Annotated in this window: 63 protein-coding genes and 1 pseudogene (1 of these 64 only partly in view); 36 read left to right on the top strand and 28 right to left on the bottom strand. The window is 66.8% G+C overall.

Annotation, left to right across the window (positions count from 1 at the left end; all coding sequences use genetic code 11):
* Positions 1-132: 132 nt before the first annotated feature.
* The 8 genes from OOK07_RS25435 to OOK07_RS25470 all read right to left on the bottom strand — a co-directional run bounded on the left by OOK07_RS25435 (position 133) and on the right by OOK07_RS25470 (position 6,146).
* Positions 133-288 (bottom strand): hypothetical protein, encoded by a 156-nt coding sequence (locus tag OOK07_RS25435; RefSeq protein ID WP_266683055.1) that lies wholly within the window; start codon positions 286-288, stop codon positions 133-135.
* A 46-nt stretch (positions 289-334) separates the two neighbouring features.
* Positions 335-964, bottom strand: coding sequence for a hypothetical protein (locus OOK07_RS25440; RefSeq protein WP_266798707.1), 630 nt, complete (start codon positions 962-964; stop codon positions 335-337).
* A 37-nt stretch (positions 965-1,001) separates the two neighbouring features.
* Positions 1,002-2,987, bottom strand: coding sequence for a DUF6571 family protein (locus OOK07_RS25445; RefSeq protein WP_266798709.1), 1,986 nt, complete (start codon positions 2,985-2,987; stop codon positions 1,002-1,004).
* A 54-nt stretch (positions 2,988-3,041) separates the two neighbouring features.
* The gene (locus OOK07_RS25450) at positions 3,042-3,431 is read right to left on the bottom strand and encodes a hypothetical protein (protein WP_266683088.1); all 390 of its coding nucleotides are present in this window, start codon (positions 3,429-3,431) and stop codon (positions 3,042-3,044) included.
* A 61-nt stretch (positions 3,432-3,492) separates the two neighbouring features.
* On the bottom strand, positions 3,493-4,524 hold the full coding sequence (locus OOK07_RS25455) for a hypothetical protein (protein WP_266798711.1): 1,032 nt from the start codon (positions 4,522-4,524) through the stop codon (positions 3,493-3,495).
* Positions 4,512-5,168: a hypothetical protein gene (locus tag OOK07_RS25460; protein WP_266683090.1), complete on the bottom strand. Its 657-nt coding sequence runs from the start codon at positions 5,166-5,168 to the stop codon at positions 4,512-4,514. The genes OOK07_RS25455 and OOK07_RS25460 overlap by 13 nt, the downstream gene beginning before the upstream one ends.
* Before the next feature lie 220 nt (positions 5,169-5,388).
* Positions 5,389-5,742 (bottom strand): hypothetical protein, encoded by a 354-nt coding sequence (locus OOK07_RS25465; RefSeq protein ID WP_266683091.1) that lies wholly within the window; start codon positions 5,740-5,742, stop codon positions 5,389-5,391.
* A 254-nt stretch (positions 5,743-5,996) separates the two neighbouring features.
* A complete protein-coding gene (locus OOK07_RS25470; protein ID WP_266798714.1) occupies positions 5,997-6,146 on the bottom strand; it encodes a hypothetical protein in 150 nt (49 codons plus the stop codon).
* 456 nt (positions 6,147-6,602) lie between these two features.
* Here OOK07_RS25470 and OOK07_RS25475 point away from each other — a divergent pair, with 456 nt between their 5' ends.
* Positions 6,603-7,829 (top strand): IS110 family RNA-guided transposase, encoded by a 1,227-nt coding sequence (locus OOK07_RS25475; RefSeq protein WP_266802021.1) that lies wholly within the window; start codon positions 6,603-6,605, stop codon positions 7,827-7,829.
* A gap of 39 nt (positions 7,830-7,868) precedes the next feature.
* Here the strand turns inward: OOK07_RS25475 and OOK07_RS25480 are convergent, their stop codons facing one another.
* The 4 genes from OOK07_RS25480 to OOK07_RS25495 all read right to left on the bottom strand — a co-directional run bounded on the left by OOK07_RS25480 (position 7,869) and on the right by OOK07_RS25495 (position 11,279).
* Positions 7,869-8,453 carry a hypothetical protein gene (locus OOK07_RS25480; protein WP_266683093.1) on the bottom strand — a complete coding sequence of 195 codons (585 nt, stop codon included), beginning with the start codon at positions 8,451-8,453 and terminating at the stop codon, positions 7,869-7,871.
* Positions 8,454-8,487: 34 nt separating this feature from the next.
* On the bottom strand, positions 8,488-9,804 hold the full coding sequence (locus OOK07_RS25485; protein ID WP_266798716.1) for a PE-PGRS family protein: 1,317 nt from the start codon (positions 9,802-9,804) through the stop codon (positions 8,488-8,490).
* A 279-nt stretch (positions 9,805-10,083) separates the two neighbouring features.
* A complete protein-coding gene (locus tag OOK07_RS25490) occupies positions 10,084-10,563 on the bottom strand; it encodes a hypothetical protein (RefSeq protein WP_406312342.1) in 480 nt (159 codons plus the stop codon).
* A gap of 62 nt (positions 10,564-10,625) precedes the next feature.
* Positions 10,626-11,279 carry a hypothetical protein gene (locus tag OOK07_RS25495; RefSeq protein ID WP_266683097.1) on the bottom strand — a complete coding sequence of 218 codons (654 nt, stop codon included), beginning with the start codon at positions 11,277-11,279 and terminating at the stop codon, positions 10,626-10,628.
* A gap of 230 nt (positions 11,280-11,509) precedes the next feature.
* On the opposite strand from OOK07_RS25495, the gene OOK07_RS25500 reads away from it, so the two are divergent.
* Positions 11,510-12,031, top strand: a complete 522-nt coding sequence (locus OOK07_RS25500; RefSeq protein ID WP_266798718.1) for a hypothetical protein — start codon at positions 11,510-11,512, stop codon at positions 12,029-12,031.
* A 313-nt stretch (positions 12,032-12,344) separates the two neighbouring features.
* Here OOK07_RS25500 and OOK07_RS25505 read toward each other — a convergent pair whose 3' ends face one another.
* Positions 12,345-13,061 (bottom strand): hypothetical protein, encoded by a 717-nt coding sequence (locus OOK07_RS25505; RefSeq protein WP_266798720.1) that lies wholly within the window; start codon positions 13,059-13,061, stop codon positions 12,345-12,347.
* A gap of 513 nt (positions 13,062-13,574) precedes the next feature.
* Between OOK07_RS25505 and OOK07_RS25510 the strand changes: the two genes are divergently transcribed.
* The 10 genes from OOK07_RS25510 (at position 13,575) to OOK07_RS25555 (ending at position 20,864) form a co-directional block, all read left to right on the top strand.
* Complete coding sequence (locus OOK07_RS25510; protein WP_266683103.1) at positions 13,575-14,303, top strand: hypothetical protein; 729 nt, start codon at positions 13,575-13,577, stop codon at positions 14,301-14,303.
* 16 nt (positions 14,304-14,319) lie between these two features.
* The gene (locus tag OOK07_RS25515; protein WP_266683105.1) at positions 14,320-15,177 is read left to right on the top strand and encodes a hypothetical protein; all 858 of its coding nucleotides are present in this window, start codon (positions 14,320-14,322) and stop codon (positions 15,175-15,177) included.
* Positions 15,174-16,481: a TadA family conjugal transfer-associated ATPase gene (locus OOK07_RS25520; RefSeq protein ID WP_266519387.1), complete on the top strand. Its 1,308-nt coding sequence runs from the start codon at positions 15,174-15,176 to the stop codon at positions 16,479-16,481. The genes OOK07_RS25515 and OOK07_RS25520 overlap by 4 nt, the downstream gene beginning before the upstream one ends.
* A gap of 2 nt (positions 16,482-16,483) precedes the next feature.
* Entirely contained in the window at positions 16,484-17,455 is a 972-nt protein-coding gene (locus OOK07_RS25525; protein WP_266683108.1) for a type II secretion system F family protein, read from the top strand.
* On the top strand, positions 17,452-18,375 hold the full coding sequence (locus tag OOK07_RS25530; protein ID WP_266683109.1) for a type II secretion system F family protein: 924 nt from the start codon (positions 17,452-17,454) through the stop codon (positions 18,373-18,375). The genes OOK07_RS25525 and OOK07_RS25530 overlap by 4 nt, the downstream gene beginning before the upstream one ends.
* A 67-nt stretch (positions 18,376-18,442) precedes the next feature.
* On the top strand, positions 18,443-18,694 hold the full coding sequence (locus OOK07_RS25535) for a hypothetical protein (protein WP_266683111.1): 252 nt from the start codon (positions 18,443-18,445) through the stop codon (positions 18,692-18,694).
* 55 nt (positions 18,695-18,749) lie between these two features.
* Positions 18,750-19,187 carry a TadE family protein gene (locus OOK07_RS25540; RefSeq protein ID WP_266802022.1) on the top strand — a complete coding sequence of 146 codons (438 nt, stop codon included), beginning with the start codon at positions 18,750-18,752 and terminating at the stop codon, positions 19,185-19,187.
* 2 nt (positions 19,188-19,189) lie between these two features.
* Positions 19,190-19,627 (top strand): TadE/TadG family type IV pilus assembly protein, encoded by a 438-nt coding sequence (locus OOK07_RS25545; protein ID WP_266798724.1) that lies wholly within the window; start codon positions 19,190-19,192, stop codon positions 19,625-19,627.
* A gap of 34 nt (positions 19,628-19,661) precedes the next feature.
* A complete protein-coding gene (locus tag OOK07_RS25550; protein WP_266683710.1) occupies positions 19,662-20,153 on the top strand; it encodes a TadE/TadG family type IV pilus assembly protein in 492 nt (163 codons plus the stop codon).
* 3 nt (positions 20,154-20,156) lie between these two features.
* Complete coding sequence (locus OOK07_RS25555) at positions 20,157-20,864, top strand: hypothetical protein (protein ID WP_266798726.1); 708 nt, start codon at positions 20,157-20,159, stop codon at positions 20,862-20,864.
* A gap of 99 nt (positions 20,865-20,963) precedes the next feature.
* Here OOK07_RS25555 and OOK07_RS25560 read toward each other — a convergent pair whose 3' ends face one another.
* Positions 20,964-22,664 carry a sigma-70 family RNA polymerase sigma factor gene (locus OOK07_RS25560; protein ID WP_266798728.1) on the bottom strand — a complete coding sequence of 567 codons (1,701 nt, stop codon included), beginning with the start codon at positions 22,662-22,664 and terminating at the stop codon, positions 20,964-20,966.
* A 283-nt stretch (positions 22,665-22,947) separates the two neighbouring features.
* On the opposite strand from OOK07_RS25560, the gene OOK07_RS25565 reads away from it, so the two are divergent.
* The 9 genes from OOK07_RS25565 to OOK07_RS25605 all read left to right on the top strand — a co-directional run bounded on the left by OOK07_RS25565 (position 22,948) and on the right by OOK07_RS25605 (position 30,376).
* Entirely contained in the window at positions 22,948-23,361 is a 414-nt protein-coding gene (locus OOK07_RS25565) for an SsgA family sporulation/cell division regulator (protein WP_266683117.1), read from the top strand.
* Between the two features lie 242 nt (positions 23,362-23,603).
* Positions 23,604-25,421, top strand: a complete 1,818-nt coding sequence (locus OOK07_RS25570) for a hypothetical protein (RefSeq protein ID WP_266798730.1) — start codon at positions 23,604-23,606, stop codon at positions 25,419-25,421.
* A gap of 236 nt (positions 25,422-25,657) precedes the next feature.
* Complete coding sequence (locus OOK07_RS25575; RefSeq protein ID WP_266798732.1) at positions 25,658-26,002, top strand: hypothetical protein; 345 nt, start codon at positions 25,658-25,660, stop codon at positions 26,000-26,002.
* Between the two features lie 61 nt (positions 26,003-26,063).
* Positions 26,064-26,390, top strand: a complete 327-nt coding sequence (locus tag OOK07_RS25580) for a hypothetical protein (RefSeq protein WP_266798734.1) — start codon at positions 26,064-26,066, stop codon at positions 26,388-26,390.
* 2 nt (positions 26,391-26,392) lie between these two features.
* Entirely contained in the window at positions 26,393-26,971 is a 579-nt protein-coding gene (locus OOK07_RS25585) for a hypothetical protein (protein WP_266798736.1), read from the top strand.
* 451 nt (positions 26,972-27,422) lie between these two features.
* Complete coding sequence (locus OOK07_RS25590) at positions 27,423-27,644, top strand: hypothetical protein (RefSeq protein WP_266798738.1); 222 nt, start codon at positions 27,423-27,425, stop codon at positions 27,642-27,644.
* Entirely contained in the window at positions 27,641-28,879 is a 1,239-nt protein-coding gene (locus OOK07_RS25595; protein ID WP_266798740.1) for a WXG100 family type VII secretion target, read from the top strand. Before OOK07_RS25590 ends, OOK07_RS25595 begins: the two co-directional genes overlap by 4 nt.
* 25 nt (positions 28,880-28,904) lie before the next feature.
* On the top strand, positions 28,905-29,693 hold the full coding sequence (locus OOK07_RS25600) for a hypothetical protein (RefSeq protein WP_266798742.1): 789 nt from the start codon (positions 28,905-28,907) through the stop codon (positions 29,691-29,693).
* The gene (locus OOK07_RS25605; RefSeq protein ID WP_266683131.1) at positions 29,690-30,376 is read left to right on the top strand and encodes a hypothetical protein; all 687 of its coding nucleotides are present in this window, start codon (positions 29,690-29,692) and stop codon (positions 30,374-30,376) included. The genes OOK07_RS25600 and OOK07_RS25605 overlap by 4 nt, the downstream gene beginning before the upstream one ends.
* An 81-nt stretch (positions 30,377-30,457) precedes the next feature.
* Here the strand turns inward: OOK07_RS25605 and OOK07_RS25610 are convergent, their stop codons facing one another.
* Together OOK07_RS25610 and OOK07_RS25615 are read right to left on the bottom strand one after the other, a co-directional pair.
* Complete coding sequence (locus OOK07_RS25610) at positions 30,458-30,673, bottom strand: DUF397 domain-containing protein (RefSeq protein ID WP_406312350.1); 216 nt, start codon at positions 30,671-30,673, stop codon at positions 30,458-30,460.
* The gene (locus OOK07_RS25615; protein WP_266798744.1) at positions 30,670-31,521 is read right to left on the bottom strand and encodes a helix-turn-helix domain-containing protein; all 852 of its coding nucleotides are present in this window, start codon (positions 31,519-31,521) and stop codon (positions 30,670-30,672) included. Before OOK07_RS25615 ends, OOK07_RS25610 begins: the two co-directional genes overlap by 4 nt.
* A 237-nt stretch (positions 31,522-31,758) precedes the next feature.
* Between OOK07_RS25615 and OOK07_RS25620 the strand changes: the two genes are divergently transcribed.
* The gene (locus OOK07_RS25620; protein WP_266683134.1) at positions 31,759-32,178 is read left to right on the top strand and encodes an ATP-binding protein; all 420 of its coding nucleotides are present in this window, start codon (positions 31,759-31,761) and stop codon (positions 32,176-32,178) included.
* 167 nt (positions 32,179-32,345) lie between these two features.
* Here OOK07_RS25620 and OOK07_RS25625 read toward each other — a convergent pair whose 3' ends face one another.
* The 8 genes from OOK07_RS25625 to OOK07_RS25660 form a co-directional block, all read right to left on the bottom strand.
* Positions 32,346-33,362 carry a DUF8094 domain-containing protein gene (locus OOK07_RS25625; protein WP_266798746.1) on the bottom strand — a complete coding sequence of 339 codons (1,017 nt, stop codon included), beginning with the start codon at positions 33,360-33,362 and terminating at the stop codon, positions 32,346-32,348.
* 77 nt (positions 33,363-33,439) lie between these two features.
* Positions 33,440-34,438 (bottom strand): hypothetical protein, encoded by a 999-nt coding sequence (locus OOK07_RS25630; protein ID WP_406313358.1) that lies wholly within the window; start codon positions 34,436-34,438, stop codon positions 33,440-33,442.
* Positions 34,439-34,506: 68 nt separating this feature from the next.
* Positions 34,507-35,169 carry a hypothetical protein gene (locus OOK07_RS25635; protein WP_266798750.1) on the bottom strand — a complete coding sequence of 221 codons (663 nt, stop codon included), beginning with the start codon at positions 35,167-35,169 and terminating at the stop codon, positions 34,507-34,509.
* A 118-nt stretch (positions 35,170-35,287) separates the two neighbouring features.
* The gene (locus OOK07_RS25640) at positions 35,288-35,941 is read right to left on the bottom strand and encodes a hypothetical protein (RefSeq protein WP_266798752.1); all 654 of its coding nucleotides are present in this window, start codon (positions 35,939-35,941) and stop codon (positions 35,288-35,290) included.
* 195 nt (positions 35,942-36,136) lie between these two features.
* Positions 36,137-36,271: a hypothetical protein gene (locus tag OOK07_RS25645; RefSeq protein ID WP_266798754.1), complete on the bottom strand. Its 135-nt coding sequence runs from the start codon at positions 36,269-36,271 to the stop codon at positions 36,137-36,139.
* Positions 36,268-36,936 carry a hypothetical protein gene (locus OOK07_RS25650; protein WP_266798756.1) on the bottom strand — a complete coding sequence of 223 codons (669 nt, stop codon included), beginning with the start codon at positions 36,934-36,936 and terminating at the stop codon, positions 36,268-36,270. The genes OOK07_RS25645 and OOK07_RS25650 overlap by 4 nt, the downstream gene beginning before the upstream one ends.
* A gap of 159 nt (positions 36,937-37,095) precedes the next feature.
* Complete coding sequence (locus tag OOK07_RS25655) at positions 37,096-38,154, bottom strand: hypothetical protein (protein ID WP_266798758.1); 1,059 nt, start codon at positions 38,152-38,154, stop codon at positions 37,096-37,098.
* 2 nt (positions 38,155-38,156) lie between these two features.
* A complete protein-coding gene (locus OOK07_RS25660) occupies positions 38,157-38,807 on the bottom strand; it encodes a hypothetical protein (RefSeq protein ID WP_266798760.1) in 651 nt (216 codons plus the stop codon).
* A 348-nt stretch (positions 38,808-39,155) separates the two neighbouring features.
* Here OOK07_RS25660 and OOK07_RS25665 point away from each other — a divergent pair, with 348 nt between their 5' ends.
* The 5 genes from OOK07_RS25665 (at position 39,156) to OOK07_RS25685 (ending at position 45,907) form a co-directional block, all read left to right on the top strand.
* On the top strand, positions 39,156-42,101 hold the full coding sequence (locus OOK07_RS25665; protein WP_266798762.1) for a BTAD domain-containing putative transcriptional regulator: 2,946 nt from the start codon (positions 39,156-39,158) through the stop codon (positions 42,099-42,101).
* 55 nt (positions 42,102-42,156) lie between these two features.
* A complete protein-coding gene (locus tag OOK07_RS25670) occupies positions 42,157-42,891 on the top strand; it encodes a prepilin peptidase (RefSeq protein ID WP_266798764.1) in 735 nt (244 codons plus the stop codon).
* Positions 42,892-43,039: 148 nt separating this feature from the next.
* A complete protein-coding gene (gene mqnC / locus OOK07_RS25675) occupies positions 43,040-44,239 on the top strand; it encodes a cyclic dehypoxanthinyl futalosine synthase (RefSeq protein ID WP_266798766.1) in 1,200 nt (399 codons plus the stop codon).
* Positions 44,240-44,255: 16 nt separating this feature from the next.
* Complete coding sequence (locus OOK07_RS25680; RefSeq protein WP_266683148.1) at positions 44,256-44,702, top strand: imidazolonepropionase-like domain-containing protein; 447 nt, start codon at positions 44,256-44,258, stop codon at positions 44,700-44,702.
* Positions 44,703-44,785: 83 nt separating this feature from the next.
* A complete protein-coding gene (locus OOK07_RS25685; protein ID WP_323182926.1) occupies positions 44,786-45,907 on the top strand; it encodes an IS630 family transposase in 1,122 nt (373 codons plus the stop codon).
* A 28-nt stretch (positions 45,908-45,935) separates the two neighbouring features.
* Here OOK07_RS25685 and OOK07_RS25690 read toward each other — a convergent pair whose 3' ends face one another.
* Positions 45,936-46,577 carry a hypothetical protein gene (locus OOK07_RS25690; protein ID WP_266795180.1) on the bottom strand — a complete coding sequence of 214 codons (642 nt, stop codon included), beginning with the start codon at positions 46,575-46,577 and terminating at the stop codon, positions 45,936-45,938.
* Between the two features lie 277 nt (positions 46,578-46,854).
* Here OOK07_RS25690 and OOK07_RS25695 point away from each other — a divergent pair.
* The 3 genes and pseudogenes from OOK07_RS25695 to OOK07_RS25710 all read left to right on the top strand — a co-directional run.
* Positions 46,855-47,145, top strand: a pseudogene (locus OOK07_RS25695) (helix-turn-helix domain-containing protein); the annotation flags it as partial.
* Positions 47,146-47,227: 82 nt separating this feature from the next.
* Positions 47,228-47,902, top strand: coding sequence for an IS630 family transposase (locus tag OOK07_RS25700; protein ID WP_266675648.1), 675 nt, complete (start codon positions 47,228-47,230; stop codon positions 47,900-47,902).
* Positions 47,903-48,098: 196 nt separating this feature from the next.
* Positions 48,099-48,794: a demethylmenaquinone methyltransferase gene (locus OOK07_RS25710; RefSeq protein WP_266683150.1), complete on the top strand. Its 696-nt coding sequence runs from the start codon at positions 48,099-48,101 to the stop codon at positions 48,792-48,794.
* Between the two features lie 172 nt (positions 48,795-48,966).
* Here the strand turns inward: OOK07_RS25710 and OOK07_RS25715 are convergent, their stop codons facing one another.
* Positions 48,967-49,290 (bottom strand): PASTA domain-containing protein, encoded by a 324-nt coding sequence (locus OOK07_RS25715; RefSeq protein ID WP_266520551.1) that lies wholly within the window; start codon positions 49,288-49,290, stop codon positions 48,967-48,969.
* A 133-nt stretch (positions 49,291-49,423) separates the two neighbouring features.
* Positions 49,424-49,930: a GNAT family N-acetyltransferase gene (locus OOK07_RS25720; RefSeq protein ID WP_266683152.1), complete on the bottom strand. Its 507-nt coding sequence runs from the start codon at positions 49,928-49,930 to the stop codon at positions 49,424-49,426.
* 99 nt (positions 49,931-50,029) lie between these two features.
* Between OOK07_RS25720 and OOK07_RS25725 the strand changes: the two genes are divergently transcribed.
* Positions 50,030-51,322, top strand: coding sequence for a geranylgeranyl reductase family protein (locus OOK07_RS25725; RefSeq protein ID WP_266683153.1), 1,293 nt, complete (start codon positions 50,030-50,032; stop codon positions 51,320-51,322).
* Between the two features lie 67 nt (positions 51,323-51,389).
* Positions 51,390-51,524 (top strand): hypothetical protein, encoded by a 135-nt coding sequence (locus OOK07_RS25730; protein WP_266683155.1) that lies wholly within the window; start codon positions 51,390-51,392, stop codon positions 51,522-51,524.
* Between the two features lie 272 nt (positions 51,525-51,796).
* Here OOK07_RS25730 and OOK07_RS25735 read toward each other — a convergent pair whose 3' ends face one another.
* Positions 51,797-52,603, bottom strand: coding sequence for a C40 family peptidase (locus OOK07_RS25735; protein ID WP_266798770.1), 807 nt, complete (start codon positions 52,601-52,603; stop codon positions 51,797-51,799).
* 768 nt (positions 52,604-53,371) lie between these two features.
* Here OOK07_RS25735 and OOK07_RS25740 point away from each other — a divergent pair.
* The 4 genes in view from OOK07_RS25740 to OOK07_RS25755 are tightly spaced (at most 14 nt apart) and all read left to right on the top strand, a layout consistent with a single transcriptional unit that may run on beyond the window.
* The gene (locus tag OOK07_RS25740) at positions 53,372-53,731 is read left to right on the top strand and encodes an NADH-quinone oxidoreductase subunit A (RefSeq protein ID WP_003992243.1); all 360 of its coding nucleotides are present in this window, start codon (positions 53,372-53,374) and stop codon (positions 53,729-53,731) included.
* Positions 53,732-53,745: 14 nt separating this feature from the next.
* Positions 53,746-54,300 (top strand): NuoB/complex I 20 kDa subunit family protein, encoded by a 555-nt coding sequence (locus OOK07_RS25745; protein WP_007383964.1) that lies wholly within the window; start codon positions 53,746-53,748, stop codon positions 54,298-54,300.
* Positions 54,297-55,076 carry an NADH-quinone oxidoreductase subunit C gene (locus tag OOK07_RS25750; RefSeq protein WP_266798772.1) on the top strand — a complete coding sequence of 260 codons (780 nt, stop codon included), beginning with the start codon at positions 54,297-54,299 and terminating at the stop codon, positions 55,074-55,076. The genes OOK07_RS25745 and OOK07_RS25750 overlap by 4 nt, the downstream gene beginning before the upstream one ends.
* On the top strand, positions 55,073-55,656 hold the 5' end (the start) of the coding sequence (locus OOK07_RS25755; protein WP_266683158.1) for an NADH-quinone oxidoreductase subunit D. It continues 757 nt past the right edge of the window; the window shows 584 of its 1,341 coding nt (coding positions 1-584); its start codon is at positions 55,073-55,075; its stop codon lies beyond the right edge, outside the window. The genes OOK07_RS25750 and OOK07_RS25755 overlap by 4 nt, the downstream gene beginning before the upstream one ends.

Raw genomic sequence — 55,656 nt, forward strand, 5'->3', positions numbered from 1 at the left:
TGGTGCTGGGTATTTGAGTTCGCTATCGCGGCATGCTGCACCTGGGGCAGGCGCACGGCGGATACGCCGACGTACGCGGCACCTGTTCGGCCCGTCCGCAGGTCAGGATCTCGCCCCGTCCGCTGTCGGCGGTCACGGTGCGACCATTGAGGCCTGGGACTCGTGGATCGAGGCCGGTTTGTCCGTGATGAGCTGATAGCGGGCGCACATCCGTAGGACGAGGTGTGTCATCGGGCGGATCCGCGCCGGTGCCCGCACGCCGTGGATGCGCTTCGGGCGGGCCTGCATCAAAAGACGTTACTCACGTCCCGGTTGGGAGGGGGCGATCCAGTCCTCAGCTCGGGAGCTTGGAGGGGAGGTCGCACTCTGCATCCTTGTGGGCCTGGCGGGCGAAGGACGTTGCCAGGTCGATGAGAGTCTGACGTGCTTCCTTGTCCGAGGCTTCGAGTGGTTTCAGGGCGAGGGCGAACACAGTCATGTTCCAAGGCTGCTTGCTTGTCTTCTCGTGGGCGTAGCAGGGGACCCAGATCGCGGCCACCTCCGCGTTGGAGACGCCCTTGAGGCCGGCGTTGAAGTAGGAGATCTTGCCTCCGTCGTTCCGAGGGGTCTCACTCTTGGCCCACTGCTGCCAGGGCCTGGCAGAGCTCATTTCGGCCGTCAGAGAGAAGAGAGCTTTGTCATCGTCTCCTATCGCGAAGCAGGTGCTTCTGAATTCCCAGTCTCGTTCCGGCCTCCAGGTACCCTCGAAGTCGTACTTGGAGGACCGATGCAGTGTGGAGTTGAATACCTTGGCGACCTTTTGTCGGTCGGGTACGTGCTGGCAAATTTCATCGGCCTCGATATGCTGACGCTTCTCGAAGGCTCCGAGGAGGTAGGCGATGAGTACAGCGATGGCGCCAGCTGCGACCGCAGCTCCAAAAACGAGGGATTTCCGGACGCGCCTTCTTTTGGTCGGTTCCGTCAAGGTCGATCACCTAATCGTTGTTGAATTGGCTTGAGGGCTACTCGGCAGCACTGCTGTTTCTTATAAGTTCACCAGCGTCGTTGAAACCCTTGCCGGCTTCGTCGCCGGCCCTGGACGCGGCAGCATCGTCACCAGTGGCAGCCTTGACGGAATTCTGGGTCGTAAGGATCGCTGACTGCTCGTTCTGATCCGCGTTCTTTACGTTTTGATAGACCTGCTGTTTCTCTTCCGATCCGTCGCCGTCGAAGCCGTCGAGAATGCCACTGAAGATCTCGCCCGCGGCCGTACCCGCCAAGCCGCCCGCGTAGACCCCTGCTGGGCCGGTGAACGGCGCCATCGCAATGGATGTGGCGCTGCCGACCAAGGAGCCGCCCCACAGGCTTGCGTGTTCCTTCCAGGCGCCGTCTCGGGCGTTCGCATCAGCGTCGTTCTTGTCGGCCTGGAAGTGTTGGCCGTCACCGATGACTCCCTGGAATAGGCCGGTCTCATAGGCGATTTTGTCGATGGTGACATCGGTCGGCTGCGGGTAGGCATCGGGATGCTTCGCCTGCGCCTCCATCAATGCCGCAGCGTATACGTGTTGCGAGACCATGAGCCGCTCATATCCTTCTTCGTTGCGGGACACGGCATGCAGGAATCGCAGGGCGTCTACCCTCTCAATCTTGGCTGTGGCCCCAGAAGTCGGATACAGTTTGTCCCTGTACTTGACGTCTGCATCCAGGCTTCGTTGCAGATCCGGCATGTATTCGGCCGAAATATTAGCGAAACTGTCCGACAGGAACTCGTGATCCCGCAGACGGTCCTGGTCCTCGGACACCGACTTCACGAGGGCGCTGAACAGGCCAGCTTGTTCCTTCGAGTGCTTGATGTCTTCCGCGGTGGCCTGCTCGCCGGGCCGGTGCCCGGTGGTGGCCGCCTCCAGGGCGTGGCCCATCGAGTTGAGGCCGGTGACGCTCTCCTTGCCCGGCATGCTGTCGTTCGGCCACTTGCGCTCTTCGAAGAGGTATTTGAAGTTCGTCTCCGCCTTGCCGTCGTCGCCCTTCTGCTTGGCGGTGAAGAAGTTGGTCGCCGCGTCGGGGCTGTTGGCGAGGGCCTTCATGTAGCCGGTGAGCGGGTCGTTGCCCTCGTCGTTGCCCAGGTGGTTGACCGTGCTCGTGGTTCCCCAGCCTGAACTGTAGGGCTGGCCGGCATTCTCCAGGATGCGCCGGTCTTCCTTGACGAGTGCCGTTCCGTAGTCCTCAAGGAACTTGTCGTCGTAGTCGCCGTAGCGCATGAGGTTGCTCATGACGATGAAGCCTTCGGGGCCGCCCGAGTCGCCGTAGGGGGGAGCACCCTTTTCACCGACCGGCTGATCACCGATCGCGACCATGTCCTTCTTCCACTTCTTCATGGTCGGCGAGTCGGAGTTGGTGGCAGCGGCCACGGTGAGGCTCAGGTTCTTCTGCATATCGTCGAGCTTGTCGGCACGAGCGAAGTCGGAGGTCTCGCCGTAACCGGCAGGCTTGTCGAGGTTGCTCATCTTCTCCCAGAGCTGCAGCGTCTTCTTCGCTCCGAGAGCCCCTACGACCTTCTCGGCGAAGGGGTATTCGTCGTAGTTCTGGGCAAAGAGTTCGTTCAGCTCGTCGAACTCTTCAGGGCTCAGGTCCTCTGGATCCTTCTTCGCAAGCTCGGTGGCACGCTTGGCGGCCTTGGCCGCGGCGGCGTTGGCGGCCCGGCTCACGGCGGCCTCGTTGATCTGGACCATGCCTTTGACGCCGGGGTACGGGTCGTTGTCCATTTTCATGGCCAGGTGGTAACGGCGCTTCAACATGGGCAGTTCGTCCTGCGCCCAGGACGCCACGTGCAGGACATCGGCGAACTCCTTGGTGCCGATGCCGTAGTAGGCGAGCTGCGTCTTGTAGTAGGAGGCCCGGTCCTGAAGCGTCGACTGGTCCCGCCGTACGGAGTCGATCGTGCCGTTGAGCTTGTCCGGGTCTATCCCCGAGAAGACTCCGCCGCTGCTTCCCCTGTCGTCCGGGCGCATCCCGTTCCCCGTTTCCCTCTGTCGCTGTCAGATCTGCTGTTGCGCTTGGAGCGATCAGTACATACGTCTGTTGCGGTTCATGGAGTTGGCTTCCTCCTGCGTGACCTTCTCCGGCATGCTGTCGATTTCGCGCTGAATGTCTGCGAGCACCGTGGTGATCCGGGTGTGCACCGTCTTGCGGTGGCCGACTGCGTCGTTGTGCCACTTGTCAGCATTCTTGCCGACCCAGGACTTCGACGAGTCCCGGCCCCCTTTGCCGATGTCTCCAGCTGCCCTCTTGAAGGCGTCGACGAAGTCGCCCCGCTCCTTCTCGAGTTGTTGCTTCAGTTTCTGCAGTCTTTCCCGCTCTGGGTTGTCCACCTTTGGCTTGTCGCCGTCGGTTGCTATGTCTCTCACTCCTGTAACCGGGTGGCGCCTCGTGTCTTCGAGGTGCAGGACACTCACCGCGGATTCCGGTCCTTCGGGCGGCCGGTGGACTCGGACTCCGCGGTTCGCGCGCGTTTGATCAGCGGTTGACGGCTTGGATTTCCTGGACGGTGACGTCCTGGGTGGCGCCGAAGGTGCCGTCGGGCAGGTCGCCGCCCGGGACGCCGGTACCAGTCCAGTGGATCTTCCAGGTGATGGTGGCCTTGAGGGGGTAGGTGCCGTTGCCCGAGGAGCGCAGGTATTCCACGCCGCACGGCGGGGTGTCATGTGCCTTGCCCTTGGCGTAGGGCTCGCCGATATGGCCGTTGTTGATCTGGCAGACGCCGGAGGCGGGGTAGGTCTGGGCATCGGTGGTGCCCGGCTCGATTTTCAGGGAGACCGGTTCAGCGGTGGTCGTTGCGGAGATGCCGAGGGCCGGGACGGAGGCGGTGACGGAGACCGGTTTGAACGCGGCGCCGTCCAGCCAGGCCCAGGTCGGCAGGTTGACCTTGGTCGTGCCCGCCGGGGCGAGGGTCACCTTGGTGCCGGGGACGCGGATCTCGTTGTACGCGAGTTCGGCGAGGATCTTCGGGGTCACGGCGTTGTCGATGTCGGCTGGTGGGGGATCGCCGTTGTCCACCCAGAAGATGGGCTTGGTGCACTTGTCCCAGCCGGGCGGGAAGCTCTCGTTGACGTACGAGTCCCACCAGTAGCCTTTGCCGGTCTTGTCCTTGTTGAAGTCTTTGTACGTGCCGGGGGCTTCGCCGCCCTTCTCGTACTTGTTGCGTTGCTCCAGGTCCCATTGAGACCCGGTCGACTCGGCGTTCCAGATCGGTTCGAGGGTTGCCTTGAGCTGTGCGGGCGTGTACTTCGGGGCGTACCAGCAGGCCGGTGGGGTCCAGGAGGTGGAGGTGACGGGGCCGGCGGAGGTGCCGGTGCCGTTCTTGGAGCGGTCGAAGACGATGACGCCGGCCGAGAGAGTCCCGTCGTCGCCTGCGTTGCCATACTGCTTGGTCTGACCGTTGCTGCCGTGCTTGCCGCGCTCGGCGAAGGCCACATGGGTTACGAAGACGGGAACGCTCGCAAGGGCTACGACCGTTGCGATCCTCGCCAACTTCCTTACGGCTGGCACGCTTTGTCTCCCCTGTTGGAAACGATGTTGCTGGTCTGCCAGACACCTTCGCCATTCCTGGTGAGTGAGGCGTGGTAGAGCACGTAGGCTTTTGCGGTCGTCGGTGTTTTGTCGACCTTCTGGGTTTTCTTGTTCTTGATGAAGGACTTGCTCTCGTCGGAGCAGTAGGTGACATACGCCTTGTCAGCCCCGGCAAGAGTCACCTTGCGGTCGAAATACCGGGTCTCACCGATCCACGTGTCAGCGTCATCGATGTACCCCTGCACGTACGTGATCGACGAGCTCAGGGCCTTGCCGGTGCTGTAGAAGCCGAGCGCCTTCGTGTCGGTGCTCCCGTTGAAGATCGCCTCATCCACAGAGTTGATGCTCAGGGCGCTGTCCGCAAGAACTGCGTCCTTCGTCGCGTCACCTGTCTTCTGATCTTCGAAGACGTTTTTGGCGAAGGATGGGAAGGTGATCTTTGGACGATCGGCCGCGTTGGAGGCCGAGACACTCGGTGAAGCCGACGTCGGGCTGCTGCCTGCGTCCGCTCCCGCGATCTTGTCGTTGTTGCTGGACTTGTCGTCCCCGCTCCCGCATGCCGTCAGCAGCAGGGCTGCGGTCGCGGCAAGCGCGGCGGCAGCGGGCAATGTGCGGCGCTTCACTGTGGACTCCCCGTGGGACTGAAGTTTGGCAAGAGCATGAACGGTATCGGCGGGGTTCCTGGTTTCGCCAGAGCGAACTTCCCTGCGAACCTGGGCAATTATGGACGTAATGGGCTGGTCCGGGGTGTGGGATGTGTGTCGATCGTGTTCAACGGGCGACGGCTCCGGGCGCGTTGGGTGTGACGCGCTCGGAGCCGTTGGTGCTGGGTATTTGAGTTCGCTATCGCGGCATGCTGCACCTGGGGCAGGCGCACGGCGGATACGCCGACGTACGCGGCACCGGTCCGGCCCGCCTGCTGGTCAGGATCTCGACCCTTCCGCTGTCGGCGGTCACGGTGCCGGCCGTGTCGATCCGGTAGACGCGGATGGTGAGGCGGGACCGGGAGAGGGAGCGGCGCTGGGCGGATTCCAGGAGTTCGAGTGTGTCCGGTTGGGGCGGGTAGTGGTCGGCGCACGGAGGGCAGGCGTAGACGTTGAAGCCGGGGCCCGTGGCGGCGTGGACCTCGTGGACCAGGATCGGTTCGTCCGTGATGCACTGGCAGCGGGTGCACATCCGCAGGGCGGGGCGGGTCATCGGGCGGCCTCCGCCGGTACCCGCACGCCGTGGATGCGTTTCGGGCCTACGTTGCTTCGGCCTGCCCGATGCTCTGCCTGTGCCGGGGCATGAGTCGGCCGTCAGGTGGTGGCCGTAACGTGCCTGAACCTCGTTCCGAAGACGGTAAATGACGCTGCCCGTGGCCAGGTCCGATCGATGTGCAGGATGTGGCGGCGGGAGAGGCGGGCGAGGTGGGCCGAAGAGTGATAGAGCCGCAGGCGCATCGGTCCCGGCTAGCCGTCTGGGAGGCAGTCTTGGGTGTGCACGCTGAACAGCCGCAGCCAGGTGTCGAGGAGCGCGCCCCCGCAGGCCCCGGCGAGTCGGGCGGCCGGTGTGTGGACGAACAAGGCGTACCCACCTGCCAGCACGGCTGCTGTGGTCACGGCAGCCAGGACTGATCGTGTCCGGGTCCGGCTCCAGCCCACGAGTTCTCACTTTCCTCAACTGATCAAGAACGTTGAGCCTCTCACGGCACGCCCAAGTCCCCGAATACGGGTACTGGTTGAGGCCCTGGACCGGGAGTTTAGACCGTGCCTTGAGGCCCGGTATATACCGTAGTTGTCGAGGGGGGAGCCGTCGTTCAATTCTCCCGGCGCCTAATGGGAGCTACGGAGCCGGGGAATGCTCGGGTCCGTAGCCGCCAGCAGGTGAGCACTACCGACGCCGGAAGCATTCGACTTCTGAGGTCAGACCGTGCCCCTGCTGGTCGGCCGGGAGGCCAGACCGTTGATGGGGTGGCGTGCCCGCCGGGCAGTGGGGCGTGAGCACTGGATCCATTAGGCCGCGTGCCGTGCCTTCCGCAGGCTGCATGGAGCAAAGCACCTGACCAGGAGGACGAGTTGCTGCTGATCGGCGATGACTGGGCCGAAGACCACCACGACGTCGAGGTCCAGGACGAGGCAGGCCGAAAACTCGCCGCGGCGAGGCTGCCCGAGGGCGTGGAGGGAATCGCGAAGCTGCACGAGCTCCTGGCCAAGCACGGCGGCGAGGGCCTGGATGCCGCCGACGTGGTGGTGGGGATCGAGACCGACCGCGGCTCCTGGGTGCAGGCCCTGATCGCCTCCGGCTACCAGGTCTATGCCATCAACCCGCGGCAGGTCGCCCGGTTCAAGGAACGCTATGCCTCCTCCGGCGCCAAGAGCGACAGGGGCGACGCGCACGCGCTGGCGGACATGGTCCGCATCGACCGGGCCCAGCTGCGGCCGGTGGCCGGGGACAGCGAGCAGGCGCAGGCCGTCAAGGTCGTCGCCCGCGCCCACCAGACCTCGATCTGGGAACGCGTTCGCACGTTCCAGCGGCTGCGCAGCACGCTGCGCGAGTACTTCCCCGCCGCCCTGGCCGCCTACGCGGACCTCACACTGACCAGCACGGACGCCCTGGAACTGCTGATCAAGGCCCCTACCCCGGCGGCCGGGGCGAAGTTGACCCGTGCCCAGATCACCGCCGTTCTGGCCCGTGCCCGCCGGCGCAACCGGGACGCGAAAGCGGCCACGATCCAGGCCGCGCTGCGCGAACGGCAGCTGGGCCTGCCCGAGCCGGTCACGACCGCCTACGCGGCCACCGTCACCGCTCACGCGAAGCTGCTGATCGCCCTGAACGAGCAGATAGCCGACCTGGAAGGGCAGGTGAGGGCCCATTTTCTCAAGCACCCAGACGCTGAGATCTACCTCTCGATGCCCGGCATCGCGGAGATCACCGGCGCCCGGGTGCTCGCCGAGTTCGGGGACGACCCCACCCGCTACGCGTCCGCCAAAGCCCGCAAGAACTACGCCGGCACCAGCCCCATCACCCGGGCCTCCGGCAAGAGCCATACCGTCCAGGCCCGCTACGTCCGCAACAACCGGCTCGCCGATGCGTTGCAGACCCAGGCGTTCTCCGCCCTGCGCGCCTCGCCCGGCGCCCGCCACTACTACGACAAACAACGCGCCCGCGAGGCCGGTTACAACCCGGCCCTGCGGCAGCTCGGCAACCGCCTCGTCGGCATCCTCCACGGATGCCTCAAGACCCGAACCCTCTACGACGAAGCGACCGCCTGGTCGCACCACGCCCACACCCCTGCCGCTTGACACCAAACGACATGGGGTGTCTGACCTGACCTGATCAATCTATTCCGCGGATGGTTCATTCGATCGCGGGTTGAGCAGTCTGTTCACTGCGCTGGATACCGCTCCCGACGTCGTCAGCTCCAATGTGTCGACTTCTTCGAAGAGAATCGCCAGCGCGAGATCCACTGCGTCCGCCTCCCCAGTCACAACACCAAAACTGCTCGTCCCTTTGCCCGCGGTGTTCTTGCCACGGGTGATAGAGACCACGACTCCAGAGCGGGCCAGAGTGCCGCCTCTTTCGAGTTTGGCTGCGACGTACTCGTACGATCGTTCCTGATATACGAGTCTCAGGGCTCGTGACGCGTTCCGGAACCCCTTGCTGTTGAAGGTCAGCCCTACGGAATTTCCGCCGACGGTGAGACGGGCGTTTCTCAGTGTTGGCCGCCCCGGGCCAACCGTCTGGTAGTGCACGTCTGGCATTTGCTCGCCGTACAGACGTACTTCGAGCTGTCTGCTACCTGCCTTGACTGAGGGTTTCTTGCGCTTGGCCTCGACCGTCACTTCGCCGAAGGCTCCAACGGGGCCTTGGCGGCCGTGGCGTTGCTTGCCAAAGAATGGCCGCAACTCGAACTGATAGCCTGCCATGATTTACTTTCTTGAGGTGGGTCTCGGCTGTCAATCAAAACCAGTTCATGGGGTTCGCCGCCTTGGCGACGGTCCTTGTTTCATGAGCAAGTCCCTTCCCGATCTTCGACGCCTTGTCGCCAACCCAGTCGACTGCCATTCCTGTACCTGCCTTGATGTCGTCCCAATGCTCGACGACCTTTGCTCCGCCGTAGACCAGTCCCGTGCCTACGGTGAGGCCAATGGTGACCGGGTTTGGAGCGACCATTGCTGCGGTCAGAGACGCGTTGAATCCAACTTCTGCCACGTCCGCGACGTACCCAGCTCCTTTTTTCTTAAAGGCTTCGCGTGGGTTTCCCTGGGCCCAGACATTGGCAGCGCTGACGCCCGTTGAAAGGAGACTCGCGCCGATGCCTGCGTAGCGGATGAACCCTCCGGTCTTGGCCGCTGCGCTGAGCCCTTTCAGGAACGGGGAAGCGGTCTTTCCTGCGGCGATAACGGCAGGCCGAGCATTGTTGAGCTTTTGAATATGCGAGGCCGAGCGGAAAACCTTCAAGAGACTCGCTTGGCCGGCACGAGTGACCAGTGCTCCGGAGTGAGTCGCACCGCCATACCGCATGGCCAGCGCATCAGATCCGACAAGGAAGTTGATGCCCTTGGCCACGGCCGGGGAACGCAGAACCGGCAATGCGCGTAATTCGTCCCAGGCGCGGCCGAGTAAGGCTGCCCGTCGCGTCGCGGTGAATGGGATCCTACTGGCGTTCTGGTAGAGAGTGCTCGTGGCAAACACGTTCCCGAGCTGCCCTGGGAGCCAACTGCCCGGCGCGCTGAGGGAGCGCAGTTCACCGACGGGGATCCTGCGCAAGCCCGCAGCAGCCCATGCGCGTGCTCCGCCGCCGCGCTCCAGCCAGTCGGAGTTCACGGCATTACGGAGTAGGCCGTTATACCAGGAGTTCTTGAACAGGACGTTTGCCATGCCGACGCCAGTTACCACCGTAGTGCCGCCGACCTTGATGACACCCGTGATGTCACTGACATCGTTGAGGAACTCTTCGATGTCCTTTTCGCCGATTTCCTTCAGACCAGGCGCCTTGGCTAGATAGTGGGCCTCAATACGTGCCATCCAGTCGCTGTACGTCTCCCGGTCGCCGCGCTCGAAAAGCTGATCCTCTCGGGCCAGGACCGCACGTTTACGAAGGTCGGGTGCTGTCTCCGCAGCCCATGTCTGCATTGGTTTGAGGCGGACCAGATTGTCGGACACGCCGAGGGTGGTCGCCCGCGTAAAAGCCTCATCGAGTCTGTCCAGCAGCCCGCCCTTGCCGTCCATGAGCTTGGCGAGTTGATCAAGGTCATCTGGGTTGACCATTCGCATGTTGTTCCCCGTTGTTACTTTGTGGCACACCGCTGCGTGCTGCCGAGGCACCCGCCCATAGCGGCCATGGTCGATGTGCGGGCATCGGTTCAGTGACCCAGCCTGCTCGTTTGGCCCTGCCGCATAAGCCGGTTCGATGGGGACAGGAACGCTGAGAGCCAGAGTCAGGCCCCGACGCCGAGCAGTATGCGTCGCGATCCGCTCACTGGCGCTTCGCCGCCTTCGTCCGGACGTACACCGTGGACGCCTGCCATAGGCCCTCGGCTGTAGGGAGCTTGGTCATGACGATCTTGAAGTAGTCGAAGTCCGCGAGGCTGGGCTTGAGAAGATGGGCTTGGTGCATTTGTCCCAGCCGGGCGGGAAGCTCTCGTTGACGTACGAGTCCCACCAGTAGCCTTTGCCGGTCTTGTCCTTGTTGAAGTCTTTGTACGTGCCGGGGGCTTCGCCGCCCTTCTCGTACTTGTTGCGTTGCTCCAGGTCCCATTGAGGCCCGGTCGACTCGGCGTTCCAGATCGGTTCGAGGGTTGCCTTGAGCTGTGCGGGCGTGTACTTCGGGGCGTACCAGCAGGCCGGTGGGGTCCAGGAGGTGGTGGAGGTGACCGGGCCGGCGGAGGTGCCGGTGCCGTTCTTGGAGCGGTCGAAGACGATGACGCCGGCTGAGAGAGTGCCGTCGGGGCTGCTGTTACCTTTCGCGCCTGGCTTGTTCGAGTTCTGAGTGTTGTCGTTCAGCGTGTCGTCGGCGTGTGCTAGGCCAGGCATGGACAGGACCGATAGGCACACCCCCGCGGCGAACGCCAGCGGAAGAGGCTTCAATCTGCGCATCAGGGCTGGCACTCGGCACTCCCGCTCTGAGAAATGATCTTCTGGATCACCCAAACGCCCTTGCTGTTCTTCTTGAGTGACGTGTGGTAAGCGACGTAGCTCTTGGCAGTGACTTCGGTCTTCTTGATCTTGTTGGTCGCGAGGTACTTGACGTACGCCTTGCCCTGGTCCTCGCAGTAACTGAGGGAAGCCGTTCCGTCCTTGGCCACGGCTACCTGAGGGTCGTAGAAGCGGTATGCGCCAGTGATACTGGCCTTGTGATCCACGTAGTTCTGAATGAACTTCTGTGTACCGGCCGCTGCTTCACCCTCGTAGTAGTAGAGGTACGGCTTGTCGAGGGCGTCCTGGTGGACGATCGCAAGGTCCACGGCCTTGATGGACTGCTCGCTGTCGGACAGGACGGCATCCTTGGCTACATCACTTGTTGCGGGCCAGTCGAAGGTGTACGAGAGATCCGACGGCATCTCAATCTTCGGCCGACCTGCCGCCTTGGAAGCCGAGACACTCGGCGAAGCCGACGTCGGGCTCCCCGTGCCTGCTCCCGCGATCTTGTCGTTGGTTTTGGAGCTGTCGTCCCCGCTCCCGCATGCCGTCAGCAGCAGGGCTGCGGTCGCGGCAAGCGCGGCGGCAGCGGGCAATGTGCGGCGCTTCACTGTGGACTCCCCGTGAGACTGAAGTTCGGCAAGAGCACAAACGGTATCGGCGGGGTTCCTGATTTCGCCAGCGCGAACTTCCCTGCGAACCGGGGCAATTATGGACGCAGCGGCCCGCTCCGGGGTGTGGGATGTGTGTCGATCGTGCTCAACGGGAGGCGGCTCCGGACGCGTTGGGTGTGACGCGCCCGGAGCCGTTGGTGCTGGGTATTTGAGTTCGCTATCGCGGCATGCTGCACCTGGGGCAGGCGCACGGCGGATACGCCGACGTACGCGGCACCTGTTCGGCCCGTCCGCAGGTCAGGATCTCGCCCCGTCCGCTGTCGGCGGTCACGGTGCCGGCCGTGTCGATCGCGGTATCCACCTTTGCGGGGTTGCCCGACGGCGGACGGCCCCGCCTTGCCCGCGGCAGCCTGAGCGTCGCCGGGCAGGATGCGGCCTTCACCCGGAAGACCTTGCGGTCGAGCAAACGGGCCCGGGCGCTGCGGATCTGGGCCGTGGGGCGGGAGTACCGGTACCGGGAGGAAGGGAACCGGCGGCATCACGTGCTGGAGCGCCCGGAGTCCCGGATCGTCATGGCCCGTTCCAGTTGGGCGGATCCGAAGAACATCTCCGGAACAGCGCACGGAGCTGTGGACTCCGTGGACATCAGTCTCGCGATCCTCTTCGAGGGCGTGTATACGCGAAATCTGTCGTTGCGCGGGGCGCTGATCTCGGCACCGGGGCGGCTGATGGATCGGCTCGGCGACTAGCAAATATTGCGCGTGCGTCCAGCGCCCAGCGTTCTGGGTCCCGCTCGTGAAGGCGTCTTCACGAACTTCAAGGAGTCCCAAAGCCCACGTCACGTACCGCCGTTCGTCCGGCAGCGGCCCGTACCCCTTCAAGGCATCGATCACCTGGAAGGTGACGTGGACCGACTCCGCCGACCCGGACGGGCCCGCGCGACAGCCGGCGCTGCCGGACGGGCTCTCCACGTTCGAGCAGAACGTGGCGGTCAAGGAGATCCAGGCCGTGAACCGCTAGCAAGCGACGGAGCGGACGGAGCGGACGGTGCGGTCCGTCGGCTCAGCCCAGCTTCGCGTTCTGCGCCTTCACGAGGTCGGCCGGGATCTTGGCGCTGCCCGGCCGGCCGTACACGAAAGCGCTGCCGTCAATGGTGAAGTAGTTGACGATCGTGTCACCGAAACGGAAGGTCTGGGTGCGGACGGTCTGCGCGCCCCTGTACTGGAAGGTGGCTGCGGCGGCGACCGACTGGTCACCGGCCGAGGGCGCGGGTTCCGCGGTCGCCGAGGTGTAAGTGGTGGCACCGGCACCGGACTTGGCGATGAAGCCACCGGCGCACGAGGCTGCTGCCTTGGAGAGTTCCTTCATCGCCGTCTCCGCTTTGCCATCGGCGTAAGTGGCGAGCGTGACGTAGGTGCCCATGGTGGTGGAGTTGTGCGCGACCCGTGTGAGCGAGGCTTCCGGTTCGCCGATGGGGAGTTCGTTCATCGCGTAAGCCAGCTGGGTGCAGGCGGCCTTGTCGACCCGCATCTCGTCCTGGCTGGCGGCGAGGGCGTCCCCCTTGGTGGGTGCCTTGAAGGTGTAGCCGCTGATATCCGCCTTGGTGACGACGAGCCGTGCGAGCCGCTCTTCGGGGCCCACCTGTTTTTTCGCAGTGGAGGTGGAAGCGGAGGGCGAGGCCGTGGACTTGGCGTCCGTGTCCGAGTCGTTGCCCGAGCAGGCGGTCAGTGCGGCGGCCAGGGACAGCGCGGACACAGCGGCCAGTGCGGCTCGCTTCATGTGGGGGGCTCCTCGGTGATGCGCGCATGGGCTCTTACGGGTGAAGCCGGGGAGAAGCGGGCCGCCCAGCGCGTGTGCCCGCCCGTGGCGATCCATGATCATGGCACGGCGGTTCCGCGCCTTCGTGAGCGAATCGTGCAGGCATCATGGCTGCCGCGTGAGGAACCCCGCGGTGCGGGCGTCGTGGCAGCACGGTGACTGATTCGCTACCGCACATACGGAGGCCCCGCGCAGCCTGGCCGCAACTGGGAAACCTGCACTTCAAGTTGCAGATGAATAACGGTGGACGCGCGGCGGTCCACGGGGCAGGACGCGCCTTGAGGGGCTTATGTGCGGCTGATACGGTGCCATGGCTTGACACTCACCCCAGCGATGGCTAATCGCCCAGGTCGGGTGGTACGTCCGACAGGTCCCGGACGTCTCCGCACGGGCGGCCTCGGGTGAAGTGTCCGGATTTGTAAAGAACTTGGCAGACGTAGCAGACAATTTCTTGGCTGTACGGGGAGCGGTTGCGTGAAGATCCAAGAGCGTACGGGGGCGGCTCACGGTCGTTCTGCGGCTCCGGCTCAGCCGTCGGTCGGTGACCGGCTTCCCACCCCGCCTCGCGAGCGCAAACCCGCGTTGGCCGCACTGGCGGTGCTGTTGATCCTGGTGGGCGCGCTCGGGGCGACGATGCTCGTGCTGCGCGCCGGGGACCGGGTCGAGGTCGTCAAGGTGACGAAGGAGATCCAGGCCGGTGAGTCCGTCAGCGACAGTGACGTGACCTCCGTCATGGTCGCGGCCGACGACGGCATCAACTACGTCAAGTGGTCACAGCTGAGCAGCCTCAAGGCCCTCAAGGCCAGGTCCACGATCTACAAGGACACGGTCGTGATGGGCCAGATGTTCGCCGGGGGCAGCAGCCTCCCGGCCGGCAAGGCCGCTGTCGGTGTGGCCCTCAAGGAGGGCCAGTACCCCGCCGACATCAAGCCGGGTGACGTCGTGGCCGTCTACAACGTCGACACCAACGGCTCCGGTTCGGACAAGACCAGCCCCAGCACCGGTTCCTCCTCCGGGTCGTCCGGCGGTCTCCTCGTCGGCAACGCGAAAGTCAACACCAAGGCCGATGACAGCGACGCCACCGTGAGCACCGGCAACCTCTCGCTCACGCTGCTCGTCGACCAGAGCGACGCGGCCGCGGTGGCCCGGGCAGCGTCCGCCGGCGCGGTCGCCATCGTGCACGTCTCCGGCAACGGCAACTAAAGGCGGCTCCACACCCATGGCCCTCATCGCCCTCGCCGCCGACAAGGGTTCCCCCGGCGTCACCACCGCGGCCGTCGCCCTCGCGGCGGTCTGGCCGCGTCGCGTCCTGCTCGCCGAGACCGACCCGGCGGGCGGCGACCTGGTGTACCGCAGTGCCGCCGCGCACGGCGGACCGCTCAACCCCAACACCGGCATGCTGTCCATCGCGGCCACGGCCCGCCGCGGTCTGGTCCCCGACCAACTCTGGGACCACGTCCAGCCGTTGAGTGGCGGACTCGAAGTCCTCGTCGGGCTCGGAAGCTCCGAGCACGCCGCCGGTCTCGCCGGGCTCTGGCCGACCCTCGGGCACGCCTTCGCCTCGCTTGCCGACTCCCCGAACGCGCCCGCCGACGTCATCGCCGACTGCGGACGTATCAGCGGGGACACCCCTGCCGTCGACCTGTTCTCGCACGCCGCCCTGGTGCTGCTGATCAGCCGCACCGAGCCGGAGGCCATCGCCCGCGTCCGCGACCGCGCCGCCGCCCTCTCCGCCAAGCTGCACGGCGGCCCGCGCGGCGCCGCGAGCCTCGCGACTCCGCTGATCGGCGTGATCCTCATCGCCGACACGAACAACGCCGCCAAGCTCGCCGGCCAGGTCAACGACATGCTCGTACACGCGCAGACCGGTGCCCGGGTCGTCGGCACGATCGCCGACGACCCCGCCGGCGCCGACCAGTTGGCCGGACGCAAGCGCGGCCGTCTCGACAAGTCCCTGCTCATCCGCTCGGCCCGCAAGGTCACCGCGGACATCTACCAGCAGTACGGCGCCGCCTGGTCCGTCTCTGCGCAGGCCCAGCACGGCCATGTCAACGGCCATGCGGGGGCGGGGACATGACCGCTGTCGACCACCAGTTGGTCAAGCGCTTCCGCCAGGACGCCGGTGACCGCATCGCGGAGCAGCGCCGTCTCGACCAGACGAACAACGTCACGCCGATGTCCACCGAGGACGAGCGGCAGTACGCCCGCGCTGTCATAGCCCAGATCCTGGAGGACTACGCCCGGACGGAGATCAACGCCGGGCGCACGCCGCTCGACGCGGAGACCGAGGAGCAGTACGCGGCCGCCGTGCACGCGGCGCTCTTCGGCGTCGGCCGGCTCCAGCCGCTGCTCGACAACCCCGAGGTCGAGAACATCGACATCAACGGGGCGGACCAGGTGTTCGTCGGGTACGCGGACGGCCGGGAGGTCACCGGCGATCCCGTCGCCGAGACCGACGAGGAGCTCATCGAGCTCATCCAGGTACTGGGTGCCTACTCGGGTCTCTCCTCCCGCCCCTTCGACTCCGCCAACCCGCAGCTCGACCTCCGGCTGCCGGACGGTTCGCGTCTGTCGGCCGTCATGGACGTGACGCGGCGCCCGGCGCTCTCCATCCGTCGCGCCCGCATGGGCAAGGTCTTCATCTCCGACCTGGTCGGCAACGGCACCGTCGTCCCCGAGGTCGCGCACTTCCTGGCCTGCGCGGTCCGCGCCCGCAAGAACATCATGATCGCGGGCGCCACCAACGCCGGCAAGACGACGCTGCTGCGCGCCCTGGCCAACGAAATCCCGCCGCACGAGCGCCTCATCACCGTCGAGCGGGCGCTGGAGCTCGGCCTGGACACGTTCCCCGACCTGCACCCGAACGTCGTCGCCTTCGAGGAGCGCCTGCCCAACTCCGAGGGCCAGGGCATGATTTCGATGGCCGAGCTGGTCCGCAGGTCCCTCCGTATGAACCCCTCCCGCGTCATCGTCGGTGAGGTCCTCGGCGACGAGATCGTGACCATGCTGAACGCGATGTCGCAGGGCAACGACGGCTCGCTGTCCACGATCCACGCCAACAGCTCAAGCGAGGTCTTCAACCGTATTTCCACTTACGCGTTGCAGGCCAGGGAGCGGCTGCCCATCGAGGCCAGCCAGATGCTGATCGCGGGCGCGGTGAACTTCGTCGTCTTCATCCAGCGGCGCAACAACTTCCAGACCGGCGGCCGCCTCCAGCGCATGGTCACCTCGGTCCGAGAGGTCAACGGCGTCGACGGCCGCGTGCTGTCCAGCGAGGTGTTCGCGGAGACGTCCGACGGACGGGTCGTACCGCACGCGCCCCTCGCCTGCCTGGAGGACCTGATCGCGCAGGGCTACCGGCCCACCGGAACGTGGGGATGAACATGATGCCTGTCGCACTCGGTTCGCTCGGTTCCATGGGCGGCCTGTTCTCTACGACCGTCCTGTACTCGCTGGGCAGCGGCGTCGCCGTCGGCGGCGGACTCGCGCTGCTCATGGTCGCCGTACGCGGACTGCCCGTGAAGCCCGACCACGAGAAGCAGAAGGCCGCCGAGCGGGCGAGCGAGCTGGTCCGGTTCGCCGGACAGCGCGGTTCGCTGGCGGCCATCGTCGCCCTCGTCGTACTGCTGCTGACCCGCTGGGCGGTGGCCGGCATCGCGGCCGGCATCCTCGTCTTCTTCTGGGACCGCCTCTTCGGCGGCGCCGCGGAGGAGAAGGCCGGCATGCGCCGCGTCGAGGCCCTCGCCTCCTGGACGGAGTCGCTGCGCGACACCATCGCCGGCGCGGTGGGCCTGGAGCAGGCCATCCCGGCGTCCGCACGTGCTTCGGCCCCGGTCCTGCGGCCGCACCTGGACGCGCTCGTCGACCGCCTGCGCTCCCGCACCCCGCTCCCCGACGCGCTCCAGCAGCTCGCCGACGAGATCAACGACGCCTCCGCCGACATCATCGTCGCCGCCCTCATCCTCAACGCCCGCCTGCGCGGCCCGGGTCTGCGCCAGGTTCTGGGCGCGCTCGCCAAGTCGGCGCGCGAGGAAGTGGACATGCGCCAGCGCGTGATGGCGCAGCGGGCGTCGACCCGCCGGTCGGTGCAGATCGTCATCGCGGTCTCGATCGCCTTCGTCCTCGGCCTGTCCATCTTCAACCGCGACTTCGTGGCGCCGTACGGGACGGCCGTCGGCCAGCTCGTACTCGCCGGTGTGTGCGGCCTCTTCGCGCTCGGGTTCTGGTGGCTGCGCAAGCTGTCGACCATCGAGACACCGGAGCGGTTCCTGGTGCGGGACGAGTCGTCGGTCCAGTTCGTGCGACCCCGCACTCCCGCCCAGCACGCGCAGCACGAAGAGGGGGTACGACGGTGAACCTGACGATGCCGATCGTCATCGGCGCGGTCCTGGGCCTGGGCATCTACGCCCTCGTACGCGCCCTCATGCCGTCGAAGCGCAGCGCGGTCTCCCAGGTCGCGCGGATCGACGCGATGCGCGCCAGGGGAGCGGCGTACGAGTCCGCGCGGACGACCGCGGACAAGGGCCGCCTCGGCGCGCTGCGGGCCGAAGTCGGAGAGCGTGTCGCCGAGTTCTATCTGCAGCAGGGCTGGGAGCAGCGCTCGCTGCGGGCCGACCTGTCGGTGCTGGAGCGCAGCTGGGAGAAGTTCCTGGCGACGAAGGTGCTGCTGGCCGTGGCGGGGCTGTTCTTCGGTCCGCTCATGTTCGCGGTGGTGTGGACGCTGGGCTTCGGCAGCGGCCCGGTCATCCCGGTCTGGCTGGCTCTGGCGTTCGCCCTCGTCTTCTTCTTCCTGCCCGACCTGGAGGTGCGGCGGGACGCGGCCGAGAAACGGCGCGACCTGCGGCGAGTGATCGGGGCCTATCTGGACCTGGTGTCGATGAGCCTCGCCGGCGGACGCGGTCTTCCCGAGGCGCTCATGGCCGCCGCGGAGGTCTCCGACGGCTGGGCGACCCAGCGCATCCGCAACGTGCTGGCCGACGCCCGCATCACCGGTATCAGCCAGTGGCAGGCGCTGGGACAGCTGGGCGAGGAGATCGGCGTGGAGGAGCTCAAGGACCTCTCCGCCTCCCTTGCCCTGGTCGCGGACGACGGCGCCAAGGTGCGCGAGTCCCTCGCCTCCCGCGCCGAGACCATGCGGCACCGCGAACTCGCCGAGATCGAGGGCAGCGCGGGCGAGAAGTCGCAGTCGATGCTCGTGGCCCAGCTGCTGCTGTGCGCGGGCTTCCTGGTGTTCCTCATCTATCCGGCGGCGATGCGGGTGTTCCAGGTGCAATGACACACGCACGGACGACCCAAGACTACGAACGACTACCGGCGAACTGCTTCTGAGAGGACAACTCACCATGATGGGACGGAACTTCAACACCGGAATCCCGGCCGTGGACTTCCTGGTCACCTTCCTGCAGGGCCGCGTGCAGCGCGCCCGCTCCGGCGAACTGGACCGCGGTGCCTCCGCCGTCGAGTGGGTCATCATCTCCGCGGTCGTCGTGGCGATCGTCGGCGTGGTGGCCGCGATCATCAACGCGGCGTTGAGCAAGGGCGCCACCAAGGTCAGCACCTGCATCGACGGCGCCAAGGCGAGCGGCACCTGCTGATCGCACGTACGTACCTAAGAAGTTGACGGGGGTGCCGGCAGACGTGGGCAGATGGATGCGCCGCAGGGTGGGGACCGCACGCAGGGCTGCGGCCGCCCGCGGTGATTCCGGAATGACCGCGATCGAGTTCGTGCTGCTCACGCCGGTCCTGTTCTTCATGATCTTCGCTACGGTGCAGTTCGCGCTGTACTTCTTCGCCGACCACGTGGCCCAGGCGGCCGCCCAGGCCGGCGCACGCAAAGCCCGCGCGACGGCGCACGATTCCCCGGGCGGGTGGCGGGGCGAGGCGCAGACCGTGGTGGACAGCTACATCAGCCAGCTGGGCCCGCAGTTGGTCCTCTCGCCCAACGTGAAGATGCTCCAGCCTGAGCAGAACACGGTCGGTGTGGAGATCACGGCAAAGGTGCCGACGGTGTTCCCGGGTCTGGACTTCACGGTGCATGCGCAGTCGGAAGGCCCGGTGGAGAGGTTCGTACGGGACGACGGGAACTAGGAATGACACTCTCTGCCCTCAGAGATCTCTTCCACGACCGGGGACCCCGGGACGACCGTGGCCTCTCCGCGATCGAGGTGGTGATCCTCGCTCCGGTGATGATCCTCTTCATCCTCGTCCTGGTGGCCTTCGGCCAGATGGTGGACGGCCGGGGAGCGATCGACGGGGCGGCCCGGGACGCGGCTCGTTCCGGATCCCTCCAGTGGGACCAGGGCAACGCCATGGCCGAGGCACGCAAGGCGGCCGAGGCCGACCTGTCCGATGTCTGCTCCGGCCCGGTCACGGTGACCAAGACCAGCGTCGGTTTCGCGCACACCGACCTCTTCACCGTCCAGGTGAGTTGCGAGATACGCGGGCTCGCCATGCTCGGCCTGGACATCCAGACCCGGATGTCGGGGTCGTTCACCGCCCCGCTGGACCCGTACAAGAGGAAGGCGTGAGGAAGGCGTGATGGGCGCGCAACAGGAAAACCGGATGGGCGAGTCGAGCAGGCCCGCCAAGGCCGCGACCGCCGCCCTGCGCACCTGGCTGTCCGCCCGCCGCGCCCACCTCGACGACCGCGGCTCGGGCGCCGGCGCGGTCATCATCTTCGCGCTCGTCTTCCTCTCCCTCTCGGCCTTCGTCATCGACGGCGGCCTGTCCATCTCGAAGCGGGAGCGTGCGGCCGACATAGCGGAACAGGCCGCCCGCTACGCCGCCCAGGACATCAACATCGATGATCTGTACGAGAACGGCGGCGGCGACGCCCCGATCAACTTCCAGAACTGCGATGCCCGCGTGAAGGCGTTCGCCCGGCAGATGGACATGTCCGGCGCGGACACCGCAGCGACCCACTGCGTGGCGGCGGACGCCCAACAGGTGCAGGTCCAGGTGCAGTTGACGTACTCGCCGATCTTCACGGGGATGTTCTACGGCGGTGACGTGATCGTGCACGGGCAGGGCGTGGCGGAGAACCAGGTCGGCTGAGGCGTGTTCGGACGGAAACAGGCGGAGCCGGTCATCGAGCCGGTGCCGTGGGAACGCGCGGGATGGTTCGCGGTCACCGGCATGGTGCGGCAGGCGACGCTGCGCCGTAAGAAGCTGACCGGACAGCGAGCCGTGCGTGTGGCCACGGCACAGGGGGGAGTCCGGTACTTCGCCCCGGTCGCGCTCATCTCCGCCACCGAGGACGAGATCCCGTCGTACACCCTGTACGAGGCCACGCGGCCGGAGTCCCTGCTGTGCTCACTGACCCCCGAGAAGCGCGGCGCACGCTACCGGGTGACCGACGGACAGGGCGCGGAACTGGGCCTGGCTCACCGGACCCCGGCCGCCAAGCGCACCATCCAGCACAGCTGGTGGCTCCAGCAGCCCGGCCACGCCGACATCGTGGCCCGCTACCACTGGGCGCGGGGCAGCGCGAAGGACGTCGCTGAGCGGGGCAAGGAGAACGTGGTCCGCGGGGCCGGAAAGCTCGCCGAAGGTGTCGTCGACTCCCTGCTCAGCTTCGGCGCCGACGAGGACGGCGGAGGGGCCGGTTCCTACACCGCCAAGCCGATCACCTGGCGCGCGGAGGGCGAGGAGGAACCCGTGGCCCTGACGGCCGGTCGTGTGGAGGGTGCCACGACCTACCTGCCGCAGGCGGGCTGGCTGGACCGCCGACTCGCCTTCGCGTTGGGCGTGTTGCGGGAGGTGTGACGGCGGTCGCTCCGACCAGCCCCGCCGACCTTGCTGACCTTGCCCGTCCTGCTGACCTTGTCGGCCTTGTCGGCCTTGTCGATCCAGGCGTTCGTGCGGTCAGTGGTGAGGCCCTGCGCCGCCCCCTTGTCCGTGCGCACCCGGGCAGCCGCCCCCGGGAGGTGCGGAGGGCGACGGGGCCGGGCTGTCCTCAACAGGCGTGGGGGTCACGGGGGTTGGGGTCCCGGACGGTGGTACGGGCGGGGGAGCCGGGGCGCTCGGCGCGCTCGGGATGCTCGGGACTGTGGGTTCGGGGGTGTTGTCGGTGGGGGGTGCGGGCGGCGCTGGAGGTGCCGGGTTGTCGCCGTAGGGGGGTGTTGGGGGTACCGGTGGTGTTGGTGGAACCGGTGGTGTAGGCGGTACCGGTGGTGTCGGCGGTACTGGGGGTACCGGGGGCGCCGGAGTGTTCTTCGGCGGAGATGCCGGGGCCGGCGGAGTTGCCGGGGCTGCCGGGGCCTGTGGCTGTCCGTGCTTACTTCCCGTCGCGGGGGGAGCCGGATCTGTGCCCTTGGGTGTGGTCTCGGCCGGCTTCTGGGGCACGGTGCCGGCCGGCGACGGGGTGTCGTCCGTCTGCTCTCCCGCGGTCTCCCCGTCCGGTGTCACCCGGGCCTGCTCACCGCCGTGCCCGCCATCCACCCGGGCTGATGTGCCCTCCCTCTCCGGCAGCCCGACCGGCAGGTCCGTCGCCGGCGGAGCCACCGCTGCAGCCACCGGCGCCTTCGTTACCGGAATCCGCGCCACCGGTGCCTTGACGGCAGGCGCCTCGGCCACCGTTGCCCGTTGCTCCGGAACCGTGGAGGAGTCGAGGGAGCCGAGCACCAGAAGGACCGCGGCGACACCTGCCGCAACCGCGCCGCCCGCAGCCGCCGCCTGCGTCTTCGAACCGCCGACCGCGGCCTGGCGCACCGCGTGCAGCAGCCCGCCACCGTGCCCGCCGCCCGCCGTGAACGCGGCACCGGCAGAACCGGCCGTGAAGGCGAGCAGGAACTTGCCGCCACCGCCCACCACGAACACGAGCAGCGCCGGACCGACGAGCGCGGGCAACCGGTCGTTGGCACTCATCAGGGCGGCGAGCCGCGCCCGGCAGTCGTCGCACGTGTCCACATGCCCGAGCAGCCGCTCGGACTGCTTCGCCGTCGCCGCACCGCGCACGTACGCGGGCATACGACTCCAGTGGACCTGGCAGACGGGATCGTCCGGAGCGCCGGTCTGGGTCTTCAGGAACGCCTGCCGCATGCCCTCGCGGGCGCGGTGCAGCAGCACGGCCGTCGCGCCCTCCCTGGTGCCGAGCTGCGGGCCGATCGCCGCAAGCGGCTGGCCCTCGGCCTCGGCCAGCCACAACGCCTTCACCCACCGCTCGGGCAACTGCCCCAGTACACGCACCACCAGGTCGACGGAGGACACCTGCTCGGCAGGGTCGTTCCCCTGCGCGTGCCCGCCGGTCTCGACCCGCTCGTCGCCGTGCGGATCCCGCGGCGTCTCACGTACGGCGCTCCCGGCGGCGATCGCGAGGTGCCGCACCGTCGTCATCAGATACGCCGGCACGTTCTCGATCTCGTGCCCCGCTGCCAGCCGCCGCCACACCTTGAAGTGCGCCTCGGCGACAAGGTCTTCGGCGGTCCAGGCGTTCCTGGTGAGCGAGCGGGCATACGCGACCAGACGCGGTTGCTGCTCCTCGTAGATACGGGCGTACGCCGCCGTGGCTGTGGCCGTAGCGGTGGTGGAGGCCGGTGCGGACACCGCAGGGGAACCGTCGGACATGGCGGAACGCTCCAGTTGCCTGCTGAGGGTAGGGAGTTTTGTAAGCGTAGATGGCGAAACTTTCAATCAAAGTTTCAGAGTCAGACCAATGTGATGCAGGTCACGAGAGTCGACTTCCGTTACGGCGTAATGCCCACCCCCTCTACGTGCTCGAAGGGGTGTACAGACCCAACTGGCCATCGCCCGGACCGATATAGCTGATCTGACCCGACCTGACCCGACATGGCTAGAAACGCTCGACTTGCTCGGCTTACTCGACATGTCTGAATGAGGGAGCACGCTCGTGTACATCGCCCTGGAGCAACCCACAGGCGCCCGTCTGCTCACCCCTGACCACGAAGAGCTGGCGGTGCCCGTCACCCTCCGCTACGCCTCCGACGACCCTTTGGCGGTGCACCTCGTCTTTCCGGCCTGGATCTCGTTCGACGGCGAGGAGGTGACGTGGACGTTTGCGCGGGGCCTGTTGGAGGAGGGGCTGGGCAACGCCGCGGGCGTCGGCAGCGTCCGCGTCCGGCCGTACGGGTCGTCTCGCACCGTCGTGGAGCTCCACGCTCCGGAGGGCACGGCGGCCGTCCTCTTCTACACAACCGCCCTCCAACGCTTCCTGCTTCGCTCGTACACCGTCACGGAGCCGGGCGGCGAGCCCCTGGAACCGGCGCTCGACCGGGGGCTGGCGTCGTTGTTCGGTGGCGTGTGAGACCGGGGTGTCTGCGGTACGGCGACTGGTGAGCCGCAGTGGTCCGCAGAGCCTCCACCTCACTCCACTCCACTCATCTTCACTTCACTCCACTCTGCTCGGGGGTGACGCAAAGCCGTTGGCACTAGCGAAGCTGTGCGCGCCCCGGATAGGGTCCGTGAGGCTGTGATCGCGCTCCGTCACCCTCGTGTGGTGCCCGATCAACACCTGTGCCTACACGAGACGTTGACTAGGGGAAGTGCATGCGCCCGGACGACGGCGGGGGAGACTTCCGCGGTATCAACCCGGATCGACTCGGTGATCTGATCAGGGCGGTCAACTCCAGCACCGGCGATGGCGGTGCGGCGGCCCAGCCGCACATCAACAGCTGGATGAGTCACGCGCGTCGGCTTCAGATGGACACCTCACGCCTGTCGAAGATGACCAAGCATCTGAGCTGGGCGCACGATCAACTTCCCATGCTCCGCCGCCGGCACAGCCTGGCCATGGACGAGGAGAAGCGGGACAAGGAGATCGGTCTCGGCGGTGGCATGGTGTCGGCCGGCGCCGGCGACATGGGCGCCTACAAGTCCCAGTCCGAAGCCCAGAAGGCCGCGAAGAAGGACGCGAAGGCCTACAAGGACGGGGACATGGGCCTCGATGAGTACATGAAGAAACTCGAGGCCAACCAGAACGACCCTGACTACTGCAAGGCCGCGATGGACGAGCTGGGTCCCACGGCGCTCTACCGGCTGCAGGACGGCCCGATGATGTTCGACCCCGATCATCCCGAAGCCGGCACACGCATTCTGGCGACGACCGTCGCCACCGCCATGCGGAACGGAACGACCTTCAAGGACGACCAGGGCAACGAGGACCTCCAGCACCTGTCCGGACTCCTCGCGTTCGCCGACTTCCCAACGGACGTCGTGGCCAACCTCGGCAAGCAGTGCCTGGCCCCGGGCAACTACATGTACGGCGAGAAGGTCTGGGAGGCGATGGGGAACGACCCTGCGGCCTCGACCAAGTTCCTGCACGACAACATGGACCGGATTCCCCAGTGGATGAAGGACGACTCGGATCATCACGGGGGGCTGCCGGACTTCCAGGCGAAGGCTTTCGCGGGAGTCATTGCGGCGGGGACGCTCAATGGTATGGGAGCGGATGCGAATGTGGCGGCGGACAACACTACGAAGTTGATCCAGTACTACGCGAAACATAAAGATGAGCACACGCATTCCGAGGTGCAGGCCGTCTTCGCTCAAGACATTGCATATTATTTCCCTGACGTGCGAGCCTCTTTGGCCGACCCTGCATTCGATGGCCTCGATCTCGGAAAGGGGCATGTGACCGTTAAATCGGATGAATGGCAAGCCTTCACCGGTGAGGCCATGCAGAACCCGGAAGCGGGTGCCAAACTTCTAGCCTATGCGTCACAGCAGGCTGAACAGTATTCTCGTGACAACCCGGGAAACCCCATGGGCGACCGTACTGCCGGTGTACTTGAAGGGTTCTTCAGCCAGGAAGCGCATAATGTTTACCAACAGATGGTGGCAGATCACAAGGAAGGCGCCGATTCGTGGAAAGAGTCGTTCACGGAGCAGGCTAACACTGCAGCCGATACGGTAATCGATGTCGCCCTGGACCCACAAAACGCCGCTAAGACAGTGGCCGTCAATGCTGCCAAGGATGTAATCCATCTTGCCATCGGCGCCTTCTGGAAGGGTGGAGATGCGCCTGAACCAGCAGAGCCAAAGACGATTGGCTGGAACGATGAATGGCAGAGCACGGCCGGGCGAGAGTACAGCGACAAGGGGAAATTCCCACCCGTGACGACACCAGATGGGATCACGTGGTCGGGTGACCCGAAGCAATACGCGAAGGACTACAACTGTCCCGACTTTCTGGATTCGGAAGGAAATCTGAATCTTTCGGGAACGGATAGGCAACAGGCGGCGCAGAGGGCAGCATACAATGCTTGGCTGAAAGATCCAGCGGTCGCCCAGGCGATTGCCGGAGACAAACCATTCACTGTACGTGATCTCGCTCGCCATGACGGCGAAGAGTTGGCGGGTTCTTGATGAAGTACCAATGGTGTCCGGCCGTCCTCATGGTAGTTGTGATGGTCAGCTCGTGCTCTAGTGGCAGTAGTGCGCCGAGTGTCGAGGAGGGCAAACATCTCGCAGACAAGACCAGGCGTCCCGTCGCGAAAACCTATTGGCGTCTCTACAACGCGATCGGAACTTCAGTTTCCCAAGGTGGCGGGGACGGAAGGTTTACCGACTGTGAAAAGGCTAAGGCTGATTCGATGGTTTACGTGACATCGAATCTCTTGACTTCCGCAAAAGATGGGAAGGAATCTGCAGAGAACCTTGCTGCACTAGCGTCGGAAAAATTGGCCAAGATTGGCTGGAACCTCAGACCTTCTCGCGGGGTGCATCGTTCGGCCACCAAGGATGGTGTGCAGGTGGAGTTGCGCCCCTCGGAAATCAACGATTGGTCTATTTTTCTTGAAGCAAAGAGTGAATGCGTAAATCTGGGTGCTGCCGCAGACGTGCTCGAAGATGCCTATGCCAAGGGTCCGGACGCGTATCCGAGATCGCGGGCGGCCTCGGCGCGAGTTCCTGTAGGGTTTCCTGACCCGGATTCTTCCGGCAGGTAATACGGTGCGCATGGGGGAAAGGCTGAGACACCGACAAGGCAGAATCCCGTAGGAGGTAGCGGTGACGGACAAAGCTGAGAAGAAGGTGCCGAGCCCGATGTGGCAAGAGCTGGACAAGCTCTATCAGGAGGTGTCCAAGGGCATCGCCGCTGTGGCCGACGCCCTCAAGACGGCTGACAAGCAGATGGCCGGCGGCAAGGGCAACGTGTGGGTCGGTCCCAACGCCCGGACCTGGGGGAGCGATCTGCACGGAGCCAATACCGACCTGTCCAAGCAGGCGCATGATTTCCTTGCCGACGTGAAGAGCCAGCGTGCCTCTCACCCGAAGGAAGTGACGCAGGCCGAGGCCGACAGCGAGCGTCGGTTCCTTGCTGGGCGGATGGGCTGAACGTGATACGGCGTCTGCTGACCGTTGCTGTCCTCGTGATGGCTGTCAGTGCTTGTTCAGGCGGAAATGGCAGGCCGAGTGAGCTCGATGGTAAAAAAATCGCCAACGATGCTCGGCGGCCGGTTGCCGAGACTTATTGGCACCTCTACCGCTCGATAGGCGACGCGGCATTCACCACAAGTGCCGACGGGTGGTTCACGCGATGCGCCAGAAGCGAGCAGAACTTGGTGCGCTACACCGTTGTGACGGTACTGGACTCTCGTGACCGCACGGGAAAAAGGGAGACAGAAGAAGAACTGTATGCGGCAGTGGCCGCACGTTTCGCGAGCGTCGGCTGGCATCTGTCGCAAGGGTTGCACCGTTCCGCGACGAAGAAGAACGTGACGGCGGAGCTATCCCCGCCACCATTCTCTGGAAACGTGGCGACGGTGCAATTCCAGGTAAGTGGGAAATGCATGGATGTGGGTGCGGCTACCGATACGTTGGTGAACGGATCCGGATCGGAAACAGATATCTATAGGAATTCCAAGAAGGGCGTGGGTTCCGTACCTACGACCTTCCCCAAATCAGCTGGCCAGTAAAGGAATCAATTGGCGGTGATCAGGTCTACCTCTATATCGCGAGGGACCTCCGCGCCGTCACTGTCTGCCGACGTACCCCCCGGCCTGATCCTGACCACGCACGGTCTGATCCGACTCGCAGACCTGGAGTAACTCACCGATCTGGAGGAGGGGCCGCGGGCTCGCTCCGGTTCGGGCCTGCTCCGAACTGTGGAGGTGGGAGCCGTTGCCCCCACCCGACCACCCGGGAACATCCCCACGGCACGCCCAGCTGATCGCAAAAGACCGCTCACCAGCGGGCCAAGAGTGGGTGATCCGGGGGTTCGGGCGTTGACGCCGGCCCGGTCTGTCGAGAAACGTCTGAGGCGGCCGTTGCAGGTGCTCGGCCGAGGGCCGGGTTCCAGAACGGGGTGCGACAGCTGTGGGCTACCGCGGCGGAGACGCAGAGCACATACATGCGTCTGCTTCAGCCATGAAAACGGTCGTGACCTCGGCCGGGACACACTCCAAAGCAGCGACTTCGGCCGGGATGCAGGCCTCCGACGCAGCGGGCGACCCCAGGGTGGCCTCGGCGGTCACCGCACTCGCCCGCGCGCTGGCGAAAGCAGCGGCCGACACCAGTACCTCCGTCAGCGATCTGGGTGAGGTCGCCACAACCACCGCCGCCAACCTCGCGAAAGCCACCGGCAAGTGACCGCGCCCACCTACCCGGTGCCCTCCGGCGACCCCGAGACACTGCGCACAGCCGCGCGCCAGTACAAGACCCTCGCGCAGGATCACTCCACCCTGCTGACGACCTTCCAACGTCATGTCGACGCGATCCTCAAGGGCTGGACCGGCCCGTTGGCCGCGCAATACAAGACCGCCGCGGAAGGCGTGTATCCGCGCTTCAAGGCGGTTCGCGAGGCCGCCGCTTCGGCCCACACTGCACTGCACACATACGCCGGAGCGCTGGAGACCGCGCAGAAGGCCGTGAGCGGCGCCAACAAGAGTTCCAGCAAAGAGGCGCACAGTTCCCATGCCTCCGCCGCCGTCCACGGCCAGTCGGTGCACCAGCTCGGCCGGCAGGTCAGCGATGCGAACTCGGCCCTGAGCCGCGCCGCAGGCACCTGCGCGTCGGCGCTCGGCCAGGCGCAGACCACGCTGGCCAGGACCTGCCCGGACACGATGTCCGCGAAGCAGCTCAAAGAGCAGGTGGACAAGGCCGGCGAGGAACTGAAGGAAGAGAACCCCGGACTGTGGGAGAAGCTCTTCGGGCCGGAGGGCGAACTGCGGAAGTGGGACGAGAAGCTGCATGCCGTACCGGCACCGTTCGCCGACATGGTGCTGCTCAAGCTCATGAGCTCCGCCGAAGGTGCGGAGGAGAGCGCCAAAACTGCCGAGGAGTTCGCCGCCAGGATTCCCGAGCTGATGGAGGCCGACTTCCCGAAGATGGCCCGCCCGATCATGAACGCCATGAGCCGGGGCGAGGCCACGGAAGCCGATCTCGCCCAGGCGATCGAGGACTTCGCCAAGGACTGGGACGCGATCGCCAAGTGGAACGCCGGGACGAAGGCGGCCAGTTTGAGTGAAGCCGCGCGGCTGCCTTGGCTGCGCGGTGCGGGAGTAGGCCTGAACGGGCTGGCATTCATCGGCGACGTCTACACCATGGTGAATCCCGAGGACAAAGGTGCGATGGGCTGGGTGGACCGCGGTGCCGCCGGGGTCAACGCGGGACTTGCCACGTGGGACACCGCCGCCCTCCTCATCACACCCCTGGATGCCGTCCCGGTCCTGGGCGAAGTCGTCATGGTCGGTACCGGCCTCTTCCTGGGTGGTGACTACCTTTACCACCACTGGAAGCCGTTCAAGAACGTGTGTGACGCCACCGGCCACGCCGTCGCATCCGCTGCCAAGAGCACCTGGCATGCGGTCACCAGCATTTTCTGAGAAGTCGGACGGAGACAGCAAAATCATGACAGGTGACCCACGGCAGGCGGATGCCGATGCGGCACAGGCCCTCATGGATCAGGTCGAACGGGACGGCGCTGTGCAGCTACCGGCCTTGTCGACAGCCGAACTGTGCGTACTCGGCGCCATGCAGGCCACGCTGATCGACGAGGTCTCCTGGTCGTGGTGGTCGGGCATGACGGAGGCTGAGCGCTTCGGGCTCTCGGCTATGGCCCTGAAATTCCTCGTTCACCGTGGACTGCTCGATGAACCTGAGCCCGGGGCGATCGAGGATGTTTCCACGGAGAATGTCGACCTGCCGGCCCGCCCTCTGCTCGCCATGATTCTGGCCGGCCGGACACAACCGGCTTTCGTTGTCATCCGCGCGGAGGGCGCAAAAGCTGCACCAGAACGGACGCGCTTGTACGGGATCGCTGAGGAAGGCCGAGGCCTGCGGGCCGTACTGGCCGAGACAGGCCCTGGAAAACTGCCCACGAGGTTCGGGCCGGCCTACGAGTACGCACTGGTCAGCCCCGCCGAAGCGGTCAATTCCCTACTGCGCTGGGTCAACCGCGCCCCGGCCGGTCACAAGCTCGGCCGACGGCGCCCCAAAATCATCGACGTGTACCAGCCCAACAAGGGCGCAGGTCCGGCACGTGATCGCTTCGAGGTGCATCGGGGCGGCCCTTCGGGCCTGCGCGTCGAGCAGGGGAGTACCGACAGTTCCGGCACTTCCGCGCCGATCGACTGTGACGAAGACGCCTTCGGCCGGCTCCTGACCGACCTGTTCACCCGTCAGGGGAACGCTGCATGAACCTGCCCGAGATGACCGAGCCCGCCCGCTACACGGAGGAGCGCTCGGCGCTGCGGTGGCCGCTGGTGTTCCACGGCTTCTTCTGGCCTCTGCTCCTGGTGGCGTCTTTCACGGCGCTGGCGGTAACCAAAAATTACGTATTCATGATCGGTGTGATTCTGGGCGTCTTCGGTTCTGTGAGTCTCGGCGGCCTGCACCTGGCCGAGAAGCGGCCGATCGGCATTCGTGTCGACGCAGCCGGAATCTGGATCGGCGGCATCCAGCGCGCCGAGCGCATGCGGGTCGCTGGGAAGACGCAAAAGAAGCTGTCACGGGCGGGAGCACAGCAGCGGCAGGTCTTCTTCTGCCCCTGGGACGCGGTGCAACGGGTCGAGGTGATCACCGAGCGCAAGGAGATCCGAAAGATCGCCAAACTCGGCGAGGGCGTCGGCGCGTCCCGATCAGAGGTTGCCACCCGCGCCATCAAGCTCGGCCTCCTGACAGCCCCGTACATGCGGGCCGTCCTGGTGCTCAACGTCGACCTCTCCGCCGCGGTCATCCCGGAGTTCCGCCCACCGGTGGAACGCTCCTTCTGGAAATCCGGATCGCCCCAACGCTTCGCCCCCTCTCCCATCTGGTGCGCCCCCACCCGCCATCCGGAACAGCTGAGGACCGCCCTGGCCCACCTCGCTCCCCGCGCCTGATCAACGCCACCCATATCGGCACCGTTCGCTGTAACGACCCGTGTCACGGTGATGGCTGGGGCGGATCGAGGAGGTCTTGGCTCAGACGGTCTTGCGTGACGTGTCCGTCTTGAGTGCCTCGATGAAGGTGGTGAAGGCTCCGGTCGGGAGGGCGAGGACGCCCTGGGAGGGTGCCTTCGAGTCACGTATCGCTACTCGGGTGGGGAGGGCCGCTATCTCTACACAGTTGTTGCCGTCGCCGCTGCCTGAGTAGGACGACTTCTGCCAGTTGTCGGGGGTGATCACGGCGTGCCTCACAGCTCCTTCGTCAGCCTGCGGATGAAGTCACGCGACCGCTCGGGTTCGAGCGACACAGCCTCCACCTTACGGAAGAGCGTTTGAAAAGCGCCGAGTTGGGCTTCGGAATCGATGAAGCCGGCCCCTTGAGGTGCATCGCGTACCGCCGTATCCAGCTTCGGCACGACACCGCCCACGTACATCATCGAGTTTGTGGCCCCGGCGAAGCCGTCCAGGTCGAAGGGGATGACCCGCACCGTGATGTGATCCGCCTCGGACAGTTCGAGGACGCGGGCAAGTTGAGCCCGTGTCGCAGTGCGGTCGCCGACCCTGATACGTAGTGCCGCTTCGTGGACCACCGCTTCGTACGGGACGGGGGTCGCGTCCTCGATGATGACCTTGCGTGCCATCCGGTGGCGGACCCGCCGCTCAAGGTCGTCATCGGGCAGTTCGGGGACTCGGTACGAGAAGACGGAGCGGGCGTAGTCCTCCGTCTGGAAGAGGCCGGGGATGTGCAGGAACTCCACATCCAATCGATACGTGCAGTGGTGTTCCAACTCGGCGAGATCCAGGAAAGGAGTGGGTAGGAGGCTGCGGTACTCCTCCCACCATCCGCGTGTCCGGTCGCTTGCCATCGCCACCAGGGCTTCGATCAACTCCGTGTCTGTACAGGCGTAGTGCGCGGCAAGTCTTCGTACGCGTTCCCCGCTCACTCCTGCCGTGCCGAACTCAATCTGACTCATCTGTGCCGAGTCCGTCCCCAACAGCGCGGCAGCTTCACGTCCCTTGAGTCCTGCGGCCTCGCGCAGTTTCCGCAGCTCAGCGCCGAGACGCTCCTGGCGGGCGGTGGGCTGTTTTCTGCGCGCCATGACTTCCTCCTCGCCCCCAACTGCATGGGTGTAGTGCCTCGTTCGAGGTCAGATTACGGCAACGACTTGCATGGTCCCAAATTGTGGCTCTACCGTCAGTGATGCGACGCGCACCCTGCGAAACCTCGGGAATCCGGAAGCGCACCACTCCGTCCTGCCATGACGGCTGCGGCAATGCCACCGCCCGCGACCGCGGTGAGATCCGCCAACTCTCCCTCCCTCAATAGGAGTTCAGCCATGCCTGAAAGCGAGTCCGACCCCTGGGAGTACTCCCTCTACATCCCGAACGACCTCCGCGCTGTCACCGTCTGCCGCCGCACCCTCCGTCTGATCCTCACCATGCACGGCCTGATCCGCCTCGTCGACACTGCCGAGCTGCTCGCGACGGAGTTGGTCTCCAACGCCGTACGCCACACCAAGGGGCCCGCTGCGCTTCGCGTGCGCTGGTCGGCCGGCGTGCTGCGGATCGGGGCGTGGGACGCGAGTCCTGAACCGCCCGAGCCGCCGGGGGCGTTGGACCAGCTCGTCGGTCTGGATCTGGAGGAGGGACGCGGGCTTGCTCTGGTGCGGGCCTGTGCCGACGTGTGGGGCTGGCAGCCACTCGCCAGGGGCGGTAACCGGGGTAAGTACGTGTGGTGCGACCTGGTCGCGGCGTAGTGCGTTGATCACGTCGTACGGCATCGCCGATGAGGGTGAGGCCGAACGTAGTGCGGGTGTGGACCGGGAGCGTTTCTCCGGGTCCACACCCTGTTCTGTCCCCGTGCCTGCTCAGCAGCTCACGAAGAGAGCCACACAGTGGCGTTGAGGGCGACGGAGGCCCTCGCCTACTTCGAGTCCGTCATGCCGTACTCGTACGCGATCACCGAGGGCTTGCCACTCTTCGGCAGGACGGCAAGGGCCATGCCCTGGAAGGTGTCGGTGATGACGACCCGCTTGGCGGGGTTGTAGACGGCCTCCTCGCCGTCCGGAGTGATCTGGAAGGTGCTCATGTACTGCGGCTTGAGCATCTGTTCCTGGGTGTGCGAGGTCGGGATCACCGCGAGTAGGCCGCCGTCGGCCAGGCGCAGCGCGTACGTCTCCTTGTACGCCGGGTCCTTGGCGAAGAACTTCTTGGTCGCCCACTTGGCCAATTTGCCCTTGGTGCGGTCCTTGTAGAGCTTCAGGGCGTCCTTGGTCGGGCTGGTGGTGTGGGAGATCGCGGCACCGGCCTTCTTCCCGCCGGTCACGTACAGGTCCTCGAAGGCCGGGCTGACGTCGTTCGGGGCCAGGGTGCCGACGCGGGTCGAGGGGGCTACGGCGGTGGCGAGACCGTGGTTGCTGGTGTCGATCGTCGGAATCGGCGCGTCGGAGTAGACCGCCGACATCAGCTTCCAGCTGCTGCCCTCCTTGCCGAAGACCAACAGGGCCGGAGTCTTGGAGCCGCTGGCGGTGGCCTTGACCGCGAACCAGTCCTCGTCAGCCGGGATGTAGTACTCCCGGTCCTGGTAGGAGAACGGCTTCTCGTAGTCGCTCTGGTCCGCCTTCGTCCATGTGCCGAAAGTCGCGTAGTCCCCCTTGCTCTGCTCGTGGACCTGTCCGCTCTCGACCGTGCCAAGCAACTTGGCGTTCCGTGTCCCGTTCGCCTTGTTGTTGACGGCAACGTAGTTGTCGACGATCTTCGCCGCCTGCGCGCGGGTCACCGCGCCCTTGGGGGGCGGGCTCGCCGAGGCACTCGGGGCGGCCGCGTCACCGGTGCCGCCGCTGCATCCGGTGAGGGCGGCCGCCGAGGTCACGCCGAGGGCGACGAGGGTTATGACGCTCCCGCGAGCGGCGCGGGCAAGGGTGGGGGCGGGGCTAGGCATGGCGGAGGTGCGCTCCTTGAGAGACGTGAAGTGGGAAGCCCTGTTTCAGGCAGTCGGTCGTACGGGGTCTCGTCGTGTCAGCTGTTGGTCGCCTGGTACTCCACGACGTTCATGTCCTGGGTCGTGTCGAAGGTGCCGTCTGGGAGGTCGCCCTTCGCGCCGCCCGTGCCTTCCCAGGAGATCTGCCAGGTGATGGAGGCCTTCAGGTGGTACGGCGTGCCGTACGTCGCGCGGAGGTAGGTGATGCCGCACGGCGGGATCTTGCCGGCGTCGCCCTTGACGTACGGGGTGCCGGTGCTGCCGTCGTCATTGATCTCGCAGTCGCCGGAGGCGGGGAACGTCTCGGCGTCCTGCGTGCCCGGGTCGAGGTGAAGGGCGACCGGCTTGGCCGTGGTCTCCGCCCAGAGGCCCGTGTCGGGGAGTTCGGCGCGGACCTTGACCTCGGTGAACTTGCCCTTGTCGAGCCAGACCCAGGTCGGCGCATTCACCGTGGACCGGGTCGCCGGCTTCAGCTCGATATCCGTGTTCGGGACCTTGACCTTGTCGTAGGCGTATGCGGCCAGGGTCTTGGGCGTGGGGGCGTTCGGTACCTCGGGGATCTGGCCGGCGTCCTGCCAGAACATGACGCTTTCGCAGCCGTACGAGTCCGGGTCAGCAGTGTCACGTGCCACGCCGCGCCAGAAGTAGCCCTTCTTGCCGCTGTTGTAGTCGTCGTAACCCGCACGGGTGATCAGGGAGTTGTCCTCGTAGTTGTAGGCGTCCTTGCCGTCCCGGTAGTGGTCCGTCCACAGCTTCCTGCCGCCCCATTCCGCGTGGGGGCTGACATATCCCAGGGGGTTGTCCGTCTCCGCGAATGCCTTGAGCTGTGCCGGCGTGTAGACGGGCTCGTACCAGCAGGGCGGTGGGGTCCAGTTCACGTCCGTCGACGAGATGCTGCCGGTCTTGCCGCCGGTGGGGCCGCTGACCTGGGTGACTTTGATACGGGAGACGGCGGCCGACAACTCGCCGTTGTTCTCGTTGCCCGAAGTTGGAGGGGGAGAAGTCGTTTTTGTAGGGGTGGAGTCGGCATGAGCCATCCCACTGGTCCACAGCACGGCTGCCGCGCCCGCGGCAGCGCCCCAGCGCACCGCCCTTTGTGAAGGCGTCACCGCTGGCACTCCTTCGCCTTGCCGATGACCTCGATGGTGAAAGCCCTCCAGACCTTGGACGAGCCGGACGGGGGGACCATGACCAACCGGTACTTCAGATAACTGTTCAGGCTTGCCTTGGTATAGAGGATCTTCCCGGTCTTGATCTCCTTGCTGTAGGACTTGGTCTGGTTCTCGCAGAACGTGACGAGGGTGCCCTGTCCACCACTCAGCGTGGTGACGTCGGCGTCGTAGTACCTGTCCGTCCCGTAGACGGTCCACTTGCCCTTCACCCACGCCTCGATCTGCGACTTCGCGTACTGCGCGGCTTGGTTGAGCGAGTAGTACTGGTACGCCGGGTCGTTCGGGTCCTGCTCGACGATCCCGTGGTTCAGCGCGCGGAGGTAGTTCTGTGCGTTGGCGAGTGCTGCCGCGTGCTTCGGGTCGGACGGCTTGTCGAAGTCGAAGACCAGCTTGAAGTCCTTCGGCAGGCTCAGGTCAGGACCGTCACCGCCTGGCGTCGTGGACGCCGATGCCGAAGCAGACGGGCTGCTCGACCCCTTGTCCGCTCCCTTGATGTCGTCCGACGACTTGTCGTTCCCCCCGCCGCAGGCGGCGAGGAGAAGCGTCGCTGCGACGGTGAACGCAGCGGCGGCAGTGGTCAGAGTGCGGCGGGTCACGGTTGATCTCCCCCGAGGTCGGTGTGGGCGACGGGTGTGGATGCTGGGTGGTGGGGCTGTGATCGATCGGCAGACGGATCGCGTCAGAAGGTCAAGCGCCGGGAGAGCCTGTGCTTCGTCACTTCTGGCACTCCTTCGCCTTCCCCTTGACCTCCACCACTGATGCCTTCCAAGCCTTGGAGGAGCCAGTGGGCGGACGCATGAGCAGCTGGTACTTCACGTAACTGTCGGCGTTCACCGCGGTGTAGAGGATCTTGCCGCTCTTGATTTCCTTGCTGTAGGACTTGCCCTGGTTTCGGCAGAAGGTGACGAGTTCGCGCTTGCCGCCGCTCAGCGTGGTGACGCCTGCGGCGTAGTACTTGTCCGTCCCCGTGACGGTCCAGTGCCCCTTCACCCAGGCTTGGATCTGCGACTTGGCGTACTGCGCAGCCTGACCCTTCGAGTAGTACTGGTATGCGGGGTCGTTCGGATCCTGCTTGGAGATGCCGTGCTTCAGGGCCCGGATGTAGTTCTCCGCGTCGGAAAGCGCAGACGCCTCCTTGGCATCGGACGGCACCTCGAAGTCGAAGACGAGGTGGAAGTCGCTGGGCACGCTGACGTCGGGAGCGCCGGCGTCGGACGTAGACGCCGAAGCCGACGGACTCCCCGCCCCCGTATCCGCCCCCTTGATGTCCCCCGAAGACGACTTGTCACTCCCACCGCACGCAGTGAGCAAAAGCGCCGCCGCGGCGGTGAGCGAGGCGGCGGCAGTGGTCAGAGTGCGGCGGGTCACGCTTGGTCTCCCCCGAGGTCGGTGTGCGCAACAGAGATCGAAGCTATCAGGGGTAGTTGAGGGACCCTCGAGTGCTGACAGGGGATTGTGTGGGAGGTGTGAGGCGCGTGACGTGGCGTGTGCGACGGGTGTGGATGCTGAGCGGTGGGGCTGTGATCGATCGGCAGACGGATCGCGCTCAGGACCCGCCGAGGTTCAGCGGTTGACGGAGGCCGTGTCGCCGCCGTGGGAGCCGGTGACGGGCTTGTCGGCATAGGCGGTGCCTGCGGTCCAGAACAGGGCGCCGGAGGCCAGGACGACGCCCCATTTCAATCGCCGAGGGGTGATCACTCCTGGCACTCCTTCGCCTTCCCCGTGACGGTTACCGATTGGGCCTTCCATACCGGTGAGGCCTTCGTCGACGCCATGAGGATGTTGAACTTCAGGTAGCTGCCCAGGCTTTCCTTGGTGTACAGGACCTTCCCGCTCTTCACTTCCTTGCCATAGGCCTTGGCCTGGTTCTCGCAGAACGTGACGCGTGTGAGCTTGGCGCTCTTCGACGCGCCGCCATCGCTGGTCTCGGCTTGGTAGTAGCGGTCGGTGCCGGTGAGTGTCCAACCCCCCTGCACGTACGTCTTGATCTGTGAGTTCGCATATCGCGCCGCATCCCCAGCCGAGTAGTACTGGTACGCCGGGTCGTTCGGGTCCTGCTGGGTGACGCCGTGGTTGATCGCACGGATGTAGTTCTCCGCGTCCCCCAAGGCGGCCACCCTGTCCGTGTCCGATGGCGTGTCGAAGTCGAAGACCAACTTCAAGTCCTTGGGAAGGCTCACATCCGGCCTGTCCGCAACGGCCGAGGCAGAAGCCGACGCCGAAGCCGACGGACTCCCGCTCCCCGTATCCGCCCCCTTGATGTCATCCGAAGACGACTTGTCACCCCCGCCGCACCCGGTGAGCAAAAGCGTCGCCGCGGCGGTGAGCGCGGCGGCAGTGGTCGGCAGTGCGCGGCGGGTCACGGTTGATCTCCCCCGAGGTCGGCGTGTGCGACGGGCGTGGATGTGGGGTGGTGGGCCTGTGATTGATCGGCAGGCGGATCGCGCTCAGGGGGCGGTTGGTGGGGGCGGCCTGCCTCGTGTACTCCGCCCGTCTTGTTGCAAGAGCAGGTCCGTTGGGGCTCAGCGGTTGACGGCCTGGATCTCCTGGACGTTCATGTCCTGGGTCGTGTCGAAGGTGCCTTCGGGGAGGTCGCCCTTCGCGCCGCCCGTGCCTTCCCACGAGACCTGCCAGGTGATGCTGGCCTTCAGGTGGTACGGCGTGCCGTTGGTGGCGTGGAGGTACGTGATGCCGCAGGAAGGGGTCTTGCCGGCATCGCCCTTCTCGTACGGGGAGCCGATCGAACCGTCGTCGTTGATCGTGCAGTCGCCCGAGGCGGGGTAGGTCGTCGCGTCCTCGGTGCCGGGGTCCAGGTGGAGGGCGACCGGCTTGGCGGTCGTCACGGCGTAGAGGTTGGTGCGGGGGAGTTCGGCCCGGACCTTGATCTCCCGGAAGGTGCCCTTGTCGAGCCAGGCCCAAGTGGGCAGGTTCACCGTGGACTTGGTGGTGGGCCTGAGTTCGATCTCGGTGTCGGGGACCTTGACCTGGTTGTAGGCGTACTCGGCGAGCATCTCGGGCGTGGGGGCGTGGGCGACCTTGGGCACCACGTTGGCGTCCTGCCAGAACATGATCTTGCCGCAGTCCCAGGACTTGGGGTCGCTGTCGTCCGGCGCGACGCTGCGCCAGAAGTAGCCGTCCTTGCCGATGTTGTAGTCCTTGTAGCCCTCGGCGGTGCTCTGCTCGTCGTCGAAGTTGGTCTCCGGCTTGCCGTCCTGGTAGTGGTCGGTCCAGAGCCCCTTGCCGTACCAGGACTCGTGGATGCCCACGTCCCCGTCGCCGTCGTTCTTGTCGACGAAGTCCTTCAGCTCCTGGCCGGTGAAGACGGGCTCGTACCAGCAGGCCGGGGGCTTCCAGTTGACGTCCACGGAGGAGAGGGCGCCGCGCTTGCCGCCGGTGGGGCCGCTCACCTGGCGGACCTTGATGTGGGAGTAGGTGGCGGAGGCGTAGATGTTCTTGTCGTGGGCTCCGCCGTGCGGTCCCGTGTTGGAGCCCCCGCTGCCAACTGCTCCGGCCGGCGTGGAGGCGAAGAGAATCCCGGCGAGAGAGGCGATTGCCGCCGGTACTGCACGCGTGGGCCTCATCCTCAGCAGCCGCCCCTCTTGCCGCGCGTCGACACGTTCTGCCAGACACCGTCGGCGTTCTTGGTGAGCGTGACCGTGTAGAACACCTTCGGGTTCGTGCCCGTTGGGTTCCCCTGGACTTCCTTCGTCTTGCGTTGCCTCGTGTATGCCTTGCTCTCGTCGGTGCAGTACGACACCGCAGCACGCGTCTTCTTGTCACCTAGCAGTGTGGGCTTGGGGTCGTATACCGGCAGCTTGCCGAAGACGGTGAGGTTCTTGCTCGTGTAAGTCTTGATCCACTGCCGGTCTTGCGACAGACCTGATGCGGTGTCGTAGAAGCCAAGGGCCTCGCCGCCATCGGGCTCGTTGGCGGTGATCGCCGCGTATCCCGCGCGGAGCTGGTCCTTGGTGTCATTGAGGACGGCTTGTTCGACCGCGTCACTGCTCGTCCAGTCCTCGAACGTCAACTGGAACTCGCTCGGGAGTTTGATCTCGGGGCGCTTGACCCCGGACGCCTGCGAAGTCGACGCCGAAGCCGACGGACTCCCGCTCCCCGTATCCGCCCCCTTGATGTCATCCGAAGGCGACTTGTCGCCCCCGCCGCACCCGGTGAGCAGAAGGGCCGCGGCTGCAGTGAACGCAGCGGCAGTGGTCGGCAGTGCGCGGCGGGCCACGGTTGATCTCCCCCGTTGTCGGTTGTGTGCAACGGGGAACGAAGCTATCAGGGGCGAGTAAGAGGGCCTGGAGTGCCTGTGGGGGATTGTGTGGGGAACGTGAGGAGTCTGGTGTGGCGGGTGCCATGGGCGTGGATCGTAGGCAAGTACGGCCATGGCGACGGGCGCGGGGCAACTCAGGCCAAGGGGGCAGGCAGTGACGTATCGGGTGAACGGCGAGGTCTCAGGTCCGTATCCGATCTTCAGCGGCCCAAATCAGAGTCCATAAGATCTCTGTAGGCTCAGTACATCTCACGCACCCCAGGCAACCCCAGGCCACCCCACCCCACACAACCCAGGACACCCGCCATGCCGCGACGCAGCACCTCAAGCTCGACGGGACGCTCGACGGGCAACTCGACGGCTCCCAGGAACCGGACGCCCCAACCCGTGAGGATCCGGCGGCGTTCCGTCGGGGACTTCGTCAAGGCGTTCTTCGCGTTCGTCGCGCTGCTCGGCCTCGTCGTCGGGGTGCCGGGTGCACTCGCCGTGTCCATCGGGTGGCCGTTGCCCAGCGGGGTGCCGAGTCTGGAGTGGCTCCAGCAGGAGATCACGGTCACGACCTTCCTGCACATCCTGACCGTCGTCGTCTGGCTCGCCTGGGCCCAGTTCACCGCCTGTGTCCTCGTCGAGGTGAAGGCGGCTCTCTCCGGCGTCGGCGTCCCGGGCCGTGTCCCCGGTGCCGGTCCGAGTCAGATTCTCGCCCGGCAGCTCGTCGCCGCTCTCCTCCTCGTCGGCGCCACCGCCGCCAGCCTCACCCCGGGGTTGTCGAACCTCGGGCACAGTCTGGACGGCAACCAGAAGCCGACCGTCGCCGCCGCCCAGGCGACTCCCGGACTCTTCGCCCAGCAGCAGGAGCAGGCGGCCACTACCGCCGCCGCCCTCGCCCAGCAGGCTTCCCACGCGCAGGCGGACGCCGGCAGCAACGCCAAGCAGCACGGCGACACGAAGTACTACCGGATCCAGCCGCCCGAGGGGCGTCACCACGACTCCCTCTGGGAGATCGCGCAGCGCCACCTCGGTGACGGGCGCCGGTACAAGGAGATCTACGAGCTCAACAAGGACCGGACCCAGCCGGACGGTTCCAAGCTGTCCGAGGCCAGTCTGATCCGGCCCGGATGGATCATGGAGATGCCCGGAGACGCACACGGCGGCGAGCTGGTCGAGGCGCCCGACGCCTCCGCCCACGCCTCCTCCTCGGCCCAGCAGCAGATCCACGACTACGCCAAGTCCGGCGACCACGCCCAAGGCAGCCACGCGCAGGGCGGCGGTCATCACGCCCAGCAGGTCTCCCTGCCCGAGCAGCGGCCCGCCTCCGACGGCGGCCGTCAGCACGCCGCCCCCGCCGCATCCAGCAGTGCCAGCAGCGCCTTCGGACTTCCGCAAGCACTCATCGGCGCCCCCCTTCTCGCCGCCGGCCTCCTCGGCGCTCTCGGCCGTCGCCGCCGGCAGGCGTTGTGGCAGTCGGCGCTCGGTGCCATCGGCGGGCGGCGCGGGATGGAGCCGCCGCTGCCGGCCGGTGACGCCGCCGACGCGCAGGACGCCCTCCTCGTGGGCGCCGACCCCGAAGGCGTACGACTGCTGGACCGTTCGCTGCGGGGGCTCGCTGCCCAGCTCGCCGGTGAGTCGCGGGATCTGCCCACCGTCTACGCCGCCTGGCTCAGCAAGGGCGATCTGCATCTCCAGCTCGCCCAGCCCGCCGGGAAGCCGCCCGCGCCCTGGCAGCTCGGGCAGGACCAGACGTTCTGGATGCTGGCGAGGACCGACGCCGAGCGGTACGAGGACGTCGACACGGCCGCGCCCTACCCCGGCCTCGTCAGCCTCGGCACCATGGACGACTCGCGGCTGCTGCTCAACCTGGAGTCGGTGCCCGGCATCGTCTCCCTGAGCGGCCGCGAGGCCGACCGGGCCGCGGTGTTCGCGTCCGTCGCCGCGGAGCTGGCGACGAACGGCTGGTCGGACCGCATGACCATCACCCTCGTCGGCTTCGGCGAGGATCTGACTCCCCTCGCGCCGAACCGGCTGCGTCACCTCGGCGGCATCGACGACCTGATCGAGACCATGGAGGCCGAGACGCGGCAGCGGCGGGGAGCACTGGGTGCCGCCGGTCACGACTCCGTCCTCACCGGGCGTACGGGGCCTGCCCAGCACACTCGTTGGGCGCCGCACCTCGTCCTGCTCGCCGCCCAGCCCTCCGCCGAGGACGCCGTCAAGCTCGCCGAACTCGCCTCCGACGCGAGCCGGCTCGGCATCGGCTACCTCGTCGGCACCGAGACCGGCGATCTGCCCGGCGCCGCCTGGGAGATGGAGGTCACCAGCGAGGGCAAGCTCCTCGCCCCGCTGCTCGGACTCGAACTCGACGCCCAGCTCCTGCCGTTGGCCACCCAGCGCGCCGTCGTCGAGCTGTTCGTCGAGGCCGACCCCGAGCACGATCCCCAAGGGCCCGTCCCCACCCCGCCGTTCCTCGTCGACATCAGCGAGCAGGGGCGGCCCGCGGTGTACGCGCGCCTCGTCGGCCCGTACGAGATCATCGGCCTCGACACCCCGGACGGCGAGCGCAGCGCGCTGCTGCACGAGGCGCTCGCGCTGCTGCTGCTGCACCGCGAGGGCGTGCACCCGCGGGTCCTGTCGTCCGCCCTGTGGCCGCGAGGGGTCACCGAGGACGTGCGGGACGCGCTGCTGGAGCGGCTGCGGGTCTGGCTCGGCGCCGATCCCGACGGCACTCCCCGGCTCTCGGCCGACTCGACCGGGCGGCTCGTGCTCGCCAAGTCCGTCGTGTCGGACCTGGACGTGCTGCGCTCGCTCTACCACGAGGCCACTCAGGGCAAGGGCGTCAACAGCCGTGTCGTGCGCGGGCGGCTGCTGACGGATGCGCTGGTCCTGGTCCGCGGCCCGCTGCTCGCCGACCGGCCCGAGGGGCGCTACCGCTGGCTCACCCACGAGATCATCGATGCCCAACTCCCGCTGCTCGTCGCGGACATCGGGCTCGCCCTGTCCGCATTCCACCTGGAGAAGGACCGCGCGGAGAAGGCCATCGAGGCCCTGGGCGCCTCCCTCAACTCCGCTCCCGCCGACGAACGCCTCTGGAACGAGCTGCTGCGCGCCACCCACGCCACCGGTGACGCGGGCCGCCTCCAGGCCCTGGCCTCCGACCTCGTGAACCGCAGCGGCGCACGCGGACTGCCGCCGCGCACTGAGGCGCTGCTCGACGAACTGCTGCCGACGTGGCGCAGCGGCGCCGCCGCGGTCGGATGAGCAGCGGGTTGAGCACCAGGTCCATCAGTGGGTTGAGCAGGGCAGGGGCGACGGGTTGAGTACGGGGCTGTTGGTCGCCGTCGCCGCGCTGTGGGGTGCGGCGACGGGGGCGCTGCTGCCGCGCGCCGTGTACCGCTTCTCCGTACCGTCCGGGGAGGACTGGCGGGACCAGTGCCCCGGCGAGCATCCCCTCGGCCGGTGGATCGGGCGGGCCAGGTGCGAGCGGTGCGGGCCCACCGAACCGTCCTACGGCCCCGGCGTCGCCGCCCCGGCGATCGCCACCGCCCTCGTCTGCGCCGCCCTCGCCGCCGCCACCGGTACCCGGCCCGAGCTGGGCGTCTGGCTGCTGCTCGCGCCCGTCGGCGTGCTGCTCGCGGTGGTCGACTTCCGGGTGAAGCGGCTGCCCGACGTCCTGACGCTGCCGCTCGCGGGCGCCGCGCCGGCGCTCCTCGGGGCGGCGGCACTCGTACCGGAGCACGCCGGTGACTGGCTCACCGCGCTGTACGGCGGCCTCGCGCTCGGCGGCGCCTTCTTCGTGCTGTTCCTCATCAACCCCGGCGGCATGGGCTTCGGCGACGTCAAACTGGCGCTGGGCCTGGGCGCCGCGCTCGGGTGGTACGGCTGGCCGACGGTCATGCTGGGCACCTTCGCCGCGTTCCTGCTCGGGGCGCTCTACGGGGGCGCGCTCGTTGTCGTACGGCGGGCCGGGCGCAAGACGGCCATCGCGTTCGGGCCGTTCCTGATCACCGGAGCGTTCGTCGGGCTCCTGATCGGCGCGTACGCGGCCTGACCGCGGCGGGCGCATACGGGACCTGATGTCCTTGTCGCATACGTGACCTGATGTCCCCGGCGCGTACGCGGCCTGACGTCGGCGGTGCGAAACGGCTGGCGTAGGCTGGTCCGGTCTGTCCACAACCCTTGACGAAAGGGACGCCCCGGTGACCGAGAAGGCCGATCTTCAGTCCGTCCTCGACCGTGCCGCGGCCGGCGGACGGATCACCCCGGAAGAGGCCCTCGACCTCTACCGCGACGCCCCGCTGCACGCGCTCGGCGCCGCCGCGGACGCCGTACGCCGCCGCAGGTACGCGGGCACCGAGCACATCGCGACGTACATCATCGAGCGCAACATCAACTACACGAACGTGTGCGTCACGGCGTGCAAGTTCTGCGCCTTCTACGCCGCCCCGAAGGACACGGCGAAGGGCTGGACGCGCGACCTCGACGACATCCTGCGGCGCTGCGCGGAGACCGTCGAGCTGGGCGGCACCCAGATCATGTTCCAGGGCGGACACCACCCGGACTACGGCGTCGAGTACTACGAGAAGCACTTCGCCGCCATCAAGCAGGCCTTCCCGCAGCTCGTCATCCACAGCCTGGGGGCGAGCGAGGTCGAGCACATGGCGCGGATCTCGAAGGTGTCGGTCGAGGAGGCCATCACCCGCATCCACGCCGCCGGCCTCGACTCCTTCGCGGGTGCCGGTGCCGAGCTGCTCCCCGAGCGGCCCCGCAAGGCCATCGCGCCCCTCAAGGAGAGCGGCGAGCGCTGGCTGGAGATCATGGAGACCGCCCACCGGCTGGGCGTGGAGTCGACGTCGACCATGCTCATGGGCACCGGCGAGACCAACGCCGAGCGCATCGAGCACCTGCGGATGATCCGCGACGTACAGGACCGGACGGGCGGCTTCCGCGCCTTCATCCCGTACACCTACCAGCCGGAGAACAACCACCTGAAGGGCCGTACGCAGGCCACGCTCTTCGAGTACCTGCGGATGATCGCGATCGCGCGGCTGTTCATGGACAACATCCAGCACATCCAGGGCTCCTGGCTGACGACCGGCAAGGAGGTCGGCCAGCTGTCGCTGCACTACGGCGCCGACGACCTCGGCTCGATCATGCTGGAGGAGAACGTCGTCTCGTCCGCCGGTGCAAAGCACCGCTCCAACCGGCTTGAGATCATCGACCTGATCAGGAAGGCCGGCCGGGTCCCCGCCCAGCGGGCCACGACGTACGAGCACATCGTCGTCCACGACGACCCGGCGAACGATCCCGTCGACGAGCGGGTCATGTCCCACATCTCGTCCACGGCGATCGAGGGCGGCACCGCACATCCCGAGCTGAAGCTCCTCACCTCCAACTGACCTGGACCGAAGCGAGTTGGAGACCATTCACGCCGCTGACGAGGTGCGGTGCACCTGGGATGCGGAGCCGATCGAGCACGGTGCCGTCGTGGTGGGCCGGGACCGGATCGGTGCCGTGGGCACGTTCGAGGAACTGCGCGAGCGGTTTCCGGGCGCCCGGGTGCGCAGATGGCCCGGCGTGCTCGGGCCCGCCCGCATCCACGAAGGGCCGCTGCCCGACGCCCCGTCCCCGCGCGAACGCATCCACGCCGTGCTCAAGCTCGGTGCGGTGGCCGTCCTCGAGGACTACGTGGACTCGCCCGAACTCCGGGCCGCAGCCGAGCGGAACGACGTGATCGTCCTCCCGCGCACCCAGCGGACGGCGATCAGGCAGACGGGCCGCGCCGACCTCGCCGTACTCGACGAAAACGGCGCATGCATCGCGACGGTGTGCGCCGGGCGCCTGGTGCACCGAAGGCGCTAGTGCTCTGACCACATTGGTTCGCCGGGTTGGTGGTCGGGGCGGTTGGATGTGCGGTGACGTCCGATCCGAGTGCTGGGGGTGCGGTGGCTGAGCCTGTCCGCGTGCGCAGGTTGACCGACCAGGAGGGGCAGAAGCTGCAGCAGATCGTGCGCCGGGGCAGCACCAGTTCGGTGCGCTTCCGACGCGCGATGATGCTACTGGCGTCGGCTGGCGGGAACCGGGTCCCGGTGATCGCCCAGCTGGTGCAGGCCGACGAGGACACAGTCCGGGATGTGATCCACCGGTTCAACGAGATCGGCCTGGCCTGTCTGGACCCTCGGTGGGCGGGAGGCCGTCCCCGCCTGCTCAGTCCTGACGACGAGGACTTCGTCGTCCAGACGGCCACCACCCGCCCGACCAAGCTCGGCCAGCCCTTCACCCGCTGGTCCATCCGCAAACTCGCCGCCTACCTGCGGAAAGTCCATGGGCGGGTCATCCGCATCGGTCGCGAGGCATTACGCCGTCTGCTCGCCCGCCGCGGCATCACCTTCCAGCGCACCAAGACGTGGAAGGAGTCCCCGGACCCCGACCGCGAGGCAAAGCTGGACCGGATCGAGGAGGTCCTGGACCGCTTCCCGGACCGGGTCTTCGCGTTCGACGAGTTCGGCCCGCTCGGAATCCGCCCCACCGGCGGTGCGTGCTGGGCTCCCGCCAGTCATCCCGAGCGGCACCCGGCGACCTACCACCGCACCCACGGCGTCAGGTACTTCCACGGCTGCTATTCGGTCGGCGACGACACGCTCTGGGGCGTCAACCGCCGGAAGAAGGGGGCCGCGAACACCCTGGCCGCGCTCAGGTCGATCCGGGCCGCCCGCCCGGACGGCGCCCCGATCTACGTCATCCTGGACAACCTGTCCGCCCACAAGGGCGAGACGATCCGCCGCTGGGCGAAGAAGAACCGCGTCGAGCTGTGCTTCACGCCGACATACGCGTCCTGGGCCAACCCGATCGAGGCGCACTTCGGACCGTTGCGGCAGTTCACCGTCGCGAACTCCAACCACCGCAACCACACCGTGCAGACCCGGGCCCTGCACGCCTATCTGCGCTGGCGCAACGCGAATGCCCGTCACCCCGACGTGCTGGCAGCCCAGCGCCGCGAGCGCGCTCGCATCCGCAGCGAGAAGGGCATCCGTTGGGGCGGACGTCCCCTCGCCGATGCCGCTTGACCGGCCGGATATCTTTCCCGGCCGAGTCCTAGCAGTAGCCGTCCACGCTGGCGCCGACTGGAGCGAGGTTGGGCCAGGGACGCCCTGCTCTGTCGGAGGCAGCGGACCGTAGGAGGTCAAGAAGAGTGCACCCTGGGTAGCCCCGGAAGCTCGCGTAGGTGCCCCGGTAGTAGCAGTTCCAGTAGCTCACGACCCGCCGTTGCGTGCGTGCGAAGAAGGCCGGGTTGTCCACGATGAACTGCCCGTAAGCGAGGTGGCCGCAGGTGCCGGGCGTGGCGAGGCCACGGAGCTCATCGCAGATGACCACCAGGATTTCCAAGACGTACTCGCCAACCAGCTGCACGACGAAGGGGACGACCCATGGGTCCGTGGAACCAACGACCTTCTCCAGATGACGCTGTCTGACCACCCCGTCGCAGTGCCTTGAGTACAGACAGTGCAGAAGCTGCCGTTGGCGCGACGAAAGCGACGCCACCGCGTCAGTTGGCGGCTCGCCGTTGTAGAGGCGGCCGGGGATCAAAACCTGCTGGCCCTCTACAGCGACCGAGAACGAGGCATGCGGCGGGAACCGAGAATCAGGCATCACCGCCAGGACTGCCTCGGCATCGCTTGCAAGCTCGGCTGGGAACGCCGTGACCAACGGATTGCTGCTGTCGGAAAGCGGCTGCACGAGCCGAGCATAGGCGGATGCCACGGCCAGGTAGCCGGCATCAATGGCCACACACCCGCTCAACCCGGCGAAGGTATGCGGTCAGAGCACTAGTAGACTGTCGCGACTAAGTGTCGTGCTGGTTGGTGGAGTTGGGGTCGGGCGAGCTTCGCTTGTCGCTTCCGTTCGACTGGGCAGGGGTGCCGTGTCCTCGCAGAAGAAGTATCCGGTCGCGTTGAGCGCCGAAGATCGTCGGGCGTTGGAGCGTGTGACGACGACGGGGGTCCGCAGCGCGTCGATGATCAGGCGGGCGCGGGTACTGCTCGCGCTGGACACCTCGGTCGGTGAGGTCGATCCGCGGGCGGTGATCGCGGACCGGGTCGGGGTCTCGTGCGATTCGGTCCGCCTGATCTCGAAGCGCTACGCGGAGACCGGCGGCGATGTGTGGGCCACGGTCGGCCGGAAGGAACGCGCACTCCCGCCGGTGCCCTCTGTGGTGACCGGCGAGGTCGAGGCGAGGCTGATCGCGCTGGCCTGCTCGACGCCGCCCAAAGGACACGCCAGGTGGTCGCTGCGCCTGCTGGAGAAGCACGTCGCGCTGGTCGAGGACATCCCGGATCTGGACCACTCCACCATCGGCCGGGTGTTAAAAAACGGAACTGCGTCCTCATGTGAAGAAGTGCTGGACCATTCCGCCGGCTGCGAATGCGGCCTTCGCCGCGGCGATGGAGGACGTCCTGGCGGTCTACCACCGACCCTTCGATCCGGCGCGCCCGGTGGTGTGCATGGACGAGAAGCCGTACCAGCTCCTCGGCCACGTCCGCGATCCGCTTCCCGCGCAGCCGGGCCGTGACCGGCGTGAGGACAACGAGTACGTCCGCTCGGGGACCTGCTCGATCTTCTGCTGGGTCGAGCCGCTGCGCGGATGGCGGCGCGTCGACGCCCGGCCCCGCCGGACCAGGGTCGACTGGGCGCACCAGGTCGAGCACCTGCTGACCGTGGACTATCCCGACGCCGCCACGGTCGTGCTGGTGATGGACAACCTCAACACCCACACCACCGCCTCGCTCTACGAAGCGTTCGACCCGGCAAAGGCCTTCGCGCTGGCCCAGCGCCTGGAGATCCACCACACCCCCAAACACGGGTCCTGGCTCAACATCGCCGAGATCGAGCTCTCCGCGCTCACCCGCCAGTGCCTGGACCGCCGCATCGACGACCTCGCCGTGCTCAACGCCGAACTCGCCGCCTGGCAGCAGCACACCAACAGCAACCAGCGCCAAGTCGACTGGCACTTCACCACCGACGACGCACGCGTGAAACTACGCCACCTCTACCCAACCACATAGCGAAATTAAGTCGCGACAGTCTACTAGTCGTATGGACCCGGAGGGGTTACCTCCCGCCGGAGAGCCAGTGGTTCATGTTCGGCATCGGCTGGATCCTGATCGCGGTGTTCACCCTGTTGTGCGGATGAGTGGACGACGTGGCCGCGAAGAAGAAGCCCAGACTGCTTCCGTGAGGGCGGACTGCAACAATGGCGGCGTGACCCGCGCTTCCCTGAACAAGCAGCCGCACGAAGTCGCCTCGATGTTCGACGACGTGGCGGAACGGTACGACCTGACGAACGACGTGCTGTCGCTCGGCCAGGACCGGGTGTGGCGCAAGGAGGTAGCCCGGGCGGTCGACGCCCGGCCCGCGCAGAAGGTCCTGGACCTGGCGGCGGGTACGGCGACCTCCTCGCTGCCGTTCGCGCGCACGGGCGCGTACGTCGTCCCCTGCGACTTCTCCATCGGCATGCTCCAGGTCGGCAAGAAGAAGCACCCCTGGCTGCCGCTGACCGCGGGCGACGCGACGAAGCTGCCGTTCGGGGACGACGTCTTCGACGCCGTCACGATCTCCTTCGGACTGCGCAACGTGCAGGACTTCGACGCCGCCCTGCGCGAGATGTACCGGGTGACCAAGCCGGGCGGACGAGTGGTGATCTGCGAGTTCTCGCACCCGACCTGGGCGCCGTTTCGCACGGTCTACACCGAGTACCTGATGCGGGCCCTGCCGCCGGTCGCGCGCGCGGTCTCCTCCAACCCCGACGCCTACGTCTACCTCGCCGAGTCGATCCGTGCCTGGCCCGACCAGCCCGCGCTCGCCGACCACCTGCAGAAGGCCGGCTGGTCGAAGGTGGCGTGGCGCAACCTCACGGGCGGGGTGGTGGCCCTGCACCGCGGGTTCAAGGAGGCCTGACCCTCGCACGGGCCGCCCTGAGCCTTGCCCGGTCGGCCTGGCCTCCGCACGTGTCGCCCTGAGCCTTGCCGGGTTCGGCCGACCCCCGCGCGGGGCGCCCTGAACTCCGCACGGGGTGACCCAGCACCGCGGTCCCCTGCACCTCGCACGGGTCCAGGAGAGCCGCAGTGGGTCAGGGAACGCGGAATCCGACGACGGCGTACGGGTCCTCGGGCTCGTCGAGTTCGCGCTGCATCCCGCCGCTGGGCGGACGCGGCAGGCGCGGTTCGCGCACACCGGCGCCGCCCCCGCCCTCACCCTCGCCGAAGTCGAACCACACGTAGACCATCGAGTCCCGCGGCACTTCGGCATTCGGCTGCGGGTACTGCCGTACGACGTACTCGACGACGGTCTGGTGGAAGTCGGGCCGGTCCGGCGCGTTGATGAACAGGCCGGTCGACTCGGCCGTCTTGCGCGCGTCCATGGCCATCAGTCCGACAAGTCGCGGTACGCGCACGTCGGGTGTCTTGGGCGGTACGTGCACAGATGTCACCCCCAGCGGTATCTGAAGGGTAACTCCGGCCCGGCATCACCCGGAAGTATCGTGTGTCTTTCTGTAACAGTCGACTACGTTGAGTAGTCATCGACCGTCACAGATCGAGCCGATAGCAGTGCCCCTCCTGCTCCCGGGCCGGTGTGGTGAAGACCTCGGCCAGGTGCATGCCCAGCCGCCGCGTCACCGCGATCGACCGCTTGTTGCCGGCCAGGACCATCGCCACGACGCTCGGCACCTCCGCCGCCCGCAGTCGTTCCAGTGTCATCTGCGCGGCCGCGGTGGCATACCCCTTGCCCCAGTACTCCCGCCCGAGCCGCCACCCGATCTCGATCTCGCCCTTGGGGCCCCAGTCCTGAGGCCACGGCTGGGCGCCGGTGAACCCGATGACCTGCCCGGACTCGCCGACCATGGTCCACAGGCAGAAGCCCCGCTCGGCGTCGTGCCGGCGCTGGCGGGCGGTGAGCTCCTCGTAGAAGGAGAGGTTGGCGGACCTGCCGCCGTGGAACTCCATGACGTCCGGGTCGTCGAAGACCCGGTGCCAGGCGACGGCGTCCTCGTCGGTGGGGACGCGCAGCCGTATTACGGGGAGAGCTCGGTTCACGAGGCAGCCCTTCAGCCGGGTGATCAATTCTGCTGAATAGACTGCCTGTGTCCAGTGCCGCTCGGCACAGAGATTTGTCGAACTTGGGGAGATCCCGCCGTGACCGTCGTGACCGAGCCGCTCTCCGAGAACACCGCCGATGTGATCGTCGTGGGCGCGGGGCCGGCGGGCTCCACGACCGCCTACCACCTCGCCAAGTCCGGCCTCGACGTGCTCCTCTTGGAGAAGACCGAGTTCCCGCGCGAGAAGGTCTGCGGCGACGGCCTGACCCCGCGCGCCACCAAGCAGCTCGTGGCCATGGGCATCGACATCTCCGAGGAGGCCGGCTGGCTGCGCAACAAGGGCCTGCGCATCATCGGCGGCGGCGTCCGCCTCCAGCTGGACTGGCCGGATCTCGCCTCCTTCCCGGACTACGGCCTCGTCCGCAAGCGCGACGACTTCGACGAGCAGCTCGCCCGGCAGGCCCAGAAGGCCGGGGCGCGCCTGTACGAGCGCTGCAACGTCGGCGCCCCGATCATCGACGACCGCACGGGCCACATCACCGGCGTCCACGCCAAGCTCGGCGAGGAGAAGCGCGAAGTCACCTTCCACGCGCCGCTCGTCGTGGCGGCCGACGGCAACTCCACCCGCCTCTCCCTCGCGATGGGCCTGCACCGCCGGGAGGACCGCCCGATGGGTGTCGCGGTCCGGACGTATTTCGAGAGCCCCCGCCACGAGGACGACTACCTGGAGTCCTGGCTGGAACTGTGGGACCGCCGAGGCCCCCAGGACCGCCTGCTCCCCGGCTACGGCTGGATCTTCGGCATGGGCGACGGCACGTCGAACGTCGGCCTGGGCGTCCTGAACACCTCCGACTCCTTCAAGGAACTGGACTGGCGCGAGGTTCTGAAGGCCTGGTGCGCCTCCATGCCCGAGGACTGGGGCTACACGCCGGACAACATGACGGGCCCCATCCGGGGAGCGGCCCTGCCGATGGCCTTCAACCGCCAGCCCCACTACACCAAGGGCCTGCTCCTGGTCGGCGACGCCGGCGGCCTGGTGAACCCCTTCAACGGCGAAGGCATCGCCTACGCCATGGAGTCCGCCCAGATCGCCGCCGACGTCATCGTCCAGGCCCACGCCCGCCCGACGGCCGCGAGCCGCGAACTGGCCCTCCAGCGCTACCCGCGCGTCCTGAAGGACACCTACGGCGGCTACTACACGCTCGGCCGCGCCTTCGTGAAGCTCATCGGCAACCCGAAGGTCATGAAGATCGCGGCCCAGCGCGGCCTCACCCACCCCATGCTGATGAAGTTCACCCTGAAGCTTCTGGCGAACCTGACGGACCCGACCGGCGGCGACGCGATGGACCGGATCATCAACGGCCTCAGCAAGGTGGCACCGAAGGCGTGACCGGCCGGCCGCTCAGCGCCTCGATGCCGGCGGCAGGGTCCGCAACCTCGGCGCCACGCCCGCGAAGGTGGCGCGCTCCCGCGCCGTGGGCCGCGTCTTCATCGAGGCCCTGATCGTCTGGGGCATGCTCGCCCGCGGTCTGGCCGGCGACGCCGACGGCGACTCAATTCCGGGACGTAGTCGACCCAATTCCGGGACGTAAGGGTCTTTTCGCGCCAAGAGCCGTCAACGCGCCCCCGGGCGCGGACAATTCGGACGCGGCGCCGTGTGAACTCCAGGAGTCGTGCCGGACCGGCCGCCCGGAAGGGGGCCCTGAAGCGCGTCGACGAGGTCGGCCACAAAACCGGGCCTGCCCCACACCTTCGACCTCGGACGGGGCCACAGGGGCTGTGGGAGGGCGCACGGAGGGGCCGCCAGCCCCCGAGCGGCTGCGGCCCCTTCCGTGCGACACGTGCGTCCTGTCTGTCCCGTGTGTCAGAGCACCCGCACCGCGCCGGTCGGCGGGTCGTAGGAGAGCGGCTTCTCGACGACGCCGCTCGACGGGTTCTGCGCGCCGACGAACATGCCGTCACCGACGTACACCGCCACGTGGTACGCGCTGCCCGCGCTGCCCCAGTAGAGGATGTCGCCCGGCTGCAGGTTGCTCAGCGAGACCTGGGTGCCGGCCGTCGACTGGTCCTGTGAGACGCGCGGCAGGCTGATGCCGATCTGCTTGAACGCGGTCTGCACCAGGCCCGAGCAGTCATAGGCGGACGAACCGGTGGCACCGGACACATATGCCTTGCCGACCTGTGCCTTGACGAAGCTGACGATCGCGGCGGCCGAACCCGTGGCCGTCGACGAACCCGTCGAGGGGATGGAGGTCGTGGACGCGGCGAGGGTGGTCCGCTCGGCGCTGCGGGAGACGGCGCGCTCGGCGGCGGCCTTGCGAGCGGCCTCGGCCTTCTTCTTGGCCTCCGCCTTGTGCTTCGCCTTGGCGAGGTCCGCCTTGGCCTGCTTCGCGGCGTTTGCGGCGGCCGTGTCACGCTCGGCCTGCAGCTGGTAGTTCGCGGCAGCCTGCTGCGTGGCGTCCGCGGACTGGGCGACCTGAGTGGCCAGATCGGCCGTCAGGGTGGGCAGTTCGAGCGTCTGTGTCACCGGCTCGGCGGCGTTCGCCGAAGCCGACGCACCCGCCGCTGCCATGCCGAGGACGCCACCGGTGACTCCGACGCGCACAGCGAGCGTCGTGGACGCGGTGCGGCGGGGTTTCCGGTGGCTGCGTATGTGAGCGGTGTGGGACATGAGAACAACCGGTATCAGGGGCTCCTCCATACCTTCAAGAAACGTGTGCTGCGCCACAGTTGTTCAATCGGCACTCCGAAAACCTGGTCTCTCGACCTTTATTGACGCCGTAACGGACATTGCGGGCCTGGCCTGTTGCCCCCGTGATCACGGTCTTTCATCGTTACGCCCGAATTGCCCCGCACCTACCACTGGTTGGGACCGGTGGCCAAGCCCCGTTCTCGGACGCCTCTCCTGGGTGTGGCGGAGGTCACGCAACGGTCTCGGCCTGGTCCGCGTCCCGCGCGAAGATCACGACCTGATTGCGCTCGGGTCACGACCGGGCTCCGCTCGTGAATGTGTGCACGCGTCCACACCGCATCACCCAGGTCGCTCTGATGTGTGAACGCGAGCCACTACCAGGGCGCCTCGCCCAACTCCAATTTGCATGCAGAAGAAGTCTCTTGATATTGAGACGACCCCTCCGAGCTGGGCCGACGAGCAGAAATGTCACCTATGGTGACCACTCGGACGCTTCCAGTACGAAGATCACTGCTCATCCGACTTCATGATCGTTCGTCAGGTGGTGGAGATCACAAAGCTTGTGCAATACCCCGTGTCGCAGATCACAGACCGGCGGGCATAAGATGCGAGGCAGTTGGGCTTGTGACCTGCTTCACATGTTCTCGATCTTCGCCCGGGACGGGCGAGGTTGGAGAGACGTATGAGGCCGGTGTGAGTCCGCCACCATCGCCAGCAGTCAGTGCCGACTGAGAGGAGCGAGGAGCGGTGAACGCGTATGCGCCCATCCTCGTACTGGGAGCCCTCGGGGCAGGCTTTGCGATCTTCTCCGTGGTCATGGCCACGCTGATCGGTCCGAAGCGGTACAACCGGGCCAAGCTCGAGGCCTACGAGTGCGGGATCGAGCCGACCCCCACGCCGGCCGGCGGCGGGCGCTTCCCCATCAAGTACTACCTGACGGCGATGCTCTTCATCGTCTTCGACATCGAGATCGTCTTCCTCTACCCCTGGGCCGTCACCTTCGACGCCCTGGGGATTTTCGGGCTCGTGGAGATGCTGCTCTTCGTGCTCACCGTCTTCGTCGCGTACGCGTACGTATGGCGGCGCGGCGGCCTGGAATGGGACTGAGGGGCCTTTAGAACATGGGACTCGAAGAAAAGCTGCCGAGCGGCTTCCTGCTGACCACCGTCGAGCAGGCCGCGGGCTGGGTGCGCAAGGCGTCCGTCTTCCCGGCCACGTTCGGCCTCGCCTGCTGTGCCATCGAAATGATGACCACCGGCGCCGGTCGCTACGACCTGGCGCGCTTCGGCATGGAGGTCTTCCGAGGTTCGCCCCGCCAGGCGGACCTGATGATCGTGGCCGGCCGGGTGAGCCAGAAGATGGCGCCGGTGCTGCGCCAGGTCTATGACCAGATGCCGAACCCCAAGTGGGTGATCTCCATGGGGGTCTGCGCCTCCTCGGGCGGCATGTTCAACAACTACGCGATCGTCCAGGGCGTCGACCACATCGTCCCGGTCGACATCTATCTGCCCGGCTGCCCGCCACGGCCCGAGATGCTGATGGACGCCATCCTCAAGCTCCACCAGAAGATCCAGAGCTCCAAGCTCGGCGTGAACGCCGAGGAGGCGGCTCGCGAGGCGGAGGAAGCGGCGCTCAAGGCCCTGCCCACGATCGAGATGAAGGGGCTGCTGCGGTGAGCGACGCGAACGGCACCAACGGTGCGTCGAACGGGGTGAACCCCGAAAAGGACCTCGGCGCCTCCAACCTCCCCGGCCAGCGCGGCGACGGCGGCGAGGAGATCCGCGTCCAGCGCGGCATGTTCGGCGCCAACAACGGCGGCGACACCTCCGGCTACGGCGGCCTGGTCCGCTCGATCCGGCTCCCGGGACCGGCGGCCCGCCCCTACGGCGGCCCACGCGGCGGAGCCGCATATGGATACTTTGACGAGGTCGCCGACGAACTGGAAGGTGCCCTGGAGGAACAGGGCCTGCTCCCCGGCAACGCGATCGAGAAGACGGTCGTGGACCGCGGTGAACTCACCTTCCACATCGAGCGCGAGCACCTGCTGCGCGTCGCCCGCACCCTGCGCGACGACCCGGCCCTGCGCTTCGAGCTGTGCACCGGCGTCAGCGGAGTCCACTATCTCCACGACAAGGGCCGCGAGCTGCACGCCGTCTACCACCTGCGCTCGATCACCCACAACCGGCTGATCCGCCTGGAGGTCAGCGCCCCGGACGCCGACCCGCACATCCCGTCCCTGGTCTCCGTCTATCCGACCAACGACTGGCACGAGCGCGAGACCTACGACTTCTTCGGGATCGTCTTCGACGGCCACCCGGCCCTGACGCGGATCATGATGCCGGACGACTGGCAGGGCCATCCGCAGCGCAAGGACTACCCCCTCGGCGGCATCCCCGTCGAGTACAAGGGCGCCCAGATTCCGGCTCCGGACCAGCGGAGGTCGTACTCGTGAGCACGCAGCCAGCATCCGCGGCCTCCGCCGCCTCGGCCCGGGAGACCACCGAAGGCACCGTGTACACGGTCACCGGTGGCGACTGGGACGAGGTCGTCCAGGCCGCAGCCCGTGCCGACGACGAGCGCATCGTCCTCAACATGGGCCCGCAGCACCCCTCCACCCACGGTGTGCTCCGCCTGATCCTGGAGATCGACGGCGAGACGGTCACCGAGGCCCGCTGCGGCATCGGCTACCTCCACACCGGCATCGAGAAGAACCTCGAGTTCCGCACGTGGACTCAGGGCACCACGTTCGTGACGCGCATGGACTACCTGACGTCCTTCTTCAACGAGACCGCCTACTGTCTCGCCGTCGAGAAGCTCCTCGGCATCGAGGACCAGATCACCGAGCGAGCCAAGATCATCAGGGTTCTCCTGATGGAGCTGAACCGGCTCTCCTCGCACCTGGTGTGCATCGCCACCGGCGGCATGGAGCTCGGCGCCACCACGATCATGATCTACGGATTCCGTGATCGTGAAATGATTCTCGACATCTACGAGCTCATCACGGGCCTTCGGATGAACCACGCGTACATCCG

This window comes from Streptomyces sp. NBC_00078 (assembly GCF_026343335.1).
Taxonomy (GTDB): domain Bacteria; phylum Actinomycetota; class Actinomycetes; order Streptomycetales; family Streptomycetaceae; genus Streptomyces.

Coding starts and splice junctions, on each gene's coding strand:
- OOK07_RS25540 (WP_266802022.1), top strand. CDS start 18,750: ATGCGCCGCAGGGTGGGGACCGCACGCAGGGCTGCGGCCGCCCGCGGT.
- OOK07_RS25445 (WP_266798709.1), bottom strand. CDS start 2,987: ATGCGCCCGGACGACAGGGGAAGCAGCGGCGGAGTCTTCTCGGGGATA.
- OOK07_RS25735 (WP_266798770.1), bottom strand. CDS start 52,603: ATGTCCCACACCGCTCACATACGCAGCCACCGGAAACCCCGCCGCACC.
- OOK07_RS25545 (WP_266798724.1), top strand. CDS start 19,190: ATGACACTCTCTGCCCTCAGAGATCTCTTCCACGACCGGGGACCCCGG.
- OOK07_RS25465 (WP_266683091.1), bottom strand. CDS start 5,742: ATGACCCGCCCCGCCCTGCGGATGTGCACCCGCTGCCAGTGCATCACG.
- OOK07_RS25745 (WP_007383964.1), top strand. CDS start 53,746: ATGGGACTCGAAGAAAAGCTGCCGAGCGGCTTCCTGCTGACCACCGTC.
- OOK07_RS25655 (WP_266798758.1), bottom strand. CDS start 38,154: ATGAGGCCCACGCGTGCAGTACCGGCGGCAATCGCCTCTCTCGCCGGG.
- OOK07_RS25485 (WP_266798716.1), bottom strand. CDS start 9,804: ATGCGAATGGTCAACCCAGATGACCTTGATCAACTCGCCAAGCTCATG.
- OOK07_RS25665 (WP_266798762.1), top strand. CDS start 39,156: ATGCCGCGACGCAGCACCTCAAGCTCGACGGGACGCTCGACGGGCAAC.
- OOK07_RS25605 (WP_266683131.1), top strand. CDS start 29,690: ATGAACCTGCCCGAGATGACCGAGCCCGCCCGCTACACGGAGGAGCGC.
- OOK07_RS25550 (WP_266683710.1), top strand. CDS start 19,662: ATGGGCGAGTCGAGCAGGCCCGCCAAGGCCGCGACCGCCGCCCTGCGC.
- OOK07_RS25480 (WP_266683093.1), bottom strand. CDS start 8,453: ATGGCAGGCTATCAGTTCGAGTTGCGGCCATTCTTTGGCAAGCAACGC.
- OOK07_RS25515 (WP_266683105.1), top strand. CDS start 14,320: ATGGCCCTCATCGCCCTCGCCGCCGACAAGGGTTCCCCCGGCGTCACC.
- OOK07_RS25500 (WP_266798718.1), top strand. CDS start 11,510: ATGCTGCACCTGGGGCAGGCGCACGGCGGATACGCCGACGTACGCGGC.
- OOK07_RS25600 (WP_266798742.1), top strand. CDS start 28,905: ATGACAGGTGACCCACGGCAGGCGGATGCCGATGCGGCACAGGCCCTC.
- OOK07_RS25615 (WP_266798744.1), bottom strand. CDS start 31,521: ATGGCGCGCAGAAAACAGCCCACCGCCCGCCAGGAGCGTCTCGGCGCT.
- OOK07_RS25505 (WP_266798720.1), bottom strand. CDS start 13,061: ATGAAGCGAGCCGCACTGGCCGCTGTGTCCGCGCTGTCCCTGGCCGCC.
- OOK07_RS25560 (WP_266798728.1), bottom strand. CDS start 22,664: ATGTCCGACGGTTCCCCTGCGGTGTCCGCACCGGCCTCCACCACCGCT.
- OOK07_RS25525 (WP_266683108.1), top strand. CDS start 16,484: ATGATGCCTGTCGCACTCGGTTCGCTCGGTTCCATGGGCGGCCTGTTC.
- OOK07_RS25625 (WP_266798746.1), bottom strand. CDS start 33,362: ATGCCTAGCCCCGCCCCCACCCTTGCCCGCGCCGCTCGCGGGAGCGTC.
- OOK07_RS25630 (WP_406313358.1), bottom strand. CDS start 34,438: ATGGCTCATGCCGACTCCACCCCTACAAAAACGACTTCTCCCCCTCCA.
- OOK07_RS25535 (WP_266683111.1), top strand. CDS start 18,443: ATGATGGGACGGAACTTCAACACCGGAATCCCGGCCGTGGACTTCCTG.
- OOK07_RS25520 (WP_266519387.1), top strand. CDS start 15,174: ATGACCGCTGTCGACCACCAGTTGGTCAAGCGCTTCCGCCAGGACGCC.
- OOK07_RS25490 (WP_406312342.1), bottom strand. CDS start 10,563: ATGCCTGGCCTAGCACACGCCGACGACACGCTGAACGACAACACTCAG.
- OOK07_RS25435 (WP_266683055.1), bottom strand. CDS start 288: ATGCAGGCCCGCCCGAAGCGCATCCACGGCGTGCGGGCACCGGCGCGG.
- OOK07_RS25570 (WP_266798730.1), top strand. CDS start 23,604: ATGCGCCCGGACGACGGCGGGGGAGACTTCCGCGGTATCAACCCGGAT.
- OOK07_RS25590 (WP_266798738.1), top strand. CDS start 27,423: ATGAAAACGGTCGTGACCTCGGCCGGGACACACTCCAAAGCAGCGACT.
- OOK07_RS25620 (WP_266683134.1), top strand. CDS start 31,759: ATGCCTGAAAGCGAGTCCGACCCCTGGGAGTACTCCCTCTACATCCCG.